General features: G+C 72.4%; 45 protein-coding genes (2 of these 45 only partly in view). 25 read left to right on the top strand and 20 right to left on the bottom strand.

Annotated elements, in window-relative coordinates; translation table 11 throughout:
• The 6 genes from ACFO60_RS18210 to ACFO60_RS18185 form a co-directional block, all read left to right on the top strand.
• Positions 1 to 218, top strand: the end of a protein-coding gene (locus ACFO60_RS18210; protein ID WP_380841588.1) for an NADH-quinone oxidoreductase subunit B family protein. 268 nt of this gene lie to the left of the window's left edge; only the last 218 of its 486 coding nucleotides appear in the window; its start codon lies off the left edge, out of view; the stop codon is at positions 216 to 218.
• The gene (locus ACFO60_RS18205) at positions 215 to 2275 is read left to right on the top strand and encodes a proton-conducting transporter transmembrane domain-containing protein (RefSeq protein ID WP_380841586.1); all 2061 of its coding nucleotides are present in this window, start codon (positions 215 to 217) and stop codon (positions 2273 to 2275) included. Before ACFO60_RS18210 ends, ACFO60_RS18205 begins: the two co-directional genes overlap by 4 nt.
• Positions 2276 to 2462: 187 nt before the next feature.
• A complete protein-coding gene (locus ACFO60_RS18200; RefSeq protein WP_380841584.1) occupies positions 2463 to 3407 on the top strand; it encodes a respiratory chain complex I subunit 1 family protein in 945 nt (314 codons plus the stop codon).
• Between the two features lie 6 nt (positions 3408 to 3413).
• A complete protein-coding gene (locus ACFO60_RS18195; RefSeq protein ID WP_380841582.1) occupies positions 3414 to 4073 on the top strand; it encodes a hypothetical protein in 660 nt (219 codons plus the stop codon).
• A gap of 85 nt (positions 4074 to 4158) precedes the next feature.
• Positions 4159 to 5859 carry a proton-conducting transporter transmembrane domain-containing protein gene (locus tag ACFO60_RS18190; protein ID WP_380841581.1) on the top strand — a complete coding sequence of 567 codons (1701 nt, stop codon included), beginning with the start codon at positions 4159 to 4161 and terminating at the stop codon, positions 5857 to 5859.
• Complete coding sequence (locus ACFO60_RS18185; protein ID WP_380841580.1) at positions 5856 to 7436, top strand: hydrogenase large subunit; 1581 nt, start codon at positions 5856 to 5858, stop codon at positions 7434 to 7436. The genes ACFO60_RS18190 and ACFO60_RS18185 overlap by 4 nt, the downstream gene beginning before the upstream one ends.
• Before the next feature lie 146 nt (positions 7437 to 7582).
• Here the strand turns inward: ACFO60_RS18185 and ACFO60_RS18180 are convergent, their stop codons facing one another.
• Both ACFO60_RS18180 and ACFO60_RS18175 read right to left on the bottom strand, forming a co-directional pair.
• Positions 7583 to 7933 carry an ArsR/SmtB family transcription factor gene (locus ACFO60_RS18180; protein WP_380841579.1) on the bottom strand — a complete coding sequence of 117 codons (351 nt, stop codon included), beginning with the start codon at positions 7931 to 7933 and terminating at the stop codon, positions 7583 to 7585.
• Between the two features lie 465 nt (positions 7934 to 8398).
• The gene (locus ACFO60_RS18175) at positions 8399 to 9265 is read right to left on the bottom strand and encodes a helix-turn-helix domain-containing protein (RefSeq protein WP_380841578.1); all 867 of its coding nucleotides are present in this window, start codon (positions 9263 to 9265) and stop codon (positions 8399 to 8401) included.
• Positions 9266 to 9443: 178 nt separating this feature from the next.
• Here ACFO60_RS18175 and ACFO60_RS18170 point away from each other — a divergent pair, with 178 nt between their 5' ends.
• Both ACFO60_RS18170 and ACFO60_RS18165 read left to right on the top strand, forming a co-directional pair.
• Complete coding sequence (locus tag ACFO60_RS18170; protein WP_380841577.1) at positions 9444 to 11189, top strand: NCS1 family nucleobase:cation symporter-1; 1746 nt, start codon at positions 9444 to 9446, stop codon at positions 11187 to 11189.
• 11 nt (positions 11190 to 11200) lie between these two features.
• A complete protein-coding gene (locus tag ACFO60_RS18165; RefSeq protein WP_380841576.1) occupies positions 11201 to 11932 on the top strand; it encodes an aspartate/glutamate racemase family protein in 732 nt (243 codons plus the stop codon).
• Between the two features lie 266 nt (positions 11933 to 12198).
• On the opposite strand, the gene ACFO60_RS18160 is transcribed toward ACFO60_RS18165, so the two are convergent.
• Positions 12199 to 13185, bottom strand: coding sequence for an EAL domain-containing protein (locus ACFO60_RS18160; RefSeq protein ID WP_380841575.1), 987 nt, complete (start codon positions 13183 to 13185; stop codon positions 12199 to 12201).
• 926 nt (positions 13186 to 14111) lie between these two features.
• Between ACFO60_RS18160 and ACFO60_RS18155 the strand changes: the two genes are divergently transcribed.
• The 5 genes from ACFO60_RS18155 to ACFO60_RS18135 all read left to right on the top strand — a co-directional run bounded on the left by ACFO60_RS18155 (position 14112) and on the right by ACFO60_RS18135 (position 20464).
• Positions 14112 to 14996, top strand: coding sequence for an acVLRF1 family peptidyl-tRNA hydrolase (locus tag ACFO60_RS18155; protein WP_380841574.1), 885 nt, complete (start codon positions 14112 to 14114; stop codon positions 14994 to 14996).
• Positions 14997 to 15489: 493 nt separating this feature from the next.
• Positions 15490 to 17088 (top strand): ABC-F family ATP-binding cassette domain-containing protein, encoded by a 1599-nt coding sequence (locus ACFO60_RS18150; protein WP_380841573.1) that lies wholly within the window; start codon positions 15490 to 15492, stop codon positions 17086 to 17088.
• Between the two features lie 114 nt (positions 17089 to 17202).
• Positions 17203 to 17418: a helix-turn-helix domain-containing protein gene (locus tag ACFO60_RS18145; protein WP_093173121.1), complete on the top strand. Its 216-nt coding sequence runs from the start codon at positions 17203 to 17205 to the stop codon at positions 17416 to 17418.
• A 235-nt stretch (positions 17419 to 17653) separates the two neighbouring features.
• Positions 17654 to 18484: an enoyl-CoA hydratase/isomerase family protein gene (locus ACFO60_RS18140; protein ID WP_380841572.1), complete on the top strand. Its 831-nt coding sequence runs from the start codon at positions 17654 to 17656 to the stop codon at positions 18482 to 18484.
• Between the two features lie 105 nt (positions 18485 to 18589).
• Positions 18590 to 20464, top strand: a complete 1875-nt coding sequence (locus ACFO60_RS18135; RefSeq protein ID WP_380841571.1) for an ABC transporter ATP-binding protein — start codon at positions 18590 to 18592, stop codon at positions 20462 to 20464.
• 58 nt (positions 20465 to 20522) lie between these two features.
• Here the strand turns inward: ACFO60_RS18135 and ACFO60_RS18130 are convergent, their stop codons facing one another.
• A complete protein-coding gene (locus ACFO60_RS18130; protein ID WP_380841570.1) occupies positions 20523 to 21209 on the bottom strand; it encodes an SDR family NAD(P)-dependent oxidoreductase in 687 nt (228 codons plus the stop codon).
• Positions 21210 to 21461: 252 nt separating this feature from the next.
• On the opposite strand from ACFO60_RS18130, the gene ACFO60_RS18125 reads away from it, so the two are divergent.
• Positions 21462 to 22115 carry a TetR/AcrR family transcriptional regulator gene (locus tag ACFO60_RS18125; protein ID WP_380841569.1) on the top strand — a complete coding sequence of 218 codons (654 nt, stop codon included), beginning with the start codon at positions 21462 to 21464 and terminating at the stop codon, positions 22113 to 22115.
• Between the two features lie 33 nt (positions 22116 to 22148).
• On the opposite strand, the gene ACFO60_RS18120 is transcribed toward ACFO60_RS18125, so the two are convergent.
• Entirely contained in the window at positions 22149 to 23033 is an 885-nt protein-coding gene (locus tag ACFO60_RS18120; protein ID WP_380841568.1) for a sulfotransferase family protein, read from the bottom strand.
• Between the two features lie 173 nt (positions 23034 to 23206).
• Between ACFO60_RS18120 and ACFO60_RS18115 the strand changes: the two genes are divergently transcribed.
• Entirely contained in the window at positions 23207 to 24133 is a 927-nt protein-coding gene (locus ACFO60_RS18115) for a S66 peptidase family protein (RefSeq protein ID WP_380841567.1), read from the top strand.
• Positions 24134 to 24174: 41 nt separating this feature from the next.
• Complete coding sequence (locus ACFO60_RS18110; RefSeq protein WP_380841565.1) at positions 24175 to 25080, top strand: hypothetical protein; 906 nt, start codon at positions 24175 to 24177, stop codon at positions 25078 to 25080.
• A gap of 108 nt (positions 25081 to 25188) precedes the next feature.
• On the opposite strand, the gene ACFO60_RS18105 is transcribed toward ACFO60_RS18110, so the two are convergent.
• The 4 genes from ACFO60_RS18105 to yczE form a co-directional block, all read right to left on the bottom strand.
• Positions 25189 to 29205 (bottom strand): tetratricopeptide repeat protein, encoded by a 4017-nt coding sequence (locus tag ACFO60_RS18105; RefSeq protein ID WP_380841564.1) that lies wholly within the window; start codon positions 29203 to 29205, stop codon positions 25189 to 25191.
• A gap of 9 nt (positions 29206 to 29214) precedes the next feature.
• A complete protein-coding gene (locus ACFO60_RS18100; protein ID WP_380841563.1) occupies positions 29215 to 29649 on the bottom strand; it encodes a hypothetical protein in 435 nt (144 codons plus the stop codon).
• Positions 29650 to 29769: 120 nt separating this feature from the next.
• Positions 29770 to 31575 carry a glycoside hydrolase family 15 protein gene (locus tag ACFO60_RS18095; RefSeq protein ID WP_380841562.1) on the bottom strand — a complete coding sequence of 602 codons (1806 nt, stop codon included), beginning with the start codon at positions 31573 to 31575 and terminating at the stop codon, positions 29770 to 29772.
• 69 nt (positions 31576 to 31644) lie between these two features.
• Complete coding sequence (gene yczE / locus ACFO60_RS18090) at positions 31645 to 32256, bottom strand: membrane protein YczE (protein ID WP_380841561.1); 612 nt, start codon at positions 32254 to 32256, stop codon at positions 31645 to 31647.
• A gap of 63 nt (positions 32257 to 32319) precedes the next feature.
• On the opposite strand from yczE, the gene yczR reads away from it, so the two are divergent.
• A complete protein-coding gene (yczR, locus tag ACFO60_RS18085; RefSeq protein ID WP_380841560.1) occupies positions 32320 to 33774 on the top strand; it encodes a MocR-like transcription factor YczR in 1455 nt (484 codons plus the stop codon).
• Positions 33775 to 33805: 31 nt separating this feature from the next.
• Here yczR and ACFO60_RS18080 read toward each other — a convergent pair whose 3' ends face one another.
• Positions 33806 to 35284, bottom strand: a complete 1479-nt coding sequence (locus tag ACFO60_RS18080; RefSeq protein ID WP_380841559.1) for a peptide MFS transporter — start codon at positions 35282 to 35284, stop codon at positions 33806 to 33808.
• Positions 35285 to 35585: 301 nt separating this feature from the next.
• On the opposite strand from ACFO60_RS18080, the gene ACFO60_RS18075 reads away from it, so the two are divergent.
• The 5 genes from ACFO60_RS18075 (at position 35586) to ACFO60_RS18055 (ending at position 44338) form a co-directional block, all read left to right on the top strand.
• Positions 35586 to 37427, top strand: coding sequence for an AMP-dependent synthetase/ligase (locus ACFO60_RS18075; RefSeq protein ID WP_380841558.1), 1842 nt, complete (start codon positions 35586 to 35588; stop codon positions 37425 to 37427).
• Between the two features lie 73 nt (positions 37428 to 37500).
• Entirely contained in the window at positions 37501 to 38370 is an 870-nt protein-coding gene (locus tag ACFO60_RS18070; RefSeq protein WP_380841557.1) for a hypothetical protein, read from the top strand.
• 158 nt (positions 38371 to 38528) lie between these two features.
• Positions 38529 to 39368 carry a hypothetical protein gene (locus tag ACFO60_RS18065; RefSeq protein ID WP_380841556.1) on the top strand — a complete coding sequence of 280 codons (840 nt, stop codon included), beginning with the start codon at positions 38529 to 38531 and terminating at the stop codon, positions 39366 to 39368.
• A 167-nt stretch (positions 39369 to 39535) separates the two neighbouring features.
• Positions 39536 to 40027, top strand: a complete 492-nt coding sequence (locus tag ACFO60_RS18060; RefSeq protein ID WP_380841555.1) for a cupin domain-containing protein — start codon at positions 39536 to 39538, stop codon at positions 40025 to 40027.
• Positions 40028 to 40564: 537 nt separating this feature from the next.
• Positions 40565 to 44338, top strand: a complete 3774-nt coding sequence (locus tag ACFO60_RS18055) for an amidase domain-containing protein (RefSeq protein WP_380841554.1) — start codon at positions 40565 to 40567, stop codon at positions 44336 to 44338.
• Between the two features lie 144 nt (positions 44339 to 44482).
• Here ACFO60_RS18055 and ACFO60_RS18050 read toward each other — a convergent pair whose 3' ends face one another.
• Positions 44483 to 44779: a hypothetical protein gene (locus ACFO60_RS18050; RefSeq protein ID WP_380841553.1), complete on the bottom strand. Its 297-nt coding sequence runs from the start codon at positions 44777 to 44779 to the stop codon at positions 44483 to 44485.
• A 134-nt stretch (positions 44780 to 44913) separates the two neighbouring features.
• Complete coding sequence (gene mihF, locus ACFO60_RS18045; RefSeq protein WP_380841552.1) at positions 44914 to 45222, bottom strand: integration host factor, actinobacterial type; 309 nt, start codon at positions 45220 to 45222, stop codon at positions 44914 to 44916.
• Positions 45223 to 45475: 253 nt separating this feature from the next.
• Here mihF and ACFO60_RS18040 point away from each other — a divergent pair, with 253 nt between their 5' ends.
• Together ACFO60_RS18040 and ACFO60_RS18035 are read left to right on the top strand one after the other, a co-directional pair.
• On the top strand, positions 45476 to 46750 hold the full coding sequence (locus ACFO60_RS18040; protein WP_380841551.1) for a M14 family metallopeptidase: 1275 nt from the start codon (positions 45476 to 45478) through the stop codon (positions 46748 to 46750).
• A 233-nt stretch (positions 46751 to 46983) separates the two neighbouring features.
• Entirely contained in the window at positions 46984 to 47973 is a 990-nt protein-coding gene (locus ACFO60_RS18035; RefSeq protein WP_380841550.1) for an aldo/keto reductase, read from the top strand.
• Between the two features lie 81 nt (positions 47974 to 48054).
• Here ACFO60_RS18035 and mug read toward each other — a convergent pair whose 3' ends face one another.
• The 5 genes from mug to ACFO60_RS18010 form a co-directional block, all read right to left on the bottom strand.
• A complete protein-coding gene (mug, locus tag ACFO60_RS18030) occupies positions 48055 to 48618 on the bottom strand; it encodes a G/U mismatch-specific DNA glycosylase (RefSeq protein WP_380841548.1) in 564 nt (187 codons plus the stop codon).
• Positions 48619 to 48627: 9 nt separating this feature from the next.
• Positions 48628 to 49104, bottom strand: coding sequence for a TspO/MBR family protein (locus tag ACFO60_RS18025; RefSeq protein WP_380841547.1), 477 nt, complete (start codon positions 49102 to 49104; stop codon positions 48628 to 48630).
• A gap of 106 nt (positions 49105 to 49210) precedes the next feature.
• Positions 49211 to 50227 carry a TolB family protein gene (locus ACFO60_RS18020; protein ID WP_380841546.1) on the bottom strand — a complete coding sequence of 339 codons (1017 nt, stop codon included), beginning with the start codon at positions 50225 to 50227 and terminating at the stop codon, positions 49211 to 49213.
• Positions 50224 to 51663, bottom strand: coding sequence for an MFS transporter (locus tag ACFO60_RS18015; protein WP_380841544.1), 1440 nt, complete (start codon positions 51661 to 51663; stop codon positions 50224 to 50226). The genes ACFO60_RS18020 and ACFO60_RS18015 overlap by 4 nt, the downstream gene beginning before the upstream one ends.
• A gap of 2 nt (positions 51664 to 51665) precedes the next feature.
• Entirely contained in the window at positions 51666 to 52553 is an 888-nt protein-coding gene (locus ACFO60_RS18010) for an alkaline phosphatase family protein (protein ID WP_380841542.1), read from the bottom strand.
• 480 nt (positions 52554 to 53033) lie between these two features.
• On the opposite strand from ACFO60_RS18010, the gene ACFO60_RS18005 reads away from it, so the two are divergent.
• The gene (locus tag ACFO60_RS18005) at positions 53034 to 54710 is read left to right on the top strand and encodes a DEAD/DEAH box helicase (RefSeq protein ID WP_380841541.1); all 1677 of its coding nucleotides are present in this window, start codon (positions 53034 to 53036) and stop codon (positions 54708 to 54710) included.
• Positions 54711 to 54892: 182 nt separating this feature from the next.
• Here the strand turns inward: ACFO60_RS18005 and ACFO60_RS18000 are convergent, their stop codons facing one another.
• The 3 genes from ACFO60_RS18000 to ACFO60_RS17990 all read right to left on the bottom strand — a co-directional run.
• Positions 54893 to 55909: an NAD(P)/FAD-dependent oxidoreductase gene (locus ACFO60_RS18000; protein ID WP_380841539.1), complete on the bottom strand. Its 1017-nt coding sequence runs from the start codon at positions 55907 to 55909 to the stop codon at positions 54893 to 54895.
• Entirely contained in the window at positions 55906 to 56445 is a 540-nt protein-coding gene (locus ACFO60_RS17995; RefSeq protein ID WP_380841538.1) for an isoprenylcysteine carboxyl methyltransferase family protein, read from the bottom strand. Before ACFO60_RS17995 ends, ACFO60_RS18000 begins: the two co-directional genes overlap by 4 nt.
• A gap of 110 nt (positions 56446 to 56555) precedes the next feature.
• On the bottom strand, positions 56556 to 57671 hold the 3' portion of the coding sequence (locus tag ACFO60_RS17990; protein WP_380841537.1) for a type III polyketide synthase. Its footprint extends 69 nt past the window's final position; 1116 of the gene's 1185 nt are visible here — the last part of the coding sequence; its start codon lies off the right edge, out of view; its stop codon occupies positions 56556 to 56558.

Here is a 57671-nt window from a genome sequence, read left to right as displayed (position 1 = left end):
ACATGGAGGTCGCCCTGCGCCGCACCCACGAGGCCGTGCCCGAGCCTCGCCTGGTCATCGCCCTCGGCGACTGCGCGCGCGACTGCGGCGCGTTCGCCGGGGCGTACGGCGTGGCCGGCGCGGTCAAGGACGTCCTCCCCGTGGACGTCGAGGTGCCGGGATGCCCGCCGCGGCCAGAGGCCATCGTCGAAGCGCTGCGCGGGCTGACCGGACGGTGAACACCGCCGGAACGCTGTTCGCCGGCGCCCTCGGCCTGTGCCTGGCGGCGGCGGTCGCCGCGCTGCTCGCCCCCCGTCGCCTCCGGCCGCCGCTGGCCGGAGGCGCGACCGCCGCCGCGGGACTGGCGGGGGCCGGGGCCGGAGTGGCCGCGCTGACCGGCCATGGCTGGTCGGCCCGGCTGCCGGGCGTTCTCTCCCTGGCAGGGGTCCGGTTGACCCTGGACCCGCTGGGCGCGATGTTCGTCGCGGTGACGGGCGCGGTCGCGGTGTGCGCCGCCGTCTACGGCGTCGCCTACGCCAGGCACGGTCTGGACGGCCGTGTCGTGCAGGCCGGCCTGCCGCTGTTCGTGGCCTCCATGCTGCTCGTCCCCGCCGCCGCGAGCGTCGGCGCGCTGCTCGTCGCCTGGGAGCTGATGGCCCTCACCTCGCTGCTGCTGGTGCTCGCCGAGCACCGCAGCCGCGCCGCCGTCGGAGAGGCCGCGCATTGGTACGCCGTGATGACCCACCTGGGCTTCGCGGCGGTCCTCGCCGGGCTGGCCGGCTTCGCTGCCCTGGCCGGCGGCGACTCCTTCGATCAGCTGCGCGCCGCCCACCTTTCCCCGGCGGCCCGCGACGCCGTCTTCCTGGTGACCCTCGCCGGCTTCGCCTCCAAGGCCGGCATCGCGCCGCTGCACGTCTGGCTGGCCCGCGCCCACCCCGAGGCGCCGAGTCAGGTGTCGGCGCTGATGAGCGCGGCCATGGTCAACATGGGCGTGTACGGCATCCTGCGCGTCGGCCTGGACCTGCTGCACGGCGGCCCTGCCTGGTGGTGGCTGCTCGTGCTCGGCCTGGGAGCCCTGTCGGCGCTGTTCGGCATCCTGCAGGCGGCGGTCGCCTCCGACCTCAAACGGCTGCTCGGCCACTCGACGACCGAGAACATGGGCCTGGTGCTGATCGGCGTCGGCGCCGCGGGGTTCCTGGCCGCCGGCGGCGACCGGGTGCTCGCCGGCCTGGCGCTGGCCGCCGCCCTGCTGCACGTGGTCAACCACGCCGCGTTCAAGACCTTGCTGTTCCTGGCCGCCGGCTCGGTGCTGCACGCCACCGGCACGCGCGACCTGGACGCGCTCGGCGGCCTGCGCGACCGCATGCCTTACACCACCGCCCTGTTCGCCGTCGGAGCGCTGGCCGCCTCCGCACTGCCTCCCGGCAACGGGTTCGTCAGCGAGTGGCTGCTGCTCCAGAGCCTCATCCACGCCCTGCCGACCTCGGGCGTCGCGGGCGCGGTGACGATGCCGCCGGCCGTGGGGGTGATCGCGCTGTCGGCCGGCCTGGCGATCGCCACCTTCGTGAAGGCCTTCGGCGTGGGCTTCCTGGCCCGCCCGCGCACGCGGGGCGCCGAGCGCGCGAGCGAGAGCCCGGCCGCCATGCTCGGCGGGATGGCCCTGGCCGCGGCCGCCTGCGCCGTACTCGCCCTCGCGCCCACCCTCGTCCTGCCGTCCCTGTCACATCTCGCCGCCGCCCTGGTCCCGGGAGTGCCCGGCGCCGACCTCGTCCCGGGCCCTGGCGGCGTCCATGACACCGGCCCCGCCGCGGTCGGCGGGGAGGTGACGCTGCGCCTCACCGAGTACGCGGGGACGATGTCGCCGCTGCTGATCGCCGTGGCCCTCGCCGCCGCCGTCGCCGTTCTGCTCGGCGCGGTCCGCGTGCCGGCGGGGCGCAGGGCCAGGCGGGCCGCCCGGCTCTGGGACTGCGGTGCCGGCCCCATGTCGCCGCGCATGGAGTACACCGCCACCTCCTTCGCCGAGCCGCTTCAGCGGGTCTTCGATGACGTGCTGGAACCCGAGAGCGACCTGGACGTCACCCATGCCCGGGAGTCGGCCTACCTGGTGGAGAGCATCAGCTTCCGCGCCCGGATCCCCGACCGCATCGAGCGGCGGCTCTACGCCCCGATCCTGGCCGCCGCCGCTGCCGTCGGGCACGCCGCGACCCGGCTCGCCGACGGCAGCGTCCACCGCTACCTGGCTTACGGCTTCTTCACCTTGACCGGCCTCCTCATCGTCCTGGCGGTGATCTGGTGACACCGCCCACGGCGACGGCGGCGACCGGGGCCCGAGATACGGCGGCGTCGATCGCCGGGACGAGGACCGCAGGCCGGCCCATGGCAGAGCCCCGCATCGGGACGGCGCACGGTACCGAAGGCGGGGCGGGGAGTGGGATCGGGGGCCGGCGCGGGCCGTCCCGCCCAGGGGCGGCGGAGGGGGTCCTATGACAGGGTTGGTCGGAGCGGTGGTCCAGGTGGCGCTGGTGGCGGGCGGTTCGCCGTTGCTCACCGGGCTGATGCGGCAGGTGCGGGCCCGGCTGGAGGGCCGCGCGGGCGCGGGTGTCGTCCAGCCCTGGCGCGACCTTCGCAAGCTGGCCCGCAAGGAGCCGATCAGCCCGCACGGCACCGGCTGGGTGTTCCGCGCGGCGCCGCTGGTGCCGGCCGGAACGGTGCTGGTCGTGGCCGCGGTCGTGCCGCTGGTGACCACGCTGTCCCCGATGGACGGCGTGGCCGACCTGTTCGCGGTGACCGCGCTGCTGGCGCTCGGATCGGTGGCGCTGGCCCTCGGCGGCCTGGACACCGGCACCGCCTTCGGCGGCATGGGCGCCAGCCGCGAGGTCGCCGTGATGGCGCTGGTGGAGCCCACCATCCTGCTGTCGGTGTTCGCCCTGTCGGTGCGGGTCGGATCCACCAACCTCGGCGCGATCGTCACCTCGGCCGTCAACGAACCACTCGAGGTGATCTCCCCGGTCAGCCTCCTCGCCGCCGTCGCCCTCGCCGTGGTGACCCTCGCCGAGACCGGCCGCGTCCCGGTGGACAACCCCGCGACCCACCTTGAGCTGACGATGATCCACGAAGCCATGATCCTGGAGTACGCCGGTCCTGATCTGGCGCTCATCGAGTGGGCGTCGGGGATGCGGCTGTCGGTGCTGCTCGGGCTGCTGGCCGGCCTGTTCGCCCCCTGGGGCATCGCCACCGCCGGCGCCGGTGCGGCCGCGCTGCTCCTCGGCGCGGCGGCGCTGGTGGCCAAGGTCGCCGTGCTCGGGGTCCTGCTGGCCGCGGGCGAGGTGTTCATGGCCAAACTGCGCCTGTTCCGCATCCCCGAACTGCTCGCCGGCTCCTTCATGCTGGCGCTGCTCGCCGTCGCAGCCTCCTTCTTCCTCGCGTGAGATGACATGACCGACTCGGTGTACGTGCCCATTCTCGACCTCGCCTGCGGAACGTTCCTGCTGACGGGGGTGCTGGTGCTGTGGCGTCGCGACCTGGCCGCCATCGTGCGGCTGTTCGCCGTCCAGGGAGCGGCCCTCGGCGCGCTGGTGATCGTGCTGGGCGTCCACGAGGGCTCGGCCGAGCTGGTGGCCGCCGGCGTCGCGGTCGGCGGGCTCCGCGCGGGCCTGCTGCCCTACCTGATGCGCCGCGCCCTCGTGGCCGGGGGAGAGGGCCGCGAGACCAGGCCGCTGGTCAATGTGGCCACCTCGCTGCTGGTGGCCGCCGTGCTCGCCATGCTGGCGTACGCCGTCTCCCAGCCGATCGTCCGGCTCACCCCCACGCCGGCGACCCAGGCCGTGCCGGTGGCCCTCACCGTGCTGCTGGTCGGCTTCTTCGTCCTGGTCACTCGACGCAGGGCGTTGTCGCAGGTGGTGGGGTTCCTTCTCATGGACAACGCGATCACCGCCACGGCGTTCCTCACCACGAGCGGGGTCCCGGTGGTGGTGGAGCTAGGCGTCTCGCTCGACGTCCTGCTCGCCGTACTGGTGCTCCAGGTGCTCACCACGCGCATGCGCGCCGCCTTCGGCGGCACCGACCTCGACGAACTACGGGAACTCCACGACTGATGCCCCAGAGAGAGAACGCCTCCCCGCCCGCCCCGCCGCGGTGTCCGCTCACCCCGTCGTGGTCGCCGAGAAAGAGGGTGCTCTGGTGACCCTGCTGATGATCACCCCTGTCCTTGTCCATGTGCTGGCCGCGTGCGGGTACGCCGTCTTCGGATGGCGGCCGGCCACGGCGTGGCTGGGCGCCGTCGCCTCGGCCGGGACGCTCGCCTCGGCGATCGGGATCGCCGAGGCCACCACCGGCCAGGCCCGTACGGCGCTCGGCGGGCTGCTGCGCGCCGACGCGCTGAGCGCGTTCATGCTCATCGTGATCGGAGCAGTGGCCCTGCTCGCGATGCTCGCCAGTCCCGCCCACCTCGCCGCCGAGCCGGCCACCGGTTCGACCGCCGGCCCGGCCACTCGTCCGGCCGCCGGGCCGGAATCCGTTCTGGCCACCAGGCGGAGGGGCGCCGCGGACATCGGGCGGAGCGTCGCCCCGGCCGTCCTGCCGGGGATTCCGATGGCCCCCGGGCGGGAGGCTCGGACGGTCACCGGGCAGGCTTTCGGGCTCGTCACCCTGGAAAGAGACGGGCTCGTCACCCTGGAAAGGGACGGGGCCGGCGCGCGGTGGGGGGCCGCGCGGCGCTACGGCGTGCTGACCCAGGCGTTCGTGGCCGCGATGGCGCTCGCCGTGCTCGCGGCCAGCCTCGGAGTGCTGTGGGTGGCGGTGGAGGCGACCACCATCCTCACCGCCTTCCTGGTCGGGCACCGCCGCACCCGCCAGGCGGTCGAGGCGGCCTGGAAGTACGTCGTGATCTGTTCGGTCGGCATCGCCCTGGCCCTGCTGGGGATCGTGCTCACCCACTACGCGGCGGTGCACGCCCGCATACCGTCGGCGGGTGTCCTCGACTGGGCCGTTCTGACGCGCGCCGCGGACGGCCTCGACCCCGGGGTCATGCGCATCGCCGTAGCCCTGCTGGTCCTCGGGTTCGGCACCAAGGCCGGCCTGGCGCCGATGCACGCCTGGCTGCCCGACGCCCACGGTCAGGCCCCGGCGCCGGTGTCCGCGCTCATGTCCGGCGTGCTGCTGTCGGTCGCCTTCTACGCCGTCCTGCGGGTGAAGGTGATCGCCGACGTCGCCCTCGGCATCGGCTTCACGCGCACGCTGTTGATCACGGCGGCCCTGGCGTCCCTGGCCGTCGCGGCCGCCCTGCTGCTGGCACAGCGCGACTACAAGCGCATGCTGGCCTACTCCAGCATCGAGCACATGGGCCTCGTGGCCCTCGGCGCCGCTGTCGGCAGCCGGCCGGCCATGGTGGCCGTGCTGCTGCACGTACTCGGGCACGGGCTGGGCAAGTCGGTGCTGTTCCTGTCGGCGGGCCATGTCCACCAGGCGTTCCGCAGCAGCAAGATCGCCGCGGTCGACGGGCTGGCCGCACGGAACCCGCTGCTGGCCGGCGTCTTCGGCCTCGGGCTGCTCGCGCTGCTCGGGCTGCCGCCGTTCAGCCTGTTCGCCAGTGAGCTCGGGATCGTCAGAGCCGGCTTCGCCTCCGGCCTCGGCTGGGCGGTGGCCGCGTCCCTGCCCCTGACGGTCGTCATCGGGGCCGCCGTCCTGTCGGCCGCCCGCCGCATGCTCCTCGGCGCACCCGTCGCCGCCGAGCCTCCGCCGCCGGCCCCGCACCGGCTCGGGCCCGCCGCGGCCGTCCCGCTGGTCGCGGGGCTGCTCGGGTGCGCTGTCCTCGGCCTCACCACCGGACCGCTGGGCCCGCTGCTCGAGGCCGCCGCCACCATGGCAGGAGCCACACCATGACCGGCCGTCTCATCGTCCACGTCTCCACGGACGAGCTTGCCGCCCGCGCCGGGGAACTGCTCGCCGGTGGGTACCGGCTCGCGCTGGCCGCCGCGCACGAGGATCCGGGCGCGATGCGCCTGGTGTACCTGTTCACCGCGGGTACCCCGGACCGGCGCACTGAGCTGCACGTCCGCCTCGACCCGCACGAGCCGGTGGTGCCGAGCCTCGCCGCGCTGTCGTACCCGGCCGGCCGGTTCGAGCGAGAGATGCACGACCTGTACGGCGTGGTGCCCTCCGGGCACCCGCTGCCCCGCCGGCTGGTCCGCCACCACCACTGGCCGCGCGGCTGGTACCCGATGCGCGCCGACGCCGGTCCGCCGCCCGCCTTCGGCGACCCGGAGGGCCCCTTCCCGTTCGTCACCGTGGAGGGGCCGGGCGTGTACGAGATCCCCGTCGGGCCGGTGCACGCGGGCCTGATCGAGCCGGGCCATTTCCGGTTCTCCGTGGTGGGGGAGACGATCCTCAAGCTGAAGGCCAGGCTGTGGTTCGTGCACCGCGGCGTCGAGAAGCTGTTCGCCGGGCGCGCTCTCGCCGATGGGCTGCCACTCGCCGAGCGGATCAGCGGCGACACCTCGGTCGGGCACGCCCTGGCGTACTGCCTGGCCGTCGAGGAGGCCACCGGCCTCGCCGTGGGTACGCAGGCGCAGCGCATGCGGGCCGTCCTGCTGGAGCTGGAACGCCTGTACAACCACGTCACCGACCTCGGCGCGCTGTGCAACGACGTGGCCCACGGCATCCTCCACGCCCAGGCAGGGCGCGTGCGCGAGCGGCTGCTGCGGATCAACGACGAGGTCACCGGGCACCGGCTGCTGCGCGGCGGGGTGACACTGGGCGGCGTGGCGCTGCGCGCCCTGCCGGACCCGGCGGCGCTGCGGGCCGTCGCCGCCGACGTCGCGGAGATCTCCGAGCTGGCCCTCGGGCACACCGTCGTCGCCGACCGGTTCACCGGCACCGCGGTGCTCACCGCCACGGCCGCCAGGGACCTCGGCGTGCTCGGCTACGCGGCCCGGGCCAGCGGCGTCGCCGCCGACGCCCGCCGCGACCACCCGTTCACCGACCTCGGCCCGTTCGAGCCGGTCACCTGCGACGCGGGCGACGTGACGGCCCGGTTCCAGGTCCGGGCGCGGGAGGTCGCGGCGTCCGCCGAGCTGATCATCCGGCTGCTCGGCGGGATGTCCCCGGGAGAGGAGCGGGCCTGGCCGCCGCATACCACGGCGGCCGGGGGCCCGTCCGAGGTCGCCTCCGGGACCGAGCTCGGGACCGCGTCCGGCATGGCCTCCGGCACCGCCTCAGGGACCGCGTCCGGGACCGCCTCCGGCGTGGCCTCCGGGGTCGGCGTCGTCGAAGGGTGGCGCGGGACCATCATCCACCGGGTCGAGTTCGCTCCCGGCGGCGCCCTTGCCCGGGTGAAGATCGTGGATCCGTCGTTCTTCAACTGGCCGGCGTTGCCCGTCGCGCTGAGCGGCGCGATCGTCCCCGACTTCCCCCTGGTGAACAAGAGCTTCAACCTGTCCTACGCCGGCAACGACCTGTGACGCCCGTCGTGGGGAGGGCGCCGCGGCACGCCCGTCCGGCCGGCGGTGGCACGCCCGCTCCTCCATGGGTGACCGGCCCGTTCGGCGGGCGGGGGGCCGAGGAGAGACGGTGGTCGCGTCCGGCCGGTGAAGGTGGGCCGGCGGGCTCAGCTCCGTTCGGGTGCGGGCGCCTCGGCGGCCCGCAGGTCCTGCAGGATCTCGGCCTGGCCCGACAACAGGTCGGCGAGGATGTGGCGCGCGACCCTGAGGAGCTCGGCGACCAGGGGGCTGGTCAGTGAATAGTGGACCGTCGCCCCCTCCTTGCGGGATACCACGAGGTTGGCCCGGCGGAGCACCGCGAGCTGCTGGGACAGGTGCGCGGCCTCGATGCCCACCTCGGGGAGCATCTCGGCGACCGTGTGGTCACGCTCGCTGAGCAACTCCAGCACGCGGATACGAGCGGGATGCCCCAGCGTCTTGAAGAACTCCGCCTTCAACTGGTAGAGCGGCGTGCTCACCGATCCCCCCTTGCGGCCGGTCCCCGGCTCTCACCTCAGCGTACGTTCGTCGCGTCCGCCCGTCCTCGCAGAGCCGACGGGCCATCTCATCACAATTTCGCCCCCGGCGCGGACACCGAGGCGGCCGTCATGATCTACGCGTCGCGTATAATGAATTCATCAATTTCCAATTTACGCAATTGGGTAGGTGAGTACTTGTGGGAGATGTCCTGCGCAAACGACCCCAAGTCCTGATGTGCCTGGGATGCCGCCGGCACCACCGTCCTTCGGCGCTGCGCCAGACCCGCTGCCCCGCCTGTGGTCACCCCCGGCTCATCGGCTACACCAGGCAGACCGGCTTCATCGTCGCCGCCCCCACCCGCCCCTGCCTTCAGGAGGGCGCGTCGCCGTCGCCGTCGTCCGGACCTCGTGCGGCCGGGCGGAGGAGCGGCGTCGCCGTGGAACGAGGTCAAGGGCGGTCGCTGGTCAGCGGTGCACGATGAGCCAGGTGGCGATGGCCGTGGTGGTGTCCGAGCGGTTGCCGATGACGTGGGGCCGGCTGGCCGGGAACGTGATCGAGTCGCCCGCGGACAGGGTGACGACCTCGGTCGCGAACTCGACGGTGAGCTCGCCGGCGACGACGGTGCCCACCTCGTAGCCGTCGTGTTCGTGGAACTCGCCATGGGCGGTGGACGCCGCACCGGGCGGATAGGTCGACTCGAAGAAGTCGACCCCGGGGGTCGGCTCGGGTGAGAGCCTGCGGAAGGCGACTCCGCCGCCGAGCAGGATGGGCGCCACCTCGCCCGCTCTCCGGACGGTGAACGACGTGCCCGCCTCGGCGGCCCCGTCCCCCCGGGGGCCCGGGTCCCCGGCCGCCGCACCGGCGCCGTCCTGTCCGTCGGCCGGGGATGCGCCGTCCCGCCCGGCGGGCTGGACCGCTCGGCCCGGGCCGCCGGACCGGGCCGAGCCATCCTGTCCCGTTCGCCCGGCTGCGCCGTCCTGGCCTGCTGGGCCTGTTCGTCCTGCCGGGCCGATGGATCCGGCATGGCCGGCCTGGTGAGCGTGTTCCGCGGAGCCGGGTGGCGAGCTGGAGCCGAGTCCCGTGCCGGCTTCCTTGGTGTCGGACAGGTCGAAGACGGCGGCCAGCGGCGCGCCGACGGCCGCGACGAAGGCGATGAGCCTGCTCACCGACGGCCGCATCAGGCCGCGTTCGATCTGCGAGACGGCGCTCGGCGAGATGCCGAGCTCGCGGGCGACCGCCCGCAGGGACTTGCCCGACTGGGCGCGGAGCTCGCGAAGCCGCCGGCCGAGGCGCTCACTGCTGATGGCTTCGACGTCCGCAGGGCCGGCCATGACCTCCACACCGAATGTCACGAGGGATTAACGCGAGCGAAATTCGCCGCCGGGTGTTAAGCAATAGGTTAACGGTGTTCGTTGAGGGTTTCTCTCAACCGTACGCGAGCGCGCACCGCACTGCCGGTCCCTGATCAGGACATGTCCGTCCACCGCACCTTTCGCCCAGGGATGCGAAATGACCGAATCCAGTGTGTCACCCCCACCCAGCCACGCACACGACATGGTCACCACCGTGGCGGAGGCCGCCCCGCCTCACGCCGCCCCCGTCCCGCCCGCTGCGCCGCCCGCCTCCGGCGAGGACGCTCCGGCCGGCGGCCTGGTCAAGCCCGGATATGACCCCCGGCTGGCCAACGAGGACCTGGCTCCGCTGCGCCATCAGAACTGGTCCTCCTACAACATCTTCGCCTTCTGGATGTCGGACGTGCACAGCGTGGGCGGCTACGTCACCGCGGGCAGCCTGTTCGCCCTGGGCCTCGCGAGCTGGCAGGTGCTGTTCGCGCTCGTGGCGGGCATCGTCATCGTCAACGTCTTCTGCAACCTGGTGGCCAAGCCCAGCCAGATGACCGGCGTGCCGTACCCGGTGATCAACCGGGCGATCTTCGGCGTGCTGGGCGCGAACATCCCGGCCATCGTCCGGGGGCTCATCGCCATCGCCTGGTACGGCGTGCAGACCTACCTGGCCTCGCAGGCGCTCATCATCATCTTCTTGAAGTTCTGGCCGGCCACGGCGGCCCTGAACGACGTGCGCGGGTACGGCTTCCTGGGGCTGTCCGCCCTCGGATACATCTGCTACGCCATCCTCTGGGTGGCGCAGGCGGCGGTCTTCTGGAAGGGCATGGAGGCCATCCGCCGGTTCATCGACTGGGCGGGGCCCGCCGTGTACGTGGTCATGGTGGTCCTCGCCGTCTACCTGGTGAGCCAGGCGGGATGGCAGAACATCAGCCTCGACCTCTCACAGGGTGAGGTGCTCGGCTTCGGCGAGTCCATCCCCGTCATGCTGGGCGCGATCGCCCTGGTCGTCTCCTACTTCTCCGGCCCGATGCTCAACTTCGGGGACTTCTCCCGGTACGGACGCTCGTTCGCCGCGGTGAAGAGGGGCAACCTGCTGGGGCTGCCGGTCAACTTCCTGTTCTTCTCGATCCTGACGGTGATCACCGCCTCGGCCACGGTGCCGGTGTTCGGCGAGCTCATCACCGACCCGATCCACACCGTCCAGCGCATCGACACGCCCTTCGCCATCCTGCTGGGCGGGCTCACCTTCGTCATCGCGACGGTCGGCATCAACATCGTCGCCAACTTCATCTCCCCGGCGTTCGACTTCTCCAACGTCAACCCGAGGCGGATCAGCTGGCGCACCGGCGGCATGATCGCGGCGGTCGGGTCGGTGCTGCTCACGCCATGGAACTGGTACGGCAACCCCGACGCCATCCACTACACGCTCGGCCTGCTCGGAGCCCTCATCGGGCCGCTGTTCGGCATTCTCATCGCCGGCTACTACGTGTGCTCCCGGCAGCGGGTGTGGGTGGACGAGCTGTTCACGCTCGACCGGGCCGGCCGCTACTGGTTCCGCGGCGGCTACAACCCCAACGCGGTCTGGGCGACCGTGGCCGCCGGCCTGCCGGCCATCGCCTCGGTGCTCGTCCCCAAGCTCCTGCTCGACCTCGAGCTGACGACGGCCGACCTCACGTGGGTCGCCGACTACAGCTGGTTCATCGGCTGCGGGCTGGGCTTCGTGGCGTTGCTGGCGCTGGAGCGGGTCTCTCCCCGCATCACCGGCCTGGACCGCGACCTCGCCGCCGCCTCGGACGGCGCTGCCGAGCGAGTGGCCGCACCGGAGGGAACCGTCCCCGAAGGAGCCGTCCTGGAGGGGGCCGCCGTGGACGCGGCCGCCCCGGAGGGCACCACCCCGCGTCACCCGTGACCGTCGTCCGTGTGATCAATCCCAACACCGCCCGGGCCATGACCGAGTCCATCGGCCGATGCGCCCGGGCGGTGGCCGGGCCGTCGACGGCGATCGTGGCCGTGAGCCCGAGCATGGGCCCGGAGTCGATCGAGAGTCACTACGACGAGGCGCTCGCCGTGCCCGGGGTGCTCGCCGAGGTCGCGGCCGGCGAGCGCGCCGGAACGGACGGGTACGTCATCGCCTGCTTCGGCGACCCCGGCCTCGACGCGGCACGCGAGCTGGCGGCCGGCCCCGTCGTGGGCATCGCCCAGGCCGCCATGCACGCCGCGACCCTCGTCGGACGCGGCTTCAGCGTGGTGACCACCCTGTCCAGGACCGCGGGCCGCGCCTGGGACCTCGCCCACCGGTACGGCTTCGCCGCCGCCTGCCGGGGCGTGCACGCCTGCGACATCCCCGTGCTGGAGCTGGATCGCCCGGACGGCGACGCGCGCGAGGTGGTGACCAGGCTGTGCGCCGAGGCCCTCGACGCCGACGGGAGCGACGCGGTGGTGCTGGGGTGCGCGGGCATGGCGCCCTTCTGCGCCGAGATCTCCGCCCGCCTCGGCGTCCCGGTCGTCGACGGCGTGACGGCGGCCACCAAGCTGGTCGAGTCGCTGATCTGCCTGGGACTGCGCACGAGCGCCCGCGGCGAGTACGCGCCGCCCCCGCCCAAGCGCTATTCCGGACTCCTCGGCGACTTCACCATCCCCGCCCCCGGATGAACAGGCCGCTACACGATCACACGAGGTCTGGCGATATCGGCCGCGGGCGTGCCGCCGTTGACGCGGTGACGGCGCCGGCGTCCTGACCGTCGCAGGCTCGCGTGCCGAATCGTGCGAGCCGGCGAAGCGCCTGCGGCCAGCGAAGTGATCTACAACGTAAAGACGGCTGCTCGGTCAGCGGACCATGGGCTGCTCGGTCAGCGGACCGTGGGCTGCTCGGTCAGCGGACCATGGGCCGCTCGGTCAGCGGACCATGGGCCGCTCGGTCAGCGGACCGTGGGCTGGAGGTCGGCGACGTGGCGGATCAGGTCGCCGACGTGGACGACGCCCATGCAGCGGCCCACCTCGTCGACGACCACGAGGTCGTCGTACACGCGGGCGGTGTCCTTGCCCGCGACCTGCATGGCCGCTATGGCCGGGGTGGTCTTGGGCACGACGCGCGGCGGGTCGGCCAGGCGGTGCGCCGGCTTCTTGGCATGCAGGGCGTGCCCATAGGGGCCCGCGATGGAGAGCAGGAAGCGGCTGCGCTCCACGCTTCCCCGCGGACGCTGGTACTCGTCGACGAGGACGACGCTCGTGATCGACGGCTCGGTGCCGAGGGCCTCCACCACCTCCTCCGCCGTGGCCTGCATGCCGAGGGTCACCGCCGGCATGAGGAACTCCTGCACGCGCGGACCGAGGTCGATCATCGACGGTCGCGGTTCGGCGGGCACCGGCAGCGGCACGTGCACCCGGCCGTGCGCGGGGCGCCAGTCGGGCGGCGCGAGCAGCGGGCCCTGGGCGAGCCGGACGCCCCAGCCGCGCAGAGTGGCGAGCTGCGCCTCCTCGCGCACCTGCGGGGCCAGGACGTGGATGCCCATGCCCTTGGCCATGTGCGCGACGGCCTCGCCGACGGCGTTGCGCCGCGCGTCGCGGGGCACCCGCTCGATCAGGCCGGGCGACAGCACCAGCGCGTACGGTGAGGCGTCGGCGATCAGGTCGAGCGGGACGTGAGAGGTGCCGACCTCGCCGACGGCGACCAGGTAGCCGACGGTCCGCAGGCCGGCGATGCCGGTCAGCAGGGCCCGCCGGTCCCGCGCCGCGATGTCGCCCGTGATCACCAGGATCACTTCGCTGGGCCGGCGGCCGGTGGCGCGCATGGCCTCGTGCAAGGGGGCGAGGGCGGCCGACCCCTGGGCGACGGCCCCGGACGGCAGCGTGAGCAGGAGCGGGAGCAGCGCCTCTTCACGGGCGGCGGCGTAGGCGGCGGCCACGGTGCCGGAGACGTCCCCCGGCGTCGTCCCGAGGGGCCCCGCCTCGGCGGTCGCCTCGACGGCGATGACCCCTCCGGTGTCGAGATCGACGATCGGCAGGAAGGTCGCGGCGGCGCGCGAGGCTCCGGGCGTCCCCGGCGCGAAGGACCCGCCGGATCCGGATGGCGGGAGATGGGATCCGCCGGATCCGGACGGGGGGAAATGGGGCCTGTCGGGTGCGGACCGGGGGAAATAGGACCCGTCGGGTGCGGACGACGGGAGATGGGACCCGGCAGGTGTGGACGACGGGAGATCGGATCCGCGGGGTGTGGACGGTGGGAGACCCGGGTGCCCGGGCGAGGAGAACCCGTGATGCTCCGAGCCGGTCGCCGCGAATCCCGGTGAGGACGCCCCCGGACGACCGGGAGCGGCTCCGGGGTAGGGGGCCCCGGGAGATCCGGGTGTAGCCGAAGGGGCCATCGAGGCTCCCGGGGGTGCGTCGGTGTGGGTGGCGGTCGCCAGGGTCGAGGCGGCCGGGGAGGAGGTTCTGAGGACCGTCACCCATGGATTGTGCTGCGGTTTTATCGTTGAGAAGGCAGCTAAAGGGCGGAGTTCACGGATATTTCTCCCACTGTTGGAAGGAAGGATTCCTTTACCGACAGTCGGAATCCCTGTCACGCCATGTAGTCGAAGATCGCCCCGCGCGCCGGCCTTGAAGGCCCGGCCGCTGCCGGTCCGGGTGACCGTCCCACCCGCTCGTCTGTCCGCCCGCCTCCCGCCTGTCACTTCGCCCCTTCCGCCCTCCACCCGTCCGCCCTCCACCCCTCCACCCGTCCACCCGTCCACCCGTCCACCCGTCCACACGTCCACACGTCCACACGTCCACACGTCCGCAAGCCCGTCCGTCCGCCCTGCGCGCCGGGCGCGGTCCTGTACTGTCGCTCGTCATGGCGGGACGACCGGCGGCGGGCGGGGGACGGTGGGTGTCCGTCGCGCCCGAACGCCTCGAGCGGTGGCTGCGCGGGTTCGCCGAACGGCACGGGACGGCCGAGGCGGTCATCGCCGGCGATGTCGTGCGCCTGAGGGCCGCCGACGGCGCCCTCGCCGAACTGCAGGTGCCCTTTCCCCCGCTTTCCGGCCCCAGTGCCGGCACCGCGTCCCCCGCGGATCGAGCCCCGCTGGGCGCGCCGTCCCGAGACCGCGACCCGCTGGGCGCGTCGTCCGCGGAGGAGGCGCCGTCCTTCGACCGTGACCCGCAGGGGGAGCCCTCTGGTGACCGTGACCCGCGGGGCGCGTTCTTCGGGGACCGTGACGCGCGAGGCGCGCGGTCTGGGGATCGCGACTCGGGCGCGTCGGCCGATCTCCGGGGGGAGGGTCTTCTGCCGGCCCTGGTCGCGCACGCGGCCGCCGATCGTGTGGTCGGGGTCCTGCTGGTCCGCCTCGGAGGCCACGCGGCCGGAGTGTTCGAGGGGCGGCGGCTGGTCGTCTCCAAGGTGGGCTCGCGCCTCGTGCACGGGCGCAGCGCGGCCGGGGGCTGGTCGCAACATCGCTTCGCCCGCCGCAGGGAGAAGCAGGCCGGCGAGGCGTCGCGGGCGGCGGCCGAGGTGGCGGCGCGGGTGCTCCTGCCGCGCGCGGACGCGCTCGAGGCGGTGGTCCTCGGAGGAGACCGCCGTGCCGTCGACGCCCTGCGCGCGGACCGGCGGCTCGCACCCCTTTTCGCCCTGGAGGCCGCCCCCTTCCTCGACGTGCCCGACCCCCGCCTGGCCGTGCTCCAGGACACCCCCGACGACTTCCGCGCCGTCCGCATCCGCCTGCTCGACCCCGCGGGCTGAACCCCGTCCGCGTCGCCCAGGTGCGAGCGTGCTCCGATCCCCCGGCGATCACCGGATACTCCGGGTGCGGGTCCCCGCGTCATCGCACGAGCGGCATGATCTCGCCGCGGTCGTAGGCCAGGCCAGGCCCGTCTCGCCGATGTCCCCGACCTCCCGCCGGCCGTTCCCGGGCGGCAGGGCCGGCGATCCGCCTTCCGCGGTGCGGGCCGGCAGGACCCTGCCGGCCGCGGCCGGCGACGGGGCGACGTGCCGGCCGGATGGGCGGACCGGGAGGCGGCGGGGCGCTCGGTTCGCTGAGCGGACCGCGAACCGGTGGGCGCGCGGACCATCGACCCGCCGCGAGCAGCCCGTACACTAGGCCTATGCGCACTCCCGATTGATCGGCGCACTCACGAAGCGGGCCGAGCCGCACGGCCGCCCTGCCGCGTTTTCCGGTATCCACCGACAGCACGTTCTTCGACCTTGTTCCCCGCTCTGGGAGTGTTCCCTCATCATGATCATCGCGTCCGAGATCGAACTGCGCGCCGGTTCCCGCCTGCTCATCGAGGGGGCGTCCTTCCGGGTCAATCCCGGAGACCGCATCGGCCTGGTGGGCCGCAACGGGGCCGGCAAGACCACGCTCACCAAGGTGCTCGCCGGCGAGGGCCTGCCCGCCGCCGGCACGGTGAGCACCACCGGCAGCGTCGGCTACCTCCCCCAGGATCCGCGCACCGGAGACCTGTCGGTGATCGCCTCCGACCGCATCCTGTCGGCCCGCGGCCTGGACGAGGTGCTGCGCGAGCTGCGCGAGGCCGAGGTGGGCATGGCCTCCGACGACGTGCGCGTGCGCGACCGCGCGGTGCGCGCCTACGGCCGCCTGGAGGACCGCCTGCACGTCCTCGGCGGGTACTCCGCGGAGGCCGAGGCGGCCTCGATCGCCTCCAGCCTGGGCCTGCCCGAGCGCGTGCTCAAGCAGCCTCTCCAGACGCTGTCCGGCGGACAGCGGCGGCGGGTGGAACTGGCTCGCATCCTGTTCAGCGGAGCGGAGACTCTCCTTCTTGACGAGCCGACAAACCACCTCGATGCGGACTCAATCGGGTGGCTTCGTGATTTTTTACGATCCCACCAGGGCGGCTTGATCATTATTAGCCACGATGTCGGGCTTCTTGAAGCGACGGTCAACCGGGTCCTGCACCTCGACGCCAACCGCGGCGTCATCGACACCTACAACGTCGGCTGGACCACCTATCTGGCCCAGCGCGAGACCGACGAGCGACGCAGGAAGCGCGAGCGCGCGAACGCCGAGCGCCAGGCGTCCCAGCTGCTCTCGCAGGCCGACCGCATGCGCGCCAAGGCCACCAAGGCCAAGGCCGCGCAGGACATGGAGCGCCGGGCCAAGCGCCTGCTCGCGGGCGTCGAGGAGGAGCGGCGCAGCGACAAGGTGGCCAAGCTCCGCTTCCCCGATCCCGCCCCGTGCGGGCGCACCCCGCTGACGGCCACCGGCCTGTCGAAGTCCTACGGCTCGCTGGAGGTCTTCACCGACGTCGACGCGGCGGTCGACCGGGGCAGCAGGGTCGTCGTGCTCGGCCTCAACGGCGCGGGCAAGACCACGCTGCTGCGCATGCTGGGCGGCATCGAAGCGCCCGATTCCGGGGAGGTCAGGCCCGGTCACGGCCTCAAGCTGGGCTACTACGCCCAGGAGCACGAGACACTGGACGCCGGGCGCACCGTGCTGGAGAACATGCGCTCCGCGGGCCCTGACGTGCCCGACGTGGCGCTGCGCAAGGTCCTCGGCTCCTTCCTGTTCTCCGGGGACGACGCCGACAAGCCGGCCGCCGTGTTGTCGGGAGGCGAGAAGACCCGGCTGGCCCTGGCCACGCTGGTGTTGTCGAGCGCCAACGTCCTCCTGCTGGACGAGCCCACGAACAACCTCGATCCCGTTAGCCGCGATCAAGTACTTTCAGCGCTAAGATCCTATTCGGGGGCAATTGTCCTAGTTACTCACGATGAGGGTGCTGTTGAGGCCCTGCAACCCGATAGAGTGATCTTGCTACCAGACGGAGTCGAAGACGCTTGGAGCGATGAATTTTCCGATCTTGTGGCACTTGCCTGATCTTAATTTGAGCGGGTACGGATCTTTTCCCATGGAGTAGGTAGCCGATCCGGCTGAAATGACTGATCATGGCGTGAGTAACGCTGCGGAAGTCTGGCACTACAGGAGGTACTCGTGGCCGAGACTCTCAAGAAGGGCACCCGGGTGACCGGGGCCGACCGTGAAAAACTGGCCGCCGATCTCAAGAAGCGGTATGCCGCGGGTGAGAGCATCCGTGCGCTCGCCGCGTCGACCGGCAGGTCATACGGGTTCATCCACCGCATCCTCAGCGAGTCCGGCGTGACTCTGCGGGGGCGCGGGGGCGCCACACGGGGCAAGTCCAAGCGCTAAAGGACGCCTCGGATACGCGCGACCGCAGCCGCTCGTGCCGTTCAGTCGAAGCCCGTCCCGCCCGCGCCGGTAGAATCTCATTCTGGACCTGCACCGGGTTCGGGCGTGACGGGATGGCGACTGTCGGACGGAGCGGGCGATGGCGGAAGCGACGGTAGGGGGGAGTGCGGCGGACATCTCGGCGAGCGATGATGCCGAGCCGGGCACGCATGGAGCGCCGACGCGCGCCGGAGGGGTGCGCGGCGAAGCTGAAAGAGCCCCTGACAGCGAACAGCTCGCAGAGATCGGTCTGCGCCTGGAGGTGGACGGCGAGATCGCGACGATCACACTTGACCGGCCCGAGCGGCGGAACGCCCAGACGTTCGCCACCTGGTCCGCTCTGGCTCAGATCGGCACAACGCTGCCGGAGCAGGTGCGCGTCGTCGTGGTCAGAGGCGAGGGGCCGTCCTTCTCAGCCGGCATAGACGTGCGGTTGTTCACGCCCGGGGGGATCCCGGGGCAGGGGTCCTTCGCGTCCGCGGCCACGCACGATGGCGGGACGATCGAGCGGCGCATCAGGGAGTTCCAGCAGGGCTTCCTGTGGCTGCGCCGCCCCGACATCGTGTCGATCGCCGCGGTGCAGGGGCATGCGATCGGAGCGGGTTTCCAGCTGGCCCTGGCCTGTGATCTGCGGGTCGTCGCCGACGACGTGAAGTTCTGTATGAAGGAGCCCGCACTCGGGCTGGTCCCCGACCTGACGGGCACCAAGCCGCTGGTCGATCTCGTCGGCCTGTCGCGCGCCGTGGAGATCTGCCTGACGGCGCGCGTGGTGGAGGCCGGTGAAGCACTGCGCCTCGGCCTGGCCGAGCGCGTCGTCCCCGCGGGGGAACTGGAGGCGGCGACGCGGGAGCTGGCCTCGTCCCTGCTGACGGCCGACCGGGACGCCGCGACGGCGACCAAGCGGCTGCTCCAGGGAGCCGCGGGCCGCACGCTGGAGGAGCAGGCGGCGGCCGAGGGCGCCGAGCAGGCGGCGCGCATCAGGAAGCTGTTCGGGGGGCCGGCCGTCAGGGGTGATCGTTCGCCCTGAGCTGACCAGGGAATCGCGAGGGCGGTTCCCCTGCTTGGCCGGAGGAGGAACCCGGGCAGAAGCCCGCGGGCCGAGCGCGCGAGGACGAAGATCGGCGGTCGACGGATGTCGATGATGGGCGGGGGATACGGGCCCCAGGTGATGCGGTCCCTGAGACGGGACAGCTCGGTGACCAAAGAGCGGCTCACGCCGGGGACGGTGCCGCGCATCGCCCGGTACGCGCGGCCCTACCGCGCGCAGATCTCCGCCTTCCTCGGGCTGGTCGTGCTGGACGCGGTGATCGTCATCGCCAACCCGCTGCTGCTGAAGTCCATCATCGACAACGGCGTCATCCCGCGCAGGGCCGACGTCGTCGTCATGCTGTCCCTGGTCATCGCGGCCCTCGCCCTGCTGGACGCCGGCCTCGGGCTGGCCCAGCGCTGGTTCTCCTCGCGCATCGGCGAGGGTCTGATCTACGACCTGCGCACCGAGGTCTTCGACCACGTCCAGCGCATGCCGGTGGCGTTCTTCATGCGCGCCCAGACCGGCGCGCTGGTCTCCCGGCTGAACAGCGACGTCATCGGCGCGCAGCGGGCCATCACCAGCACACTGTCGGCCGTGGTGTCCAACGTCGTCAGCCTGATCATGGTGCTCGGCGCCATGCTGATCCTGTCGTGGCAGGTCACGCTCGTGGCCCTGATCCTGCTGCCGATCTTCATCTTCCCCGCCCGGTACGTCGGCCGCCGCATGTCCGGGCTGACCCGCGAGCAGATGCAGCTCGACGCCGAGATGAGCTCGGTCATGACCGAGCGATTCAACGTCGCCGGCGCCATGGTCGCCAAGCTGTACGGCCGCCCGGACGACGAGGCCGCGCACTTCAGCGAGCGGGCCGGCCGCGTGCGCGACGTCGGCATCACGGTCGGCATGTACGCCACGGTGTTCCGCGTCGCCCTCGGCCTGGTCGCCGCGCTCGCCACCGCGCTGGTGTACGGGGCGGGCGGCGCGCTCGTGGTCGACGGGGCCTTCCCGCTCGGCACCCTGATCGCGCTCGCCGCGATGCTCATGCGCCTCTACGGCCCGCTGACGAGCCTGTCCAACGTCCACGTGGACGTGATGACCGCGCTGGTCAGCTTCGACCGGGTGTTCGAGGTGCTCGACCTCAAGCCGATGGTCGCCGAGAGCCCGGACGCCCGGCCGCTGCCCGGCGGGCCGGTCACCATCGAGTTCGACGACGTCCAGTTCCGCTACCCGGCGGCCGAGGAGGTCTCGCTGGCCTCCCTGGAGTCGGTCGCCCGGCCCGACACCGGCCCGAGCCAGGAGGTGCTGAAGGGCGTCACCTTCACCGCCAGGCCGGGCCAGCTGATCGCGCTGGTCGGGCCCTCCGGGGCCGGCAAGACCACGATCACCTCGCTGGTCTCGCGGCTGTACGACGTGACCGGCGGCGCGGTGCGCGTCAACGGCGTCGACGTGCGCGAGGCCACCCTTGGTTCGCTGCGCGAGACGGTGGGCGTGGTGATGCAGGACGCCCACCTGTTCCACGACACGATCGGCGTCAACCTCCGCTACGCCCGCCCGGGCGCCTCCGACGAGGAGGTCTGGGAGGCGCTGCGCGCGGCGCAGATCGGCGAGCTGGTCGAAGCGCTGCCCGACGGACTGGACACCGTCGTCGGCGACCGGGGCTACCGGCTGTCGGGCGGCGAGAAGCAGCGCGTCGCGCTGGCCAGACTGCTGCTGAAGGCCCCGCGGGTGGTGGTGCTCGACGAGGCCACCGCCCACCTGGACTCCGAGTCGGAGGCCGCCGTGCAGCGGGCGCTGAAGACGGCGCTGGCCGGCCGCACCTCCCTGGTGATCGCCCACCGGCTCTCCACGATCCGCGAGGCCGACGAGATCCTGGTCGTGGAGGACGGACATGTGGTCGAGCGAGGCCGTCACGACGACCTGCTCGCCGCGAACGGCGCCTACGCCGAGCTCTACAGCACCCAGTTCGCCCACCAGCGCTAGCGGTCCGGCGGCGGTGAGGAGTCTCTCTCCGCGTGCTCGCAGCCTCGTACCTGCGCGGCTACCAGGGCACTTCCCCGTTCTCGTCCTGGAAGGTTCCTGTCGGGCCGTCCGCGTCGAGAGTCGCCAGACGCACGACGACCCTGGCGCTCGCCTCCGGCGCCCTTCCGATTCCGAACGCCGCGGTCAGGTCCGTCGCGGTGGTGCCGGGCTCGACCGCGTTGAACTTGATGCCCGGCTGGGATTTGGCGTACTGGACCGTGAGCATGGTGGCCGCGGCCTTCGAGGCGGAGTAGAGCGCCAAAGGCAGGCCGAATTCCGGCCGGTCCGGATTGGTCACCGCCCAGAACGATCCGGCACTGCTCGAAACGGTGACCACGGTCGGGTTCGACGATTTACGCAGGAGGGGAAGCGCCGCCTCCGTGACGCGCACGATTCCCACCGCATTGGTGTCGAAGGCTCGTAGAGCCGTGGGACCGTCGGTGACTCCGTCCCCCAAGATGCCCGCGTTGTTCACAAGGACGTCGAGCCGGCCCTCGGCCGAGCCGATCGTCGCCAGCGCGTTGCTCACCGACGCGTCGTCGGTCACGTCGAGCTGCACGAATCGTGCGCCGAGCGCCGCCGCCGCCTTCTCGCCTCGCTCGACGTCACGCGCGCCGATGTAGACGACGTGGCCCAACGCCAGAAGCTGTCTGGCCGTCTCGAAACCGATGCCCTTGTTGGCCCCGGTGATCAGTGTGATGGTCATTGCGTGTCCTCGCGAATCATGTGGCCAGGGTGGGCCGCTGGCGGTGTCCGGAGTGTTCTTCGAGTTGCCGGCCCTGATCTGAGACTCGGCCGGCCGCCGGAGACGTTCGCCGGCGTCGTGCGGGGCGGGTCTTGTGCACGGGGTCCTTCCTCCAGGCGGTCCCGCGTGCACAGCGACTTCTGCAGCGATCGCTACAGAAGTCGAACGATAGCACTTCTGTAGCGATCGCTACAGAAGGGGTAGGGTGGGGGAGTGGAGAAGAGACGGAGCGGCTCCATCGGCCGGCCGCGAGGATTCGACGCCGACGAAGCTCTCGAGCGCGCCATGCTGGTCTTCTGGAGGCACGGCTACGAGGGGGCCAGCACCGCCGACCTGACGAACGCGATGGGCATCTCCACCACCAGCATGTACGCGGCCTTCGGCAACAAGGAGAAGCTGTTCCGCAAGGCTCTGGAGCGCTACACCGAAGGCCCGAGCGCATACCTGGCCCGAGCCATGGAGGAGCCGACCGCCCTCGGCGTCGCCGCCGCGATCCTGGCCGGCACCGTGCGAACCACCACCCGCCCGGCCGATCCGCACGGGTGCCTGGGCGTCCACGGCGCCCTGACCGCGGGTGACTCCGGGCAGGAGATCCGCGACCTCCTCGTCGCCTGGCGCAACGACGGCTACTCCCGCGTCAGAGCACGGTTCCAGCGGGCCGTCGACGACGGCGACCTGCCTGCGGACACCGATCCGGGGCTACTGGCCCGCTACGTCACCACCTTCGCCTACGGCATCGCCGTACAGGCCGCGAGCGGTGTCGGCCGCGACGAACTCCAGGAGATGGCCGACGCCGCCCTCCGCAACTGGCCACTCTTCTCAAGACCCGCCCCCGTTCGCCTTTCGGTCACCCCCTCAGAGGGCTGACGCGAGCCGGGGATCTTGGAAACCCCGGGTGGGTCAGAGGTAGCCGAGGCGGGTGAGCTCCTCCTTGGCGACCTTCTCGACGAGCGTGACCGCCTCGGGCCGCAGCCGGGACCGCCAGGCGCCGACCTTGGGCGCCGACGCGCCGTACAGGGCGACCTTGGAGACCCGGCTCTCGACGAACGCGGACACCGCCGCCACCGTCTGCCCCGGCGAGGAGGCCATGTCCTCGTAGCGCAGCGTGAGGAGCTGGTCGTGCGGCATCTCCTGGCGCAGCGCGGCGCTCAGCCGCACGGCGCTGCGCCAGCGCAGGGCGCACTTGCCCGCCGAGTCCATCGCCGTCCACCGGTCGCGATGCTCGCCGGAGTTGACGCCGAGGAACGGGTTGGGGAACTCGGTCTCGTCGCTGAGCATGCTCGTGCGGAACAGGCTCATGGAGGCGCGGTCGGCGAGCATATCGGCGGCGACGTCCCTGCCGTCGCGGATGAGCTGGATGAAACGGGCGTCGGGGAAGGCCTGGAGCAGCACCGGCGCGCTGTACAGCAGGTCGGGGTTGGCGTCACCGAACCGGACGACGGCGCCGGGAGAGGCGCACGGGCCGCCGCCGGTGACCGCGCCGGCCTCCCGGCACGACGCCGGGCACTCGGCGCAGGCCCCGGGGACGATCTGCCATGCCTCGGCCAGCGCGTCGCGCAGCACCCGCACCGCGCCGCCGCCTTTCCTGCGCATGATCGACGGACGGCGGGCGAACGCGTAGACCACGTGGGCGACAGCGGCCCGGCCCATGGTGACGTGGAAGCCGGGCGAGCGTTTCAGCGCACGCGCGAGAAGGTCCACGCCGGAGTGCGGCGCGCCGAGCACGAACACCGGCCTGCGGACCTTGATGCCGTTGACGACCAGAATGTGGGTCGGGGGTCGCATAAGTGAGGACAGTCTGACACCCTTTGCGAGGTGAACGAACCGGCCACGCCCCGCCCGTCGGTGGTACATGGCGTCACCTGGGTAAGCGTACTCACAACGGCGGAGGTTTCCGCCAATTCACGGGTTTCTGACGTCCCGAAATCAGGACGAATCCACGTGACCGGAGGTGGGCGATGAGGGACAGGCGGCTATGGGTCCCCGGCCGGCTCCGCCCCGGCGACCGGGTGGCCGTCGTCGCGCCCTCCGGGCCGGTCGACCCGGTCCGCCTGGCGCGGGGCCGCCAGATCCTCACAGAGATCGGCCTGGACGTCGTGGTCATGCCCAGGGTCCTCAACCGGCGGGGCCACCTGGCCGGGTCGGACGCCGGCCGGGCCGCCGACCTGCAGGACGCGTGGTGCGACCCCGACGTGCGGGCCGTCATCTGCGCGCGCGGCGGCTACGGCGCGACCCGCCTGCTCGACCTGCTCGACTGGGCGGCCATGGGGGCGGCCCGGCCCAAGATCCTGCTCGGGTCGAGCGACGTCACCGCGCTGCACCAGGCGTTCGCCGTGCGGCTGGGCGTCGCGAGCTGCTTCGGCCCGATGCCGGCGTGCGCCACGCTGAGCGACGCCGACGGTCCCGACGAGTCCTCGCTGGCGCACCTTCGCGCCTCGCTGTTCGAGGGGGACATGCCCGACCCGGTGGCCGGCGATCAGGTGATCGTGTCCGGCCACGCCGAAGGGCCGCTCACCGGCGGCAACCTGTCGCTGCTCGCGGCGCTGTGCGGCACCCCGTACGCCATGCGCGGCCAGGGGCACATCGTGCTGCTGGAGGACGTCGGCGAAGAGCCCTATCGGATCGACCGCATGCTCACCCAGCTGCTGCAGGCCGGATGCCTGACCGGAGCCCTCGGCATCGTGCTCGGCTCGTGGGTGCGGTGCGGCGACCCGATGCCGGTGCTGGTCGACCGGCTGGCCCCGCTCGGCGTGCCGATGATCGCCGGCCTGCCGATCGGTCACGGGACACCACAGTTCACCGCCTGGATGGGGGCGGACGCGGTCATTGATACCGAATCGTGCTCTTTGACTTGCCTGTTCCGCGACCCTGCTACGGCACTGTAGGCCCCGTTCGGGGGAACACACCGTGGCAGTTGGGAGCCTGCGTGGGCTTGTTCAGGCGATACCGGGACCGGCGGGCCGGCGCGTCGCGGCGCTCGATCGGGGACGCCGATCTCGACTCCCTCCTCGCGCTGGTGGCCGAGAGCCTCGGCTACGACCACGCCTTCGAGCCGGGCGGCTCCTCGATGGCGCTCACCGGGCCGCGCACCGTGACCGTGCGGCTGGACGGGCTGCGCCGCGAGGCGGGGCGGCGCTCGCGCGAAGACTGGCCGACGCTGGTCTCCGAGCACCTGGCGCGGGCGGTGGCCCGGGCCGACGACCTGCCGGACGTGTGCGACTACGCCCAGGTCCTGCCGTTGCTGCGCACGCGGGTGGTGCTCGCCGACGGGCTGGAGGACGACCCCTCCCGGCTGATCGGCCGCCACCTGGGCTCCGACCTGATCGAGATCCTCACCGTCTCCGGACGCCCGGTGCGGCCGGAGGAGGCGTTCTGCTGGCCGGTCCCACCGGTGGAGGCGCTGGAGGCGGCGGGGCACAACGTGCTCGCCGACGAGCGGCTGTCGGCCGAGCGGGTCGAGCTCGACGGCATCTTCGCCTACGTCATGACCGGCTCGCCTGCCAGCTCCGCCGTGCACCTGCGCAAGATCGAGGAATACCTGCTGGTCTCTCCCGACGGCCTTCTCGTGGCGCTTCCCCGCCCCGGCGAGATGATCGTCCACCCCATCGACGGCCTGTCGGTGATGCGCGCCATCGAGCGGCTGTGGCTGCTGGCCCACCGCGAGTACCGCGCGCACGACGACGGCCTCAGCCCGCACGTGTACTGGTGGAACCACGGCCGCCTGACCCGCATCCAGGCCGATCTGGTCGTCCAGAACGGCCAGCGCCGCCTGGTCGTCGCCCCGCCCCCCGACTTCGCCCGCCTCCTCGCCGCCATGGCCAAGGGCCGCTAGGAAGCCGTTTCCCCGATCCTGGCGGGGTTCCGCTCTGACACGGATGGCGCATGGGGGCATGGTCATCCGACCAAGGCCGGAGACCTGGAACAGACCCCGGCCGTGGATTCAGTCGCGGGGTGGTGAGACCTCCGCGGTCGCCCGCTCGTGGACGAGCGCGGCCCTGCGCTCGAGGGCGGCGTCGCCGCTGTGGTGGAAGATCTGTGCGGCGAAGTCGCCGGCTCTGGCGGCTTCAGGGAGTTCGCCGGCTTGCAGGAGCGCCGTCGCGAGGCCGAGGACCGCGATGCCCTCGGAACGACGTTCACGTGCCATGATCCATGTGTCGTACGCGATGCGGAAATCACGGATCGCCGCGGTGGGCGTGCCCGCGGCGAGACGCCTGAGACCACGGACGGTACGGAAGCGGGCATAGCACCGCGCCAGCATGCGGGCGACGCCACCGAGCCGAAGTCGCGCTCTCCTGGTCATGGTGAGGTTCGTCATGGTCAGCCGGAGCTTCTCGCGGGCGCCGGCCTGCCGGTGGATGGCGGCCGCCCGGCGCAGGACCGAGGCGGAGTCTCGGTAACGTCCCGCGTAGCGCAACGTGGTGCCGAGATCGTGGAGTGCGTCGGCGGTGAGCTCAGAGGTGTCGAGGTCACGGGCAAGGCCGAGCTCCTCGCGATGGACCATGATCGCCTCGTCGAGGTGATTCAGGTAACGCAGGGCGAGGGCCAGGGCGTTCAGCGCGCGGCGTTCGCCGTCTCGATCGCCGGTCTCGCGGCAGACGCGCAACGCCGCTCGGCTGGTGGCGAGCGCCGCCTCGTAGAGGTTGTCCTGGAGCTGCGCGACGGCGAGTTCGGCGAGTACGGCGGCTTCGTCCCGCGGCCTGCCGAGGTCGCGCAGGATCTCCGCCGACCGGCGCAGGGCCGTGGCGGCCGGGAGCGGCTGACCGTCGGCCCGCAGGACCCCGCCCAGGTGACGCAGGGCCGTGGCCATGGCGTACCGCTCGCCGAGGGTGTCGTAGACATCGGCGGCGGTCCGCAGATCGTGGGCCGCCATCCGGATGTCGCCGTTGAGACGGTGGGCCATGCCGAGGTTCAGAGTCGACTCGGCGAAGCCTTCCCGGTCACCCAGATCGTCGAAGGAGCGGGCCGACGCGTAGTACGCCTCCGCGGCCTCGCCGTACATCTCCATGTGCCAGAGGGTGTCCCCGGCGGCGCGGAGCACCTGGGCGAAGCGGTGCTGATCGTGGATCTCCTCGCAGAGTTCGCGGTTGTCCATGTGGACGGCCATGGACTCCTCGTACCGCCCCTGTTTCTGGAGCGTTTTGCCGAGGGTGAGCATCACCTCCGCCTCGTGACGCCGGTCGCCGCGGTCACGGAAGATCTCGACGGCCTTCCTCGCGGCGGGCTCGGCGTCGTCGGGGTGGTCCGCGTCGAGGTGGACGTGCGCCAGGTTGTTCAGGGCGATCCCCGCGTCCGTCCACTCTTCGAGCGCGGTGAAGTCGGCCACGGCCGCGCGCAGCATGTCGGCCGCCTCCGGAAGGCGGCCGCTGTCCCGCAGGGCGCTGCCGAGGTTGCCCCGCGCCCGGGCGAGCCTGGCCGGATCCCCCATGTCCTGGAACAGGGCGAGCGCTCGGGTGGACGCCGCGACGGCCTCCTCGCCACGGCCGAGCCGCCGCAGGACGCTGCCGAGGTTGACCAGGCACGCGGCCTCGTTGCCCAGGTGACGACGCTCCCTGGCGATGGCCAGGGCCCGCTCGTAGACCACCAGCGCCGCCTCGTCGGCCGTCCGGCCCGGCGTCGTCGCCCGCACCGCGTCCAGCTCGGCGAGCAGGCTCGTGGGCTCGCTCCGCGGGCCCCGCGGCGTCGCCCAGGCGGCTCGCGCCTCCTCGACCCGGTGCAGGAGGTCCTGCGATCGGTCGAGTTCGGGCCGGTACACGGCCGGGTTGACGGCGGCGACGCGGCGCCGGATCGCCACCGACTCGGTGACCAGCTCGTGGGCCTCGTCGAGGATGCCGACGTCGTGCAGCCACAGACCGGTGTTGTGCAGCGAGATCGCCAGCCAGGGAAGGTACGCCTCCGGGTCGTCCTGGGCGAGGCGGCGGCGGATCGACAGCGCCTCCGCGGCCGGTACGACCGCGTCCGCCGGCCGTCCGTCCGCGCCGAGCCGCAGGCCCAAGTTGTCGAGCGACTTGGTGAGATAGGTGAGCTCGTCGCCGAGATTGGCCTTGTCCATGTTGACGTTCGCGATCCGGAAGCCGTCGACCTCCCGGATCTGCGGCGCGGGCGCCGCGGTGAGCTGCCGCCTGATCGCGACGGCCTCCTGCGTGACGGCGAGGGCCTCGTCCCGCCGGTCGACGAGGTCCAGGAGGTTGCCGAAGTCGTCCAGCGCGGGCGCGAGCGCACGCAGGTACTGGTACTTGGATGTGCTGTGCCGGCGCATGATGGCGACGGCCTCCTCCACGGCGGCGACCGCCTCCGCGGTACGGCCCGACGCGTCGAGCGCCATGCCGAGGCCGTGCAGCGCGGCGGCCAGTCCGAACAGGTACGTCTCCGGGTCTTCGGCGCTCAACCGGCGCAGGATCCCCACCGCCTGGTCGGCCTCGCGGACGGCCTCGGCGCGCCGGCCGGTCCTGGCGTAGGCCGTGGCCAGATCGCGATGGGCGTCGGCGAGGGCCGAAGGGTCCTCCGTCGAGGCCAGGACGCGGCCCGCGAGACGGATGGCGACCTGCGCCGCCGGGATGTCGAGGGTGACGTGCTCCCGGAGGGGGAGATCATGGTGCAGCGTCTGGAGGACGTCGAGCACGTGCGGCCAGCGTTCGGCGGCGGCGTTCAGGAAGGTCAGCACGCGGGGCGCGTGCGCCGGGTACGGCTCCCCGAACCCCGGCCGGAACAGCTTCTCCGGCACCTCGTTGGACCACGGATCGGCCTGGTGGTCGGGGTGGCCGTGGCCGTCGAGCGTCAGTGCGAGGTAGTCCTCGGCCAGCCGGTCGGGCATGAGCGGCTCCAGGACGCCGGCCCGCTCAGGGTCGGCCGGCGGATAGCAGACGGCGTGTTCGGCCAGCGTCCGCTCGGCCGGGACCTCCGGTAACACCCGGCCCAGAATCCGGACGGCCTCCTCCCGCCTCGCCGGGCCCACGAGGGTGGCGGTGAAGACCACTCGCGACATCACCCGGTCGGAGGTCGCGAACGACAGCCCGGCGGCCGCGTTCTCGTACAGCTGGCGCCAGTTCTCGTGTTCGCGGTCCAGCAGGTAGACGGTCAGCCCGACCATGTCCTCCGGAAGGCCGCGGCCTCGCGCGCGGGCGTCCACGGCGGCGAGGGCGGCCATGTGCACGGCCAGCGTCAGCCCGAAGTCCGGATGGCGCAGTGACCGGGGCGGCCGGATGGCGAGGAGGTCCTCGGCCGTGACGGCCCCGAAATGCGCCCCGAAGTCGTCTCGGGCCACCCTGAACATGTCGGCGCGGACGTCGTCTCCCTCCGGAAGGCCCGCCAGGGAATGAGTGGACGTCTCGATGCCGGAGCGAAGCTTGGCGATCTTTCCGCGGACGGCCGGCCACGCCTGGGCCGAGCGCGCCAGCAGGAGCACGCGCACCGGCACGTCCTGCCGCAGCAACCGGTTCTGGAACAGCCAGCTCAGGTAGCTCACGGGCCATCTGTCGGCGTAGTCGACGATCAGAAGGACGCCTTGGAGATCGGCCAGGCGCAGATCCTGGCCGCCGGCCGTGGGCGGGTAGGCGTCGGTGCCTTGTACGGCGTCGACCACCAGCCAGCCCCGGGCGTCGCTGAGCGCGGCGAAATGCCTGGCGAGCCGGGTCTTGCCCTGGCCGCCCGGACCGTGCAGCCAGCGGACCGCCGTCCGCGGCGCCGCCTCCCGCCACGCGACGAGGGCGGCGACGTCGTCCTGCCTTCCGGAGAACGTGACGACCTCGGCCCGCGCGTCGAGCAGACGACTGGGCTGGGCGGCCGGCGCACCCGGCTCGTACCCCCGCGAAGGGCTGTACCGGAACAGCAGATACACCGGCGTGCCGTTGCCGAAGATGTGGATGTCGGCGCCGATCGCACCGTAGGCGTTGCCCGCCACCGCGTGTACGTGCTGCTGGACGTCTTCAGGCCCGGCCTGGAAGTCCCCTGCGGCGGTCATCGCCGCGGCTCACTGCTGGACCGGGGGAGGGCCGGTCACCGGGGCGTGGAAGATGACGTCGCCACCCATCGCGCCCGCCGCGACCGAGCCCGGCCCGGACGCGGTGATCGTCTGAACCCAGGTGCGCTGGGCCGGCGGCAACGCCGCCTGCGCCCGCGTCACCAGACTCCGCAGCTCGTCAGCGGCGTCGGGCCTGTCGGCCAGGAGATCCTCCAGGATCTGCTCCCACCCGCCGCGCAGCCGGGTACGTGCCTTCTCGGGATCCTTGGCCCGCTCGATCTGGGCCGCGTTGCCGTCCAGCAGGGCCTCCGCCGCGTCGGCCTGCTCCTTGGCCCCGAAGCGCCGGACGAACTCGGCGACCTGGTGACGGACGGTGTCCCAAGCGGACGTCGCCATCGCCGCCACGATCGTCGTCCCGGCGGTGGCGACCAGTTCCTCCAACATCCGCGTCTCTCCGATCGTCTGCCATCGAGCGTACGGGAGCAGTACGCCGGACGGCAGCTGAAATTCAGACGTCCCGGCGTCGCTCGAGGGCTCGGCGGGGGCCGGGATGCGGCGGGGCCCTCAGCCGAGGAGCGCGGTGTGGCGGAGGGCGCCGGCGGAGCCGGAGAGGGTGTGGGCGGTGTGGATCAGCGGGACGTGGCTGAAGGCCTGCGGGAAGTTGCCGACCAGGCGTCCATAGCGGGGGTCGTACTCTTCGGCCAGCAGCCCCACGTCGTTGCGCAGTGACAGGAGCTTCTCGAACAGCTCGACGGCCTCCTCGCGCCTTCCCACCATGGCCCGCGCCTCGGCCAGCCAGAAGCTGCACGCGAGGAACGCCCCCTCGCCGCCCGTCAGGCCGTCCACCGAGTTCTGGTGGGCCAGCGGATAGCGCAGCACGAAGCCGTCCGACATCAGCTCGCGCTCGACCGCCTCGATCGTCCCGGTGACGCGGGGGTCGTCGGGCGGCAGGAAGCCGGTCTGCGGGATCAGCAGCAGCGCGGCGTCCAGCTCGCTGGACCCGTAGGACTGGGTGAAGGTGTTGCGCTCGGAGTCGTAGCCCTTGGCCAGGATCTCGGCGTGGATGCGCTCGCGCAGCCCGCGCCAGCGGTCGACCGGGCCGGTGTGGCCGAACCGCTCGACCTGCCGGATCACCCGGTCGGCGGCCACCCAGGCCATCACCTTGGAGTGGACGAAGTGCCGGCGCGGCCCGCGCACCTCCCACAGGCCCTCGTCCGGTTCGTCCCAGTGCGACTCGAGGAAGTCCATCAGCGACCGCTGGATCGCCCACGTGCGCGAGATGGTGGCCAGCCCCGACGCCTGCGCCAGGTAGAGGCAGTTCATCACCTCGCCGTACACGTCGAGCTGGAGCTGGTCGACCGCGGCGTTGCCGAGGCGCACCGGGCGGGAGTCCTCGTAGCCCTCCAGCCAGGGCAGCTCCATCTCGGGCAGGCGGCGCTCGCCGGCGACGCCGTACATGATCTGCAGGTCCTGCGGGCGTCCGGCGATGGCGCGCAGCAGCCACTCACGCCAGTCGCGCGCCTCGTCGACGTAGCCGGCGCCGATCAGCGCGTCGAGGGTCATCGTGGCGTCGCGCAGCCAGCAGTAGCGGTAGTCCCAGTTGCGGACCCCGCCGATGTCCTCGGGCAGCGAGGTCGTGGGCGCGGCCACGATGCCGCCGGTGGGGGAGTAGGTGAGCGCCTTCAGAGTGATCAGCGAGCGGACGACGGCCTCGCGCCAGCGGTCGTCGGTCGCGAGGGCCGACTGGCCGACCCACTGCCGCCACATCGCCTCGGTCTCCGAAAGCTCGGTCATCGGGTCGATCTCGGGAGGCCGGGGGGAGTGGGAGGGGTGCCAGGTGAACACGAACGCCAGCCGGTCGCCGGCCGACATGCGGAAGGTCGCCTTGTGGGAGTAGTCGCCGCCCTGCAACGGCACGGGGGAGTGCAGCCAGACCGAGTCGGGCCCGCCGATGGCCTGGAGCAGGCCGTCGGTGCGGCGCACCCACGGCACGATGCGGCCGTAGTCGAAGCGGATGCGGATGAGGGTGCCCATCTCGACGCTGCCGGCCAGGCACTCGACCACGCGCACCAGGTCGGGGTTGGCCTGCCGGGGCGGCATGAAGTCGGTGACCCGCACCGTGCCGCCCTCGGTGTCCCACTCGGTCTCCAGGATGAGGGTGTTCTCGCGGTAGCGCCGCCGGGTGCTCAGCGGCCGCTCGGGGCCGGCCGGGCCGATCCACCAGTGGCCGTTGCGCTCGTCTCCCAGCAGGGCCGTGAAGCAGGACGGGGAGTCGAAACGGGGCAGGCACAACCAGTCGATCGACCCGTTCCGCCCGACGAGGGCGGCCGACTGCATGTCGCCGATGAGCGCGTAGTCCTCGATCCGCATGCCGTCACGCTAGTACGCCGAGGAGGTTCCGGCGCACGCCTCGGCGGAGGGGGGCCTGCGGCCGGGAGGTCAGGGCCGGGTCCGCGGGCGCAGCCGCGGCATGAAGTACTGCGTGAGCGGGCCGATCAGGAACGCGAAGACGACCGTTCCCACGCCCACGGTCCCGCCGAGCAGCCACCCGGTGGCAAGGACGGTCAGCTCGACCAGCGTGCGCGCCAGCCGTATCGACAGGCCGAGCCGGTTGAGCCCGGTCATCAGGCCGTCCCGGGGCCCCGGGCCGAGGCCGGCGCCGATGTACAGGCCGGTCGCGGCGGCGATGAGCACGACGGCCGAGAGCAGGTAGGCCCAGCGTGCCGCCAGAGGGGCCGGCGTGGGCAGGATCCAGATCACCAGGTCGGCGAAGAGCCCGACGAACAGGATGTTGCTCAGCGTGCCGATGCCCGGGCGCTGTTTGAGCGGGATCCAGAACACCATGACGGCGGCGCCGACCACGATGATCCACGTGCCGATCGACCATCCGGTGCGGACGGACAATCCCTGGTGGAAGACGTCCCACGGGTCGTTGCCCAGCCCGGACTCGACCTGGAGCGCGATGCCCGCGCCATAGAGGAACAGCCCGGAGTACAGGCGCAGCAGGCGGCCGGGCAGCGGGCCGAGGCGCGGGAGGGAGATCTCAGTCATAGTGCGGCCATGTTCCGGCGTCGTTGGCTTGTCGTTAAAGGGCCAATCAGAGAAAGTGGCCTTATGGAGCGATATGTCAGTGGGCCATGGCTGGCCAAACTGGTCGACCTGCCACCGGACACCCGCCCGTACTACCGGGCGCTGGCCGACCGCGTGCGCGCGCTCATCCTCGACGGCCGCCTCGCCACCCGCGTGCGCGTGCCGGCCGAACGCCACCTGGCCGGAGCGCTCGGCGTCAGCCGCACCACCGTGACCGCCGCCTACGACCGGCTGCGCGAACAGGGCTACCTCGACAGCCGCCAGGGCTCGGGCAGCTGGACGGCCCTGCCCGCTCCCGGCTCGCTCGGCACCGACAACCCCTGGATCGCCGCCGGCGACGACGGCCTCGTCCCGCTGCACGCCGCCGCGCCGCCCGCGACGTCCCTGCTCCCCGAGGCGCTGGCCGCCGCGGTCGAGGACTACCCCTGCTACGGCCTCGGCGCCGGCTACGACCCGGTGGGCGTGCGGCCGCTGCGCGAGGCGATCGCCGCCCGGTACGGCGCCCGCGGCGTCGCGACCCGCCCCGACCAGATCCTCGTCACCGGCGGCGCGCAGCACGCCATCCACCTGCTCCTGACGCTGTTCGCCGGGCAGGGCGACCCGATGCTGGTGGAGTCCCCGACCTACCCCCACGTACTGGACGCGGCCCGCCTGCGCGGCGCCCGGCTGGTGCCGGTCGGGTTCCCCGACGACGGCTGGGACGTCGACCTGATGGCCTGCGCCATGCGCCAGTCGGCGACCCGGCTGGCCTACGTCATCCCCGACTTCCACAACCCCATGGGCCTGCTCATGGACGACGCCGGCCGGGCCGATCTGGTGAGCGCCGCCCGCCGCCACGGCACGACGCTGCTGGTGGACGAGAGCTGGGCCGAGCTGGCCGTCGACGACGTGCCCGCCACCCAGCCGCTGGCCGCGTTCGACACCGACGGCCGGGTGATCAGCATCGGGTCCGCCTCCAAGCTGTGGTGGGGAGGGCTGCGCATCGGCTGGATCCGCGCCACGAGCGCGCTGGTCCGCCGCCTGGCCGTCCTGCGCGCCGGGGTGGACATCGCCGCGCCGCTCGTCGAGCAGCTCGCGGTGGCCCACCTGTTCGAGCGCATCGAGCAGGCCAGGGCCGAGCGGGCGGGCGCGCTCGGCGCCTCGCGGGCGGCCCTGGCGGAGGCGCTGCGCGCGCAGCTGCCCGCATGGCGTTTCACCGAGCCGCGCGGGGGAGGCTCGCTGTGGGTGCGGCTGGACTCACCGATCGCCACGCCGCTCGCCGACGCGGCGGCGGCCCAGGGCGTGCGGCTCGCGCCCGGCCCGTGGTTCGGCGTCGACGGCACGCTGGAGCGCTACCTGCGCCTGCCGTTCACCCTGCCGCAACGGACCCTCGCCGACGCCGTGCCGCGCCTGGCCGCGGCGTGGGCGCACGCCGCGTCGCCGGGTCCGTCCGCCGCCTACCGTTCGCCGCCCGCCGCGGCGCTGACCCCTTCCCTGTGACATCGGCCCGTCCCCGTGCTGATGGGCGGCCTCACAGCTCGCCCATCAGCACGCGCAGCCGCCGGGCGAAGGCCAGCAGGACGGCGGAGGCGACCACCGCGATGGCGGCGAGCGTGGAGAAGTAGGCGGGCTCGGACATGTAGCGCAGCAGGCGTGCGGTCTGGCCGCCGATGGCGTCCCCGACGGCGAACGACAGGTACCAGACGCCGAGCATCTGGCTGCGGAAGGCGCGCGGGGCCAGCTCGACGGTCACCGACAGCCCGACCGGGCTGAGGGACAGTTCGCCGAAGACCTGGATGAGGTAGACCAGGAACAGCCACCAGACCGAGATCCGGCCCGTCTCGGCGAGTCGCGCCGCGAGCGCCATCACCACGAAGCTGACGCCGATCATGAAAAGGCCGAAGGCGAACTTCTGGGCCGCCCCCACCCGGCCGCCGAGCCTCACCCACAGGATCGCGAAGACGGGCACGAAGATCATGATCAGCAGCGGGTTGAACGACTGCGTGGTGGCCGCCGTGATCGGCTGCCCGAAGATCCGCAGGTCGGTGCGCTCCGCCGCGAAGTCGTTCAGCACGGTCGGAGCCAGGTCGTAGATCATCCAGAAGATCGCGGCGGCGATGAACAGCCAGATGTAGGCCTTCATCTTCGCCCGCTCGCCGGTGGACAGGTTGTGGCTGCCGAGCAGGATGTAGGCGAAGTAGCCGACCGGGACCATGATCGTGAGAATGGTGAGCGCCACCGTGAAGCGGTCGATGGTGAGCGTCCCGCTCCAGGCCCACAGCGCGAGCGCCACCGCCGCGCCGCCCAGGCCGATCGCCGAGATCATCCCGAAATGGCGCCGCTCCTCGGAGGTCAGGCGGTGCCCGGGCGTCTCCCCGGCCCCCCGCAGGTGCCGCCCGCCGGCGACGTACTGGGTCAGTCCGATGGCCATGCCGACCGCGGCCGCGCCGAAGCCCAGGTGCCAGCGGTCGTCCTTGGCCAGGTTGCTGACCACGTACGGGGCGGCGAACGCGCCGAGGTTGATGCCCAGGTAGAAGATGGAGAAGCCGGCGTCCCGCCGGGCGTTGTCGGCCTCGGGGTACAGGGCGCCGACCATCGTCGAGATGTTCGGCTTGAGCAGCCCGGTGCCGGCGACGATCAGCGCCAGGCCGAGCCAGACGAGTCCCTGCCCGCGCAGCGGGATCGCCATGCTGATGTGCCCGAGCATGATGACGGACCCGCCGATGAGCACGGCGCGGCGGGCTCCGAGCAGGCGGTCGGCGATCCATCCGCCGGGCAGTGCCAGCAGGTAGACCAGCGCGCCGTAGACGCCGACGATCGCGGTGGACGTCGGTTTGGGCAGCCCCATGCCGCCCTGGGCGACGGTGGCGGTGAGGAAGAAGAACAAGATGGCGCGCAGCCCGTAGAAGCTGAAGCGCTCCCACATCTCGGTGAGGAACAGGGTGACGATGCCGCGCGGGTGGCCGAAGACCCTGTGCTCCTCCACCTGCGTGCTGACTTCCCGCGACATGCGATGGGTCCCCCGTCCCCTCGGCCCGCCCGGCCTCGCCTCACCCCGGCGGCTCAGGACGGAGCCGACCGGTGAGCGTGCTTTGTGGACCTAACGTGTCTAATGCCGGTTTTATTGCTTAATGTCCGAATAATCAGATCCGGAATTCCGTACCGGCTGAATACCGAGCGTAAGGGAATGGGTTCGCGGCACACCGAAGGGACGAGCGCGGTGCCTCTTCTCACTTCCAGGGACTTGTTTGCCGTGAACACCTGTGGTGCGATGCATCCCACTCGTGTAAGTGGGCACTTCTGGAGGCGAAATGGCCGACCCCCGGGTCCTTGCCGAACGTCAGGAAATCGAGCAAGAGATCGCCGGCCACACCATTTGCGAACAGCTCAGACTCACGGCGGAGCGCTTTCCCGACGCGCCCGCCTATTCCGACCGGTCGGGTGACGGCTGGACGACCCTGACCTACGCGCAGGCCCGCCGGCGGGTGCTCGCGATCGCGGCCGGCTTCGCCGCCCTCGGCCTCGGCCGCGGGGAGGCCGTCGCGCTGATGATGGTCAACCGCACCGAGCACGTGCTCGCCGACCTCGGCGCCGTCCACGCCGGCGGGATGGCGTGCTCCATCTACGCCACCTTCGCCCCCGACCAGGTCGCCTTCGTCGCCGAAGACGTCAACGCCAAGATCGTGGTGCTGGGGGGCGCCGCCGATCTCGCGCGCTGGACGCCGATCCTGGGCGAGCTGCGCGGCCTGCGCAAGGTCATCGTGCTCGAGGACTGCCCCGAGGGCGAGTTGTTCATGAGCTGGGAGGACTTCCTCGCGCTCGGCGAGCGCGCCCTGGCCGCCGACCCGGCCGCCGCCGAGGAGCGGGCCGCCGCGGTCACCGCGGGCGACGTGCTGACCGTCCTGTACACCTCCGGCACCACCGGCAACCCCAAGGGCGTGCCGCTGACCCACGCCAACATCTGCTTCGAGGTCGCCGTCAGCGTCCGCCTGACCAACCTGCCCGACCACGGGTCGCAGATCTCCTACCTCACCTACGCCCACATCGCCGAGCGCGTGCTGAGCATGTACATCCCGCTGTTCAAGGTGTACCACGTCCACTTCTGCCCGGACCTCGCCGAGCTCGGCGGCGTCCTCGCCCAGGTCAAGCCGCTGTTCTTCTTCGGCGTCCCGAGGGTGTGGGAGAAGATGCAGGCCCGCCTGCAGGCCCTGCTGGCCACCCAGCCCGGCGAGCAGCAGGAGAAGGTCCGCGCGGCCATGGCCGCCGGGCTGGCCTACGTCGAGGCGTGCCAGTACGGCCGCACTCCGAGCGCCGAGGTCGCCGCGGCCTACGAGGAGGCCGACGCCGCGCTGCTGTCGATCATCCGCTCGATGATCGGCTTCGAGAACGCGCTCTGGCTGGCCACCGCCGCCGCCCCGATGCCGCTGGAGGTGCAGCGGTTCTTCGCCGGTCTCGGCATGCGGGTGGTCGACGTCTACGGCATGACAGAGACCAGCGGCGCGTTCACCGGCAACAGCACCGAGATGTTCAAGCTCGGCACCGTCGGGCGGCGCTTCCCCGCCGTGGAGGTGCGCGTCGCCGAGGACGGCGAGATCCTCACGCGCAGCCTCGCCAACACCAGCGGCTACCTCAACCGCCCGGAGGCCACGGCCGAGCTCATCGACGAGGAGGGCTGGCTGCACACCGGCGACGTGGGCTCCATCGACGAGGACGGCTTCGTCCGCATCGTCGACCGCAAGAAGGAGCTCATCATCACCGCCGGCGGCGAGAACATCTCGCCCGCCAACACCGAGAACCTCCTCAAGGAGCACCCGCTCATCGGCCAGGCCCTCGCTTATGGCGACCGCAAGCCCTACGTGGTGGCCATCCTCACCCTCGACGGCGAGGTCGCCCCCGTGTGGGCCAAGGGGCGCGGCATCGAGTTCGCCTCGCTCGCCGAGCTGGCCGAGCACCCCGACGTGCTCAAGGAGGTGGACGCGGCCATCGCGACGGCCAACGCCAAGCTCGCCCGCGTCCAGCAGGTGAAGCGCTGGCACCTGCTGCCGGTCGAGTGGACCGCCGAGAGCGCCGAGCTGACCCCGAGCCTCAAGCTCAAGCGCCGCGTCGTGCACGCCAAGTACGCCGCCCTCATCGACGAGATGTACCAGGTCTGAGCGCGGGCGTTTTGCCGGGCACGGGGCGTGTCGGCCCCGTGCCCCTTACCGTCGGCCGCCTAGCCTCCAGGCCATGACCATGAGACGTTTCCTCACGTCGTCGGCCGCGGGGCTGGCCGCGCTCACGGTCCTGGCGGAGGCCTGCCCGGCCCTTCCCGCGTCCGCGGCCGGGACGCCGGAGGCGGCGGTGAGGGCGCGCGTGACCGTCCCGCTCGCGGCGGCCCCACCGGGCACGGGGGTGCCCGCCGAGGCGGCGCCGCCCTCCACGGTCGCGTTCTCCGTCGTCGACCGGCCGGTCATCCGATCGGTCCGCGTCCTTCCCCGCGCTCCGGTGGCGAGGCCGGGTCACGGTGTGCGGCTGGTGGTCGAGGTGGAGGCCCGGGGCGTCGCCGGCCCCCGCGGGGTGACCCTGCGCGTCGAGCCGGACGGGCGGCGGGGCCGGGCGCGGTCCGCCGCGCCGCCCCCGGCCGCCGCTGCCGACGGCGGCGGCTTCGAGGTCTGGCGGTTCAACCCGCCGGTGCGCCTCACCCGGTGGTACCCCGCGGGGCGGTGGAGGGCGGTCGCCACCGCCAAGGGCGCCCGGGGGGGCCGGACGACGGCCGCCACGCCGTTCCTGTTCAGGAAGGCGAGCACGCTCACCGGGGTGCGCGCGGCCCGGGCGCCCAAGCGGCCGGGGGCCCTGCTGATGACCGGGACGCTGATGCGCGTGGACCCGACCGGCAGGTTCGACTACTGGTCCTTCCCCCGGCAGCGGGTGACGCTCCAGTTCAGGAAGCACGGCGGGCGGAAATGGAAGAGCGTGGCCGCGGCGCGGACCAACCGCGAGGGGAGCTTCGCCCGGCGCGTGAGGAACCGCCCGCACGGGGTATGGCGCGTCGTGTATCCGGGCACCCGGCAGTACGCCGGCGTCACCCGAGCGGTCCGACACAGAGGGCATAACTAGGACATATCCCCTCATTCGCGTATAACAATCTAGTTGCGTGTCCGATATGTACGAATCTTCTGGCGCGGGCCCCGCAACTTTTCCCCCCTTTTCGACGTCTATGACGTAGGCACACCCCCACCTGGGATGCCTTTCTCTACGGGGAGAGGAAGTTCCGCATGATGAAACGCATCGCCACCGCTCTGGTGGCGGCCACCATGGGCGCTTCGGCGCTCTCGGTGGCGGCGCCCGCGATGGCGGATGAGGCGCCGGACACCACGGTCAGCATCGAATCCATCCGAGTGACCCCCAACCCGGTGGTCATTCGTGGAGGCGATCATGTCTCGGTCACGGCCACGGTCTCGACCGTGGCCGCCGAGGACGTGAAGATCGACTTCGAGCCCACGGGCAAGGGCGGGCAGCCTGACTGCAACCCCTGCCCCGGGGCCACGAAGGCGTCCAAGAGCGACTCGGACTGGAAGGTCTCGGACAAGACCATCGTTCTCGACCGGCACGATCCGGCAGGGAAGTGGCTCGTCCACGTCACGGCGACCGGCAAGAACGGCAAGGTCGTCGAGGCTGAGGCCTCCTTCTTCGTCAAGATTGCGCAGGTTCGCTCGCACCACGGTCCGCGCGCGACGCGGATCGCCGGGTTCGACGCGAGCCCCGAGCCGGTCAAGAAGGGTCGTAAGCTCTCGCTCTCGGGCAAGCTGCAGACGGCCCGGTGCTACGGCGACTGGTGGTGGAACGGTGACGCCTACGTCGTGGGCGACAACCGTTGCGGCGCCGACCACCGCTGGCACAACTGGAACCGGCTCGGCTGGCAGGACATCAAGGTGTACTTCCACCGCGCCCACGGTGGCAAGTGGGAGTACGTCGACACGATCGAGACCAACCCGGACGGGAGCTTCTACACGAAGATCCCGGCCTACTGGTCCGGTACGTGGAAGGTCGTGTTCGAGGGCTCTCGCGGCCTGTACGGGTCGTCGGCGACCGACTATGTGAAGGTCGTCCGCTAACCCTCGGCTCCGGCCGGAAAACGGAGCGCCTGGCCCCCGGACCCCGGGAGCCGGGCGCTCTGGCCGTCTTCAGGGGTTCGGCGTGGCGCGCGGGTCGGCGGGCCCGCGGCCTATGATTCGGCGAGACCGGCGAGCGGCACTCGCCGGGCCGGCGCGAAGGAGGTCCCATGCCCGAGGATCACGAGACGCCCGGCGGCCCCTTCCACCGGCGCCTGCACCACGTGGCACCGGGCGGCCTCAGCGCGGAGACCGCGCAGACGCCGGGGATGGTCCGCCGGGCCGCGATCAGCGAGGCCACCGCTGGATCGAGCAGGCTGTGGATGGGCCAGACGCACGTCGCGCCCGCCACCGTCTCGGCCGACCACCACCACGGCGAATCCGAGACCGCCATCTACGTGGTCAGCGGCACGCCATCGTTCGTCTTCCTCGACCTTTCGGGCGGCGAGTCGCGCGAGGTGCGCATCGACGCCCGGCCGGGCGACTACATCTACGTCCCGCCGTTCGTGCCGCACCGGGAGGAGAACCCCGACCCCGACAACGAGGCCGTCGTGGTGATCGCGCGCAGCACCCAGGAGGCGATCGTGGTCAACCTGCCGGGCCTCCGGCCGCCCACCGGGCCTCAGTGCCTCCTGGCCGGCGGACACGCCGGCCTCGTCTGAAGCCGGCGCCTGATCGAACGTGCTCGCCCAGCGTCGAAGGCAGCGGATCACCGCAGCTCAGGGTGTGAACCCCCATGTCGCGCCATACAGGCGTACCGCGGAAGTTGCAGACGGCGGGCGCTCCCTACCGCCGATGTTCGACGAGACGTCAATCTGCCGCATGACGCCCCGGCGGTCTCGCGTTGTTACGTTGATCCAGCGACCCTATGGGGCGAGTCCGGACCCGGCCTCCTGACAGGACGCTTCAACCGATCGCTGAGTCCCCCGGCTCGGCGCACCTGACCCGTCATCCGGCGTCCACAGCGGCCCGCCCCGCCCACCTGCGCCACAAGCCGCCTGTGGCGCCCCGGACGCGGGACCATGACCGCACGACGCGCGGTCCGGTCTCGCATGGCACGTACGCCCCATCGGCTCGATCCTGCAGCAATCGAACGGTGGATCCGGCCGGCCCTGTACTTCATCACGTCTTCTTTCGGGCCGGTACGAGTCTCGCCATCTCTCGCGTCCACCCGTCTCGGGTACGCATCAAGGAGAAGGATGACCAAGCATTCGTCCAGGTCCTCGTGGGATTCGACCCTCCTCGCCGGGCTGACGGCGGTCGGCCTCATGATGGGGTCCGCCGTGAACGCCGCCGCGGCGTCCCCCGCGACGGCGTCCGCCATGACCGCTCCGGCCCTCACGCCCGCCGCCGGCCAGTTCTTCCCCATGCGCGGCCGGGTCGCGAACAATATCGAGATCCCGGCCGGAGCGACCACCACCGTCCAGGTCGCCGGAGTGGCGGGTGTTCCGGCGGCCGATGTGGCCTCGGTCGCCCTCGTCGTCACCGCCAAGGGACAGGGGGCCGCCGCGTCCGGGTCGGTAACGGTCTATCCGTCCGGTGAGACCGAGCCCGGCACCACGGCGCTCAGCTATCGGTGGTCCAGCTTCGCCGCCAACATGATCGTGGCCAAGGTGGGCGCGAACGGCCAGATCAATGTCGCGAACAAGGGCACGGTGGCGATCCGCGCCTATCTGGACGTCCACGGCTACACCCTGGCGAGAGCCGGGTCGGTGGCCGGCAGCACCTATGTCGGGCTGGACGTCCCCGCCCGGATCGGCGACGGAATCACCATCCCGGCCTTCGGCAATTACGAGCTGCAGCCGCAGGGCAAGGGGGGCATTCCCGGCTCCGGTGTGGAAGCGGTCGCCCTGACAGTGGCCGCGAAGGGCGCCGGTACAGGTACGTTGCGGGTCTATCCGGCCGGAGACGTGTTCCCCGCCGACGCCGCGATCGACTACCCGGGCGGCTCCCTGCAGCAGAACTTTCTCATCGCGAAGCTCGGTGCGGACGGAAAGATCAACTTACACAACCTCGGGGGCGGCCCGCTCAGCGTCTGGGTGGATGCGACCGGCTACACCACCCGAGCCACCGACTCGCCGTCCGGCGCGACGTTCCAGCCCTTGCGCCCGGCCCGGCTCCTCAATGCCGTGAGCATCCCGGCCGGCGGCGACAGGAGCCTCGCGCCGGCGGGTCTCGGCGGGGTGCCGGCCACGGGAGCGTCTTCGCTCGCGCTCACGGTGACCGCCAGGAGCGCCAGTGGCACCGGAGCCATCGAGGTCTACCCCACCGGTGCCACCGAGCCGGGCACGCACACCGTGGCCTATGACGCGGTGTCGGCCGGGACCGCCTCCACCGCGGTACGGGTCGGGTTCGATGGCAAGATCGTCGTCCATAACGCCGGATCGGTCGCCGCGTCGGTCTCCGTAGACGTGTCTGCCTACTTCAAGAACAGCCCGCCGGACGCTCCGCGGCTCGCCGCGGCTCCGAAGGCGGTCGCGGCCGGAGAGGACCTGGTCGTCGCCAGCGTGGCCCCGCGGTTGTCGGCGACCTCCTCGGACCCCGACGAGGGGACTCTCGCCTACACCTTCGAGGTCGCGCGCGGCGACGACCGGAGCACCGTCGTCGCCACAGGGAGGACGGGCCCGGTGATCTCCGGCTCCGCGGCGACCTGGACCGTCCCGCCGGGCAAGCTGGACAATCCTGGCGTCTACGCGTTCCGCGCGCGGGCAGGCGATGCCAACGACTCCGGCGCATGGTCCGTGTGGCAGGGTTTCTCCGTCGACGCGCCCACCACTCCCACCGCCCTGGCGACCAGGCTGGAAGAGGGCGTCCAGATCTTGTCAGGCGTGGTCGGCCGGGCCTCGGACCGCCCTGTGACCGGACGCTTCTACCTGTACGACGGCGACGATGATCCGGTCGGGCCCTCGCCGCTCGGTGAGGGAACCGTCGATGGGGGGCAGCGGGTCACACTGCGGATCCCTGATGGCCTGGTCGAGGCCGGGGAGCAGTACAGGTGGCGGATGGAGGCGTGCGACGAAGACTCCTGCGGTCCGCGGACGGCGCTGGTCCCACTCACCCCGCAGGCGCCACCGCCGGCTCCCGCCACGCGGAACGCCACTATCGGCGCCGACGAGGTGACGATCGAGACGGCGAGAGCCGCCCCCGGCGCGTGTGGCGGCGGCGACTGCCCTATGGGGGCCTCCAGTCTGGTCAGGGTCGGAGGCTCAGGCGCCGCAGAGGACATCACCCGTCTGAAGGCCGACTTCGGAGCCATACCCGCCGGCTCGACCATCACCTCGGCCGTGCTCACGCTCGGCGCTCCCACCTGCTCTGGCGCCTGTCCGACGACCGCCGAGCTCTCGGCGTTCGAGTTGGAGAGCGCGCTGCCCGCGACGCCCACCGGAGCCGATGTGGCCGGTGCGCTCGTGTCCGATGCGTTCGCCACCACCGGAATCGCCGCTCCGAGCATTGACATCACCGGCATCGCTCAGGGTTGGAACGAGCCGGACGCTCAGGGCTTCGTGCTCCGCCTGCCCGACGGCGACGTGTCCACGTACGCCGGTTCCTCGATCAAGGTGAACGTCGCGTATGTTCCGCCGACGGCTCCGGGCAGGGTCGACATCGTCACCGCCCGGGCCGGAGACGGCGGACTCCTGGCGGCGTGGGCCCTTCCCGGGGACGTCGGGGCCCAGATCGAGACGCCGAGCTTCGAGGTCGAGGTTCGCGACGGCGCGGACCGCGTCGTCGCGTCGCTGACCCAAGAAGCCACCACCGCTCTCATCACCGGGCTCGCCAACGGCACCTCCTACCGCGTGCAGGTCCGTACCAGGACCGCCTACGGCACCGGCCCTTGGGTCTCCACCGGCCAGGTGTGGCCCGTCGCGGTCCCGGGCGGGGCGCGGCAGTACATCGACGCCGTGCGGCAGTATCACCTGGCGAAGGAGGCTCTCATCGAGGGCAGATACGCCGATGCCGCCCAGGCGGTCGGCGCCAGCCCCAAGGGTGTGCTGTTCGACGTGGCCATGCGGACCGTCGCCGGGGGCCTGGTGGACTACGGGAAGGCACTGAAGGACCACGGGTCGGTCCAGACCGCTTCGACCGTCGACCTTTCTTACCCGCTCGCGAGCTATTCGGCGGCCGAGGGCACCGTCACCGTGCGCGCCACGCTCACCACCACCGCCACGCAGCGGGACGGCACCGCCGACCCGCAGACGAGCGAGGCCGTCAAGACCCTCGACTACGTCTTCCAGGTCGGCTCGCCATCGTCCATCGGGCTCGCACGGCTCTGGGACGGTGAGGAGGTCGACGCCGCGGCCGGCGCCCCGACCCAGGTCAACGCCACCGGCCCGGACGAGGAAGCGCCTCCGGCCGACATTCCGGTGATCCCCTTCGACGCCCAAGGGTTCCCCACAGGCGATGCCGCTCCCGGCGCCGTTCCCGCCGCCTCAAGGGCGCTCGCGGAGACCGCGTCTCGCCGCAAGCCCTACGACGAGGCCGGCGCCGTCCGCTGGGCGGACCGTAACTGGAACACCCGGACCTACTACTCCAATGACTGCGCCGATTTCATCTCCAGGGTGCTGCACCACGGTGGTGGTCTCGTCCAGGTCAAGGGGTACGCCGGCGGCAGCCTGAACAACATCAACAACTGGTACGCCCGGAACTCCGCCGACGGGATCATGCACGTGACCACCAGGTCGTGGAGGCTGGTCATCGACCAGGCCAAGCACCTGAGGTCTCGGAGCCGGCTGGATCTCGCCAACGGCTGGCGTCGGACGCTGAACGACGTCCGCATCGGCGATCTGATCATCTGGCGCAAGCCCGGTCATGCGAACGGGGCATGGAGCCACGTGTCCATCGTCGACGACGCGACCGGGTGGAACAAGACCCGCCGTGTCTACAACACCGGTCACACGAGCACCTTCCGCCATCGCGACATCTCCAGTGCCGTGCGCCAGGGGTGGATTCCCGGGTTCATCCCGGTGCGCGACTGACGGTGATGATGTAGATGAGCGCCTCCCGCCAGGGTTCGACCAGGCGGCCGACCGGCCGTGGGTCCTCAACCGATCTGTGGGCCCTGGCCGGGAGGTGTGCATGGCGCTCATCGCACCGGCGTTCCACCTGGCGGTCTCGGGCGGTCAGGGGCCGGTCTCGCGGGCGAGCTCCAGGGCGGTCAGGTCCAGGGCGCTCAGGGTGAGGATGTTGGCGATCTGCTCCAAAGGCATCCCGGCGTCGCCCAGCTGGGTGATGGTCACCGCGGTGCGCAGGAAGATGCGGCCGATGACCACCTCGTCCACGTCCGGCATGTCCTTGCGGAAGAAATCGGCGAGCTGCTGGCCGACCTCCCGGTCGGCGTGCACGCGTGGATCGTTGAGCTCGGGGCTCGACAGGATGTCCTGCAGATCCCTGCGCTCGTCTTCCGTGAGCTTGCTCAAAGGGTCGCCTCCCCGCGGCCATGTCGTTATTGGGAGACTATGCGCTCTCGACGCCGCGGAGAATGGCAGGGGTGGCCAAAGATCGGCCGGCGAGGGAAGGACGTTCTCCGCCGCTCCCGCCGCCGGCCGGACGATCAGGAGGAAACCGCCTCGACGAGCTTGCGGCGCTGCTGGACGCCGAGGCCGCCGATGCGCCGCTTGTCGTCGACGCCGGCGCGCTCCATGAGCGCCGCCGCCTTGGTCGGGCCTATGCCGGACAGGGCGCGGAGGGCCTGGGACACCTTGATCTTCTTGGCCGTGTCGTCATCGCGCTTGAACAGGTCGTCCAGGGTCAGGTCACCGCTCTTGAGCTGGGCGAGCAGGGCGGCCCGTGCCTGCCGGGCCTCGGTCGCCTTGACGAGTGCGGCCTGGCGCTGCTCGGGGGTGAGAACGGGAAGGGCCATGAGGATTCTTTCTCCTTGGGGGATCAATATCGTGGGCCGTCCGGCCGCTGGTGTGTCGGTCGGCATCTGTGCTACCCCGGTGACGCGCTCTAATCATGCTTCCGCACTTCCACCCCCTTTTCTGGCCGATCCGGCCTATACCCCCTAGCCGTACGAAGTCATGAAATTTGGGCCTTTGCAGTTTCGACTATTCACCTGACTCTCAGTGCAGGCGCGCGACAACCCGAGAGCGCGCGTCCCAAGGAGGATTCAGGTGAGACGTCTTCTGCTCGCGGGGTTGGCGATCCTGGCCCTGCTGTGCACCAGCGGGATCACCGGGGCGGGGGCCTCGGCGGAGCCACCCCCCAACCACCAGTACCGGGTCGAGGGACCGAGCACGGCCGTGCAGCGGACCGCGATCGCGGCCACCGGCGCCGCGATCGACGAGGTGGCGGCCGCGTCGGTCGTGGTCACCGCCTCGGAGGCCGAGATCGCCGAGATCAAGGGCCTCGGCTACGCGGTCACGCGGCTCCCGCGCCCGTTATCGCCCGTCGTGCCGCGGCCGCAGGACTTCCCCTCGGCCGATTCGGGCTACCACAACTACGCCGAGATGACCGCCACGGTGAACCAGGTGGTCGCGAGCTACCCCTCCATCGCCAGGAAGTACAGCTACGGCACCTCCTACGGCGGCCGCGACCTGATCGCCATCAAGATCAGTGACAATGTCGCCACCGACGAGGGCGAGCCGGAGGTGCTGTTCACCGCCCACCAGCACGCCCGCGAGCACCTGACCGTCGAGATGGCGCTCTACCTGCTCAACCTGCTCACCGGGAGCTACGGCTCCGACAGCCGGATCGCCGGCCTGGTGAACTCCCGCGAGATCTGGATCCTGCCCGACCTCAACCCCGACGGCGGCGAGTACGACATCGCCTCAGGCTCCTACCGCTCCTGGCGCAAGAACCGGCAGCCCAACTCCGGGTCCTCCTCCGTCGGCACCGACCTCAACCGCAACTGGGCCTACCGGTGGGGGTGCTGCGGAGGCTCCTCCGGGTCGGCGTCCAGCGAGACCTACCGGGGCGCGTCGGCCGAGTCGGCGCCCGAGGTGCGCGCCCTGGCCAACTGGGTGCGCGGCCGGGTGGTCGGCGGCACGCAGCAGATCAAGAGCAACATCGACTTCCACACCTACAGCGAACTGGTCCTGTGGCCCTACGGCTACACCTACAACGACACCGCGGCGGGGCTCACGGCGGACGACCAGAACGCCTTCGCGACGCTCGGCCGGAACATGGCGGGGACCAACGGCTACACCGCCCAGCAGGCCAGCGACCTCTACATCACCGACGGCACCATCAACGACTGGCTGTGGGGCACCTACAAGATCTTCAGCTACACGTTCGAGATGTACCCCAAGGGCAGCTCGCCGGGCTTCTACCCGCCGGACGAGCAGATCGTGACCCAGACCACCCGCAACAAGGAGGCCGTGCTGAGGTTCCTGGAGTACTCCGACTGCGTCTACCGCATCATCGGCAAACAGGCGCAGTACTGCTGACGGAGTCTTCGCCCGCCCGGCCCGCGGCCGCCGCCCTCACCGGCGGCGGCCGTCCGGCCGCGTGTCGGCAAGGCCGGTTTTGATGGCGCTTTGAGGGGGCTTTGAGCGGCCCGGCGCAGCGGTGATGGCGCTGAGGACGGCGAGGCGCGAAGATCCTACAGAAGGGATCAAGTGGCCGTCACCCCTCCGCACAGGGACGGACCGTGGATATAGCGAAATAGGGAGTTCAAGCAATGCGACAGCGCCGGCTGGGCAGCCAAGGGCTCAGCGTCTCCGCCGAGGGGCTCGGCTGCATGGGAATGAGCACCATCTACGGCCCCGCGGACGAGAAGGAGGCGATCGCCACCATCCACCGCGCGCTCGACCTCGGCATCACCTTCCTCGACACCGCCGACATGTACGGGTCGTGGGGCAACGAGAGCCTCCTCGGCCGCGCGATCGCCGGCCGCCGCGAAGAGGCCGTCCTCGCCACCAAGTTCGGCAACGAGGTGGCGGACGGACGGCTCACCGGCCGCGTCAACGGGCGTCCCGCCTACCTGCGCCAGGCGCTGGACGGCTCGCTGGCACGCCTCGGCGTCGACCACGTCGACCTGTACTACCAGCATCGGGTCGACCCGCAGGTCCCGGTGGAGGAGACCTTCGGCGCGCTCTCCGAGCTCGTCGCCGAGGGCAAGGTCCGCTACCTCGGCATCTCCGAGGCCGCCCCGGCGACCATCCGCCGCGCGCACGCCGTCCACCCGCTCACCGCGCTGCAGACCGAGTACTCCCTGTTCACCAGGGACGTCGAGCAGAACGGGGTGCTGTCCACCACCCGCGAGCTCGGCATCGGCTTCGTCGCCTACAGCCCGCTCGGCCGGGGGTTCCTCACCGGCACCATCCGCAGCGCCGAGGAGCTGTCGGACGACGACCGCAGGATCGCCCACCCGCGCTTCCAGCGGGAGAACTTCGCCAGGAATCTCGCGGTGGTCGACCGCATCAGGGTGCTGGCCGACGCCAAGGGCGTCACCTCCTCCCAGCTCGCCCTGGCCTGGGTGCTGGCGCAGGGCTCCGACATCGTGACGATCCCCGGCACCAAGCGCCGGGCGTACCTGGAGGCCAACGCGGCCGCCGTCGAGATCACCCTCACCCCCGACGACCTGGCCGCCATCGACGCCGTCGCCCCGCCCGGCGTGGCCTCCGGCGCGCGTTACCCGGCCGACAGCATGCGGGCCGTCCACCGGTGACCGGCGGCCGGCCCGCCCCGGTGACGCGCGCCCGCCGGTGAACCGGCGCTCCCCCGGGGGGTGCGCGCCCGCGCCGGCGGTTCAGGACGGCGGGGCGGTCTCGGGCAGCGTGGTGGTCTCGCGCAGCCGGCGGAACTCGGCGGCGAGGGCGGGCAGGGTGTAATGGGCGTTGAGGCCGCTGGGGTTGGGCAGGATCCACAGGCGCGCGGGGCCGATCATGTCGTCGGACGGGCCGACGGCCGCCTTCGGCCTGCCGAAGGCCACGCGGTAGGCCGAGACGCCGACGACGGCGAGGACCTCAAGGCCCGCCTCGCACGCCAGGCGGGTGAGCCGGGCCGGGGCCAGGCGCAGCTCCTCGGCCGACAGCTCCGCCGCCTTCGCGGTCGCGCGCGGCACGAGATTGGTGACGCCGAGCCCGTAGGAGGGCAGCAGGTGCTGCTCGCTCGGACGCAGCAGGCGGGGAGTGAACCCCGACAGGTGCAGGGCCGGCCAGAACCTGTTGCCCGGACGGGCGAAATGGCGGCCGGTCGCCGCGGAGTACAGGCCCGGATTGATGCCGCAGAACATCACGGCCGTCCCGGGCCCCACCACGTCCTCGACCGTGCGCTCGCGCGCCGCCTCCAGATCCGCCTTCATCCCGGTCATGCTAGGTCGTCATCGGCGTGCGTCGCCCGGATTGCGGCGGACGATCGCCGCGTTGAGCGCCGTGGCGAACAGCGTCCAGCCGGTGTAGGGGAGCAGCAGCAGCCCCGCCGGCCGGTCGGCCCGCAGGACGCGGCGGGTGAGGACGGCGTTGGAGACGTTCAGGGCCACGAGTTCGGCCAGCGCCGCCCTGGGGGAGCGCATGCGGAAGAAGATCGGCGTCCAGGCCGCGTTCAGCGCCAGGTTGACGCCGAGGGCACGGCCGAGCGCTCGCCGGTCCGCTTCGCCGGCGCGGGTCAGCGCCCGGGCGGAGGCGTAGGCGATCAGCGCGTACAGCGGGGTCCACACGGCGGCGTAGGCGGGCGGAGGCGGCTGCCAGGCGGGCTTGCGCAGCCGCCGGTACCAGGGGGAGCCGGGGTCGGTCGCCACGCTCCCGGCCACGGCCGCCGCCGCGACCGCCAGCGAGGTCTTCATGAGAGTCCGCTTCATGCCACCCCCGTGCCCGCCGGCCGGCGCCCTACACGGCCGGGCCGCGGGCCGCGCTCCCGTTCCCTCACGAGGGCCATGGTCCCGTTCCCGCGGGTGGACGTCCGCCTCAGCCGATGTAGGCGGGGTTGAGCGCGGCGCCGGCCACCCGCGTGGGCGCGCCGGACCCGTCCGCCGGGACCGACCACAGGTCGGCGCCGAAGTCGCCGGCCAGGCCGTACACCACCGTGCGCGCGTCCGCCCAGACGACCTGGTCGTCCACGCTGCGCCCCTCGGCCAGCGGGGTCTCCCGCATGCTCGCCAGGTCCAGCGCGTACAGCCGCCACGGCTCGTCGGGGCTCAGGCCCGCCACGCGCTTCTTGAAGACCAGGCGGGTGCCGTCGGGCGACAGCGAGGGGCACTCGACGTTGGCCCGCACGGTGGTCACCGTGCGGGCGGCGATGTCCCCGCGCACCAGGTAGGTGCGGCCCTTGGTGGCCAGGGTCGCGTAGAAGCGCCGGTCGTCGGCGAAGGTGACGCCCCAGAGGTTCACGTCGGCGGAGTGATAGCGGCGCCCGTCCTTGACGATCGCGTAGCCCTCCAGGCTCGCGGTCAGCGCCCCGGTCCGCGTGTCGACGATCGAGGTACGGGTGGAGAAGTCCCCGCCCGCGTAGGAGTCACCGCCCGCGAACACCGTCCACGCGGCCAGGTGCCCGGACGGCGCGACCCGCGTCCGGGACGGGACGCCCGCGAGCGGGTAGTCGCGCAGCGCCCGCAGGCGGGCGTCCAGAATCGAGGCGAAGTAGCTCTCCCCGAGCGCGCCGTCGACCTTGCGCAGGCACACGCCGACGCCGGCCGCGGCGTGGAACCGCAGGCAGCGCGGCGGCGCCGCCGCGCGCGGCCCGCCGGGGTCGCCGGCCGCGACCGAGACCAGCTCGTCGCGGTGCGGCCCCCACGCCATGTTGCGGAAGACCATCGTCCCCGGCGCGTCCAGGCGTACGGCGCCGGCGGCGACGGACGGGCCGCCGGACCGTGCCCGGTCCCGCTCGCCCGCCCGCCCCGCCGCGTGCAGCACCGAGGCGAAGGCGACCGAGCAGAGCAGGACGACCCCGGCCAGCAGCGTCACCAGGCGGGCCCGCCGCGTCATCGGAGCTCCCGCCCGCGAAGCGCGTACGCGGCCCAGCAGCCGCACGCCGCGAGCCCCGCCATGGCGATCTCCAGTACCGCCCGGTCGCCGAGCGCGACCCAGGCCGCGCCGACGGCGATCGAGCAGCAGAACCGGGCCAGCGCCTGGCCGGTGCCGATCAGCGCGAGCCCGCTCGCCCGCAGCGAGGCGGGCACGGCGCCGGCCGCCGCGGCGGCGAGCACGCCGTCGGTGGCCGCGTAGAACATCCCGTGCAGGCCGAGCACGGCGAACGCCACGGCCGCGCCGGCCGGGGCCGCGAGCAGCAGCCCGTATGCCCCGAGCAGGGCCAGGTGCCCGGCGAGGAACATCCGCCGCCGGCCCGCACGGTCGGCCAGCAGGCCGAGCGGCACGGCCAGCACCAGGAAGGCGAAGGCCGTGCCGAGCGGCAGCAGCGGGAACCACTGCTCGGCGATCCCGAGCCGGTGCCGCAGCATCAGGTACACGAAGGCGTCGCTGACGGTGGTCAGGCCGAGCAGCGCCGCGCAGATGGCCAGGCGGCGGACCTCGGGACGCGCCAGCAGCGCCACCGCCGACCGGACCGTGACCGGCGGCGCACCCCCCGCCTCCCCGGCCGGCGTCCCGGCAGGGTCCCGCGAGTCCTCGGTGGCATTCGCCGCTCCGCCCATGGCGCCCATGGCGTCCGTGGCGTCCCCCTCGCCTGCCTCGCCGGCGTCGGAGCCCCCGGCCGCGGGACGGGCGCCCGGGGCCGATGGACCTGCGCCCGCTGCCGCGGGGCCGGGGGCGGCGGCGCGCGCCGGGACGAAGAGCAGCAGGACCAGCACGCCCAGCGCCGCGACGCAGAAACTGACGGTGAAGACGGCGTCGTACCCCTCCGCGGCCACGCCCAGCACCAGGAACGCGGCCGGCGGACCGAGGAGCGCCCCACCGGTGTCCATGGCCCGGTGCACCCCGAAGGCGCGTCCCCGGTTTCGCGGAAGCGTGGCCAGCGAGATCAGCGCGTCCCGGGGAGCGGTGCGCAACCCCTTGCCGGCCCGGTCCAGCGCCAGCACCGCCCCGATCGCGGGCAGCGTGTGCGCGAACAGCAGCAGCGGCTTGCACAGCGCCGACAGGCCGTACCCGGCCAGGGCGACGGACTTGTGGCGGCCGCCTCTGTCGGCGAGGTGGCCGCCGAACAGGCGCACCAGCCCGCTGACGCCGTTGTAGACGCCGTCGAGCAGCCCGAACCCGAGCGGGCTGAGCCCCAGACCGGCCACCAGGTAAAGCGGCAGCACGGCGGCGACCATCTCGGAGGAGACGTCGGTGATGAGGCTGACGGTCCCGAGCGCCAGGACCGTCGCCGGGACGGCCATGGCGGTCCGGCCGGGCCGGACCGCCGCGTCCGGGGGCGGGCCCTCGGACGCGGCGGCCCGCGCCGGGCCGCGTTCGGCCAGGTACAAGCTCAGCTCCAGATTCCGGTGATGGCGGAGGCCGACGCCGCGTTGCCGGCGTGCGTGGTCAGCCCCGCCAGGTCCTCGAGCGTCCGGAGCAGGTTGTAGTGGTTGTAGGTGGCCGACGGCTTGCTGCCCGCGATGACGTGCTGGCCGTGGACGACGGTGGCGATGCGGTTGCCGGCCAGGCGGTTGTCCTCGTCGAAGGTCACGATGAGCAGGCTGTTGTGGCTCTTCGCCCAGGTCGCGTACGCGCCGAGCTTGCTCTTGAGCCAGGTGTCGCCGGTCGAGACCGAGCAGTCGTGCATGTCGTTGCAGAGGTTCGGCACCACGAAGGAGATCTTCGGGAGTCTGGTGAAGTCGGTCGGGAACTGCCCCATCGTGTAGGCCGTCGAGGTGGGCACGTTCTTGAAGCCGAACCAGGGGTTGTGCTTCTGCGCGTACTTGCCGGCGCTGCTGGTGCAGGCCGTGGAGCCCTGCGAGGGCAGCCCCTCGTTGTAGCTGCCCCAGGTCTTCCCGGCCGCGATCAGCTCCGAGCCGAGGTTGGCGGCGGAGCTGAAGCCGACGGTGACGCAGGCGTCGCCGGTGATGCCCTGGGTGGCGCCGGAGAACATGGCGTAGTAGTTCGGCTGGCTCGGGTGGGTCTCGCCGTAGAACTGGGTGAGGTTCGCGCCGCCGCTCGCCAGCGAGTTGATGTAGGGGGCGCTGGAGCTGCCGATGACCTGGGAGTAGGCGTGGTTCTCCAGCACCACGACGACCACGTGGTCCGGCGTCGGCACGGCCGCGGCCGTGCTCGTCCCGGCGCCGCCCCACAGGGCGATCGCGGCTGCGGCGCCGAGGGCGGAGACGGCGGAGAGAAGCTTTCGGGGGGTACTCGCCTTGGCGAGGGAAATAGCCATGACTGTCCTCAGCTGGGGGATAAGAGGCCGAGTCAGGCTAGATGTGGAGTACTGCCTGTTCGGTGAGCCCAGGTGAACGGCGACCGAACAGTGGACGCCCGGTGATCACGGGCCAGGCCGGCCGCGATACGGGAAGACCGCTCTCGCGGGGGTCCGGTGGCGGACGCGCCGCACGCCGCGGCCGGCGGCGTCAGGTGAACGGCGTCCGACGGGCGCCCGGCTGGCGCCCAGGGCCCCGATCATGCCCGGAAACGCGCGCGCTGCGGGCGATGGTCCGCGGCTGAAGTAAACTTTCCCTTTCCGTGAGTGCGCGGAGCCTGTCCGGAACGCCGGGCGGGCTCCCGATGCGCCGCGGGGCGGCACGCAGGGGTGGACGAACGCGCCGGTGTGGGACCCCGGCCTGCGGGAAGCGTGCCACGACAGTGGAACCATGGTGTCGACGGCGTGACACGCGCGACCGTCAGAACGAGGAGCCCGATCATGACCTCCAGCGTCGAAGAAGCGGCAGGCTTCGCCGACCTCGGACTGCGCCCTGAGCTGTTGCGCGCGCTGTCCGGCCTCGGCTACGAGGAGCCCACGCCGATCCAGCGCGAGGCGATCGGGCCGCTGATCGAGGGGCGCGACCTGCTCGGCCAGGCCGCCACCGGCACCGGCAAGACGGCCGCCTTCGCCCTGCCGATCCTGCAGCGGATGCCCGCGGGCGGAGGCAGCGGCGACCCGCTGGCGCTCGTCCTGGTGCCCACGCGCGAGCTGGCCGTCCAGGTCTCCGAGGCCGTGCACCGCTACGGCCGCGACCTCGGCGCCCGCGTGCTGCCCATCTACGGCGGCCAGCCCATCGGACGCCAGCTGCGCGAGCTCCAGCGCGGCGTGGACGTCGTCGTGGCGACCCCCGGCCGCGCGCTCGACCACATCGGCCGCAAGACCCTGCGCCTGGAGGCGCTGCAGATCGTCGTGCTGGACGAGGCCGACGAGATGCTCGACATGGGCTTCGCCGACGACATCGAGGCGATCCTGCAGGAGACCCCCGCGGAGCGGCAGACCGTCCTGTTCTCGGCCACGATGCCGCCGCGCATCAACTCCATAGCCCGCCAGCACCTCACCGACCCGGTGCGCATCCAGATCGAGCGCGAGACCGCCGCCCCCGGCGAGTCCCCGCGCGTCCGGCAGAGCGCCTACGTCGTGCCGCGCGCCCACAAGCCCACGGCGCTCGGGCGCGTGCTGGACGTCGAGGCCCCCGAGGCGGCGATCGTGTTCTGCCGCACCCGCGAGGAGGTCGACCAGCTCACCGAGACCATGAACGGGCGCGGCTACCGCGCCGAGGCGCTCCACGGCGGAATGGGCCAGGAACAGCGCGACCGCGTGATGGCGCGGCTGCGCGCCGGCACGGCCGACCTGCTGGTCGCCACCGACGTCGCCGCCCGCGGCCTGGACATCGAGCAGCTCACCCACGTCGTCAACTACAACGTCCCCTCCGCCCCCGAGTCCTACGTCCACCGCATCGGCCGGGTGGGCCGCGCCGGACGCGAGGGCGTGGCGATCACGCTCGCCGAGCCGCGCGAGCACCGCATGCTCAAGACCATCGAGCGGGTCACCAAGTCCCGCATCACGGTCGAGAAGGTCCCGACGGTCGCCGACCTGCGGGCCCGCAGGCTCGAGCTGACCCGCTCGGCCCTGGAGGAGAGCATGCTGGAGGACGACCTGGAGCAGTTCCGGGTCGTCGTCGAGACGCTCACCGACGAGTTCGACCTGGTGGAGATCGCCATGGCCGCGGTCAAGCTCGCCCACGAGGCCAGCGGCGCGGCCGCCGACGAGGAGGAGATCCCGGAGGTGCCGCTGCGGCCCGAGCGCGACGGACGCGCCCGTCGCGAGCCGGCCGGGCGCGACGAGCGGCGCGGCCGCGGTCCCTCCACCGGCATGACCCGCGTCTTCATCGGCGCCGGCCGCGCCGGAGGCGTCCGGCCGCAGGACTTGGTCGGGGCGATCGCCAACGAGTCGCGTCTCAGCGGCCGTGACATCGGCGCCATCGAGATCGCCGACCGCTTCTCCCTGGTCGAGGTGCCCGACAACGCGGTGAACGACGTGATCGCCTCTCTGCGCCAGACCACCATCAAGGGCAAGAAGGTCACCGTCCGCCGCGAACGCTTCGAATCGCGCTGACCCGCCCCCCCGGGACCCACCGCCGTTCGCCGTCGGCCCGCCGCCCCGGACCCACGCCCCGTCTCACCGGACCGCCCGGACCGGTGCCGTCCTGGGCTCGAAGCCGTCCTGGGCTCCGGTCCCGTCCGGGACCGGGCGTCCGGAACCGGGTCGTCCGGAGCCCCGGGCCGGGGACGGCGGAGTCATGCCAGGGCGTTGACGGCGGCGGTGAAGACGGCGGGCAGGCGGTGGGCGGCGGGGACGATCAGCCCGGCGGGCAGCGGATGCCGCCGGGCGGCCAGCAGCGCGCCCGTCAGCAGCCGGTGGCGCAGCGACAGCCGCCGCCACGCCCCCTCGTAGGCCTCCGGCCGCCCGGCACGCAGGCAGCCGATCAGGGCGCGCGCGGACAGCAGGCCCAGCGAGACGCCCTCGCCGGTGAGCGCGTCCACGTAGCCGGCGGCGTCCCCGGCCAGAAGCACCCGCCCGGCCACGCGGGCGCGGGCGCGCTGCCGCAGCGGGCCCCCGCCGCGCACCGAGGTCGCCGACGGGCCCCGCAGGCGGTCCAGCAGGGCCGGGAACTCGGCGAGGTGCTCGTCGTAGCCGCGCCGCTCGCGGCTGAGCACCGCGACTCCGACCAGGTCGTCCGCCACCGGCGTCACGTACGCCTCGCCGCGCGCCGCCCAGTGCACCTCGACGAAGTCCGTCCACGGGGCGACGTTGAAGTGGCGGCGCAGCCCGTACCGGCGCGGTGCCCGTCCCGGGGGCAGCTCCAGGCCGAGCGCGCGGCGCAGCGGCGAGTGCAGGCCGTCGGCGGCGACCAGCCAGCGGGCGCGCATCCCGGCCGCCTCGACCCAGCCGGGGTGCTGGCGCACCCCCTCCACCCGCCCGCGGACGATCTTGACCCCCACCTCGGCGGCCCGTTCGGCCAGCGCGGCGTGCAGGCCGGTGCGGCGCACGCCGAGGCCCGGACCGTGCCGGAACGGCGCCTCCGCCTGGCGCCGCGCGTCGAGGTAGCGGATGCCGCGCAGCGGCCGTCCGGTCACCTCCACGCCGAGGGCCCGCAGCGCGGCCACGCCGGCGGGCATCAGGCCCTCGCCGCACGCCTTGTCCACCGGCGTGGGCCGCGGCTCGACCACCACGACCTCCATGCCGGCCAGGGCCGCGTTGATGGCGGCGGCCAGTCCGGTGGGCCCGCCCCCCGCGACCAGGACGTCGATCACACCCGCTCACCCGGCTGATGGACCGCCCAGCTCAGCGCGGTCTCCTCGGTGCGGATGCGCACGACCATCAGCGCGGCGTTGAGCACGGTGAAGACCGCGGCCGTCACCCACGCGCCGTGGACCAGCGGCAGCGCCGCGCCCTCGACGGCCACCGCCACGTAGTTGGGGTGGCGCAGCCATCGCAGCCTGTAGGGCCCCCGGGTGACCAGCGGCAGCCCCGGCACGACGAGGACCTCGGTGTTCCACCGCGGCCCGAGCGCGGTGATGCACCACCATCGCAGGCCCTGGGCGGCGAGGACCAGGACGAGCATCGGCCAGCCGAGGGCGGGCACGAACGGCCGGTGCGCCAGGGCGACCTCCAGCAGGCAGCCGGCGAGCAGGCCGGTGTGCAGGGCGACCATCCAGGGATAGTGGCCGCGCCCGAAGACGCGCCCGCCGCGGGCGAGGCTCCAGCGGGCGTTGCGCCGGGCGACCACCAGTTCGGCGAGCCGCTCCACGCCGACGAGCAGGACCAGCAGCAGGTACCAGGACGACATGCCTGGAAACGATACGGGCACGGCCGCCGCGGCGAGAGGTGTCAAGGCCGATGACTCGCGCGAAAGCGGGACGGGCCCGGCGGGCGGAGGGAGAGCGGAGCGCACCCCGCCTACCAGCGCAGCAGGACGAGCTCGGAGCAGAAGCCCGGGCCCATCGCGATCATCAGCCCGGGGGTGCCCGGTGGCGGCGGGCGCAGGGCGAGGGTGTCGCGCAGCACGTGCAGCACCGAGGAGGAAGACAGGTTGCCGACGTCCGCGAGGGAGCGCCAGGTCAGGTCGAGGGCGCCGTCGGGCAGGTCGAGCGTCTCGGCGACGGCGTGCAGCACCTTGGGGCCGCCCGGATGGCAGACCCAGGCCGTCACGTCCCGCGTCGTGAGACCGTGGTCGGCGAGGAAGCCGTGCACGTCGTCCGCCAGGTAGGTGCGCACCACCTCGGGGACGCTGGTGTCCAGGACGACCCGGAACCCGCTGTCGGAGACGTCCCACCCCATCACACCCTCGGAGTCGGGGTACAGGTGGCCGCGGGTCGCGACGACCGTGGGCCCGGGACGGGCTCCGGCGAAGGCGGAGGCGGAGCCCTCGCCGGGTCCGGCGGGGCCGGCGGGGCCGGCGGGCGGGACGGCGCCGGGCCAGGCGAGGCCGCCGGCCGCGACGGAGCCCGCCGCGGCGGGAGAGGAGGGCGCGTCACGGCCGGCGCCGCAGGCGACCACGGCGGCGGCGCCGTCCCCGAACAGGCCGCTGGCGACCAGGTTGACCGGTGTGGAGTCGCCGCGCTGGAGCGTGAGCGAGCACAGCTCGACCGAGAGCAGCACGGCCACGTGCTCAGGCCATCCGCGCAGGTAGTCGTGCAGCCGGGCGATGCCCGCCGCCCCGGCGACGCAGCCCAGGCCGAAGATGGGCAGCCGTTTGACGTCGGGGCGCAGGCCCAGCCGCCCGGCCAGCCGGGCGTCCACCGAGGGAGCGGCGATGCCGGTCACCGACGTGAACATGATCATGTCCACGTCCGCCGGGGTCAGGCCCGCGGCGTCCAGCGCGGCTCCCACCGCCTCGGCGCCCAGGTCGACGGCCGCCTCGATGAAGATCTCGTTGGCCATCCCGAACCCGTCGAGCTTGGCGTACTGGTCGAGGGGCAGGACGAGGTTGCGGTGACCGACGCGGGCGGAGCCGTGCAGCCGGTCGAGCAGCCGCCGGTCCGCGCCTGGGGGCAGGCAAATGCGGGCGAAGGT

Origin of the sequence: Sphaerisporangium dianthi (assembly GCF_042654065.1) — a bacterium.
GTDB classification, from domain to species: Bacteria; Actinomycetota; Actinomycetes; order Streptosporangiales; family Streptosporangiaceae; genus Sphaerisporangium; species Sphaerisporangium dianthi.
The sequence above is the reverse complement of the archived record's forward strand: the minus strand, read 5'-3'. Positions and strand labels throughout refer to the sequence as shown.

Coding starts and splice junctions, on each gene's coding strand:
- ACFO60_RS18200 (WP_380841584.1), top strand. CDS start 2,463: ATGACAGGGTTGGTCGGAGCGGTGGTCCAGGTGGCGCTGGTGGCGGGC.
- ACFO60_RS18195 (WP_380841582.1), top strand. CDS start 3,414: ATGACCGACTCGGTGTACGTGCCCATTCTCGACCTCGCCTGCGGAACG.
- ACFO60_RS18185 (WP_380841580.1), top strand. CDS start 5,856: ATGACCGGCCGTCTCATCGTCCACGTCTCCACGGACGAGCTTGCCGCC.
- ACFO60_RS18175 (WP_380841578.1), bottom strand. CDS start 9,265: ATGGCCGGCCCTGCGGACGTCGAAGCCATCAGCAGTGAGCGCCTCGGC.
- ACFO60_RS18170 (WP_380841577.1), top strand. CDS start 9,444: ATGACCGAATCCAGTGTGTCACCCCCACCCAGCCACGCACACGACATG.
- ACFO60_RS18155 (WP_380841574.1), top strand. CDS start 14,112: ATGGCGGGACGACCGGCGGCGGGCGGGGGACGGTGGGTGTCCGTCGCG.
- ACFO60_RS18150 (WP_380841573.1), top strand. CDS start 15,490: ATGATCATCGCGTCCGAGATCGAACTGCGCGCCGGTTCCCGCCTGCTC.
- ACFO60_RS18135 (WP_380841571.1), top strand. CDS start 18,590: ATGTCGATGATGGGCGGGGGATACGGGCCCCAGGTGATGCGGTCCCTG.
- ACFO60_RS18130 (WP_380841570.1), bottom strand. CDS start 21,209: ATGACCATCACACTGATCACCGGGGCCAACAAGGGCATCGGTTTCGAG.
- ACFO60_RS18120 (WP_380841568.1), bottom strand. CDS start 23,033: ATGCGACCCCCGACCCACATTCTGGTCGTCAACGGCATCAAGGTCCGC.
- ACFO60_RS18115 (WP_380841567.1), top strand. CDS start 23,207: ATGAGGGACAGGCGGCTATGGGTCCCCGGCCGGCTCCGCCCCGGCGAC.
- ACFO60_RS18105 (WP_380841564.1), bottom strand. CDS start 29,205: ATGACCGCCGCAGGGGACTTCCAGGCCGGGCCTGAAGACGTCCAGCAG.
- ACFO60_RS18100 (WP_380841563.1), bottom strand. CDS start 29,649: ATGTTGGAGGAACTGGTCGCCACCGCCGGGACGACGATCGTGGCGGCG.
- ACFO60_RS18095 (WP_380841562.1), bottom strand. CDS start 31,575: ATGCGGATCGAGGACTACGCGCTCATCGGCGACATGCAGTCGGCCGCC.
- yczE (WP_380841561.1), bottom strand. CDS start 32,256: ATGACTGAGATCTCCCTCCCGCGCCTCGGCCCGCTGCCCGGCCGCCTG.
- yczR (WP_380841560.1), top strand. CDS start 32,320: ATGGAGCGATATGTCAGTGGGCCATGGCTGGCCAAACTGGTCGACCTG.
- ACFO60_RS18080 (WP_380841559.1), bottom strand. CDS start 35,284: ATGTCGCGGGAAGTCAGCACGCAGGTGGAGGAGCACAGGGTCTTCGGC.
- ACFO60_RS18075 (WP_380841558.1), top strand. CDS start 35,586: ATGGCCGACCCCCGGGTCCTTGCCGAACGTCAGGAAATCGAGCAAGAG.
- ACFO60_RS18070 (WP_380841557.1), top strand. CDS start 37,501: ATGACCATGAGACGTTTCCTCACGTCGTCGGCCGCGGGGCTGGCCGCG.
- ACFO60_RS18065 (WP_380841556.1), top strand. CDS start 38,529: ATGATGAAACGCATCGCCACCGCTCTGGTGGCGGCCACCATGGGCGCT.
- ACFO60_RS18060 (WP_380841555.1), top strand. CDS start 39,536: ATGCCCGAGGATCACGAGACGCCCGGCGGCCCCTTCCACCGGCGCCTG.
- ACFO60_RS18055 (WP_380841554.1), top strand. CDS start 40,565: ATGACCAAGCATTCGTCCAGGTCCTCGTGGGATTCGACCCTCCTCGCC.
- mihF (WP_380841552.1), bottom strand. CDS start 45,222: ATGGCCCTTCCCGTTCTCACCCCCGAGCAGCGCCAGGCCGCACTCGTC.
- ACFO60_RS18035 (WP_380841550.1), top strand. CDS start 46,984: ATGCGACAGCGCCGGCTGGGCAGCCAAGGGCTCAGCGTCTCCGCCGAG.
- mug (WP_380841548.1), bottom strand. CDS start 48,618: ATGACCGGGATGAAGGCGGATCTGGAGGCGGCGCGCGAGCGCACGGTC.
- ACFO60_RS18025 (WP_380841547.1), bottom strand. CDS start 49,104: ATGAAGCGGACTCTCATGAAGACCTCGCTGGCGGTCGCGGCGGCGGCC.
- ACFO60_RS18020 (WP_380841546.1), bottom strand. CDS start 50,227: ATGACGCGGCGGGCCCGCCTGGTGACGCTGCTGGCCGGGGTCGTCCTG.
- ACFO60_RS18010 (WP_380841542.1), bottom strand. CDS start 52,553: ATGGCTATTTCCCTCGCCAAGGCGAGTACCCCCCGAAAGCTTCTCTCC.
- ACFO60_RS18005 (WP_380841541.1), top strand. CDS start 53,034: ATGACCTCCAGCGTCGAAGAAGCGGCAGGCTTCGCCGACCTCGGACTG.
- ACFO60_RS17995 (WP_380841538.1), bottom strand. CDS start 56,445: ATGTCGTCCTGGTACCTGCTGCTGGTCCTGCTCGTCGGCGTGGAGCGG.